We start from the raw sequence: 46,776 nt of genomic DNA on the forward strand, positions 1-46,776 counted from the left end.
TCTGGTTCAAGTCAATTTATAGTTGCAACTAATTCTGGTTGGAAACAGCGATGATTGCAGGTCGAGCCAATTATAATTCCAGGTCGCTACAGCTATTAATTGAAAGTAATGATTGGGTTTATGTATTCCCATCTATGCCTTCTGATGCACAATTTAATCAGCGCCCTCCTGTCTTGGCTATTAATACAGGCGATGGTGGGGTACAATTGTTAATTATCAGCCGTCCTAATCTGCGTGAAAAAGGCAATTAATGTCATACCTGGAAATTTTTCTGTTCACCTATTAATTAAATTTTTCCAGTCTTTTAAAAATGTGTAGAATAATTACAGTTAAAACCGCGCCCATTAATCCTAATTGCCATAAACCGCACCCAGCAGCAATTCCCAAAGCCGCAGCTACCCAAATCGCAGCGGCAGAAGTCAAACCATGAATTTCCGGTGATTTTGATGTTTGGGAAGATTCACGTAAAATTTCCCCAGCGCCTAAAAACCCCACTCCAGCAGCAATACCTTGAACTACACGACTAAGAGAATCAGCACTAAGTTCTGTTCCACCTGTTTGGATAGTGATGAGAGTAAATATGGCTGAACCCAAACTTACTAACATATGGGTTCTTAAACCTGCCGGTTTATTTTTTAGTTGTCTTTCTAAGCCAATTAAAGCTCCAATAAACAAGGCAAAACATAAACGAAGTCCAGTGTTTAGCCAGTCACTACCGGCAATATAATAAGGATTGATCAATTTTTTTCGGTGGTAAATAGTTTAATAAATGAAATCGGGGCATTGTTCGGACTAATTGGTAATATAGTAACAAAAAGTATGTAATAAATATTATTTAATAAATTGAGTGGATAAACTCTATTGGCTTGACCAAATTAAACTACAAGACCGCGCTAAAGTTGGCGTGCAGGCGTTCGATTTAAGCAAAATCAAACAACAGGGTTATCCTGTTCTTCCTGGTTTTGTAGTAGAAGCAGATGTTTTACGGCAATTTCTAGAAACTCTCAATAGTTCAGAGTCGTTAATCGCTGATTTACCCCATTCTTCGCTACATTTAGATGTACATAATTGGCGACAACTGCAACAGGTAGCCGGACGCTTACGTCAGGAAATTATCTCAGCGACTGTGCCACCTCATTGGGTGAGGACAATTTTTCAAGCTGCGCGACAATGGCAAAGAAGCAGTTTAATTTTGCGTCCCAGTTTGGCAATATCAAATAAGCAAGAAATGAAAAATGTATCTGGGTTATTAGAACCAGTATTTTGCCCTTGTGAAGAAGAGGAAATAGGTGAAGCTTTAAAGCTGCTTTGGAGTCAGTTATTCCGAGCCAGAAGTTTACTATATTGGCATAGTGCGGGGCTTAGTTTGCCCAGCATTAATTTAGGGGTGTTAGTGCAACCAGTTGACAATGCGATCGCTTCTGGTGTAATCAATACTAAATCATCGGCATGGGATATTGAAGCTACTTGGGGTTTAGGACTAGCAATTACCAACGGTGAAGTATTACCAGATGTTTATTACATAGAACCAAAAACCGGCGCAGTCGTAGAAAGACAATTGGGTAATAAAATGTTGGCGTATCGTCTTCATCATGGTAATGCTTTTACAGATGAACAACTACAACCAACATTAGATACTGATTTTTTATTAGCTTATATTTTAGAAGAATCCCAACAACAAGAATATGCTTTGCCAGAAGAATTTTTGCAAGAATTAATTACTGTCAGTAATCAAATAGTCAGTGAATTAGGGGCAACTTTAACTATGAAATGGACAGTTGCGAAAGAATCTTTAGCCACAAAACTCTATATTACAGAAGTCACTGTTCCCCAATCTGTAAATAAGAGTGTGCAATTTATTCAAGGCATTGGGGCAGCCAGAGGGAGAATTATTGCTAATGCCCATATTTTTAGTTCATCACAAAAAGCAATCCAAGTTCCTCAAGGTGTAATTCTCATCGCCCCAGTGATTACTCCTGATTATTTACCCTTACTACAAGGCGTTGCGGGGATTATTACAGAACAAGGGGGATTAACTAGCCACGGGGCGATTTTAGCCAGGGAGTTGGGTATTCCTGCGGTGGTGAGTGCCACAGGTGCAACCACTCTTTTACAAGCAGGTGAAAAGTTATTATTAGATGGTAATAAGGGTGAAATATATCGTTTCACAGAAGATGAAGAAAACTTTCCTAGTGAGGAGATAGAAGAATTAATCAAAGAGGAAAAAATTGTCAATTATCAGCCGATAAATTTACCAATAATTGCCACTAAGTTACTCGTAAATTTGAGTCAAGGACGATTAATTGAACAAGTAAAATGTTTACCTGTAGATGGGTTAGGATTATTACGTTCAGAATTGATGATGTTAAATATTCTGGAGGGAGAACATCCTCAAGAATGGTTAATTGCCGGAAGAAAAGCGGAATTATTAGAGTTATTATCTGAGCAGATTAAGCAATTTGCTCGCGCTTTTTCACCCAGACCTATCTTTTATCGCTCTTTAGATTACCTACCCCATGATTTATTATTATCACAGTCATCAATTTATAGTGAGCGAAGTCGAACTATTCTTGGTGACAGGGGTGTTTTCAGCTATATGCAAAATCCGGCGGTTTTTGAATTGGAATTGCAAGCTTTAGCGATAGTTCAAGCATCTGGTTATAGAAATATTAATTTGCTATTACCTTTTGTCCGCAGTGTTGAAGAATTTATATTTTGTCGTCAAAAAGTTGAGCAATTTGGGTTAACACAAATATCCCAGTTTCAATTATGGATCATGGCAGAAGTTCCTAGTATTTTATTTCTATTACCTGAATATATTAAAGCTGGTGTGGCAGGTATTTCTATTGGCACAAATGATTTAACTCAATTATTATTAGGAATAGATAGGGAACAGGGAAAATTAGGGAGAATATTTGATGAAAGTCATCCAGCAGTAATGGGGGCAATATCTCAATTAATTAAAATGTCTCAAGCTGGAGGTATTCCCTGTTCTATTTGTGGTCAAGCCCCGGTGCTTTATCCAGAAATGATTGATAAATTAATAGAATGGGGGATTAGTTCTATTTCTGTAGAACCGGAAGCGGTGGAAAGGACTTATCAAGCGATTTCTCGTGCTGAACAAAGATTAATTTTAGCAGCAGCACGACGACAACTTAGCAACTTAAAAAATTAATATCGGCAAATAGCCGCTACTTTAACTCCACTAGGCATTGCTTCTGGTTCAAGAGTATAAACTTTACCACCATTTAAGATGGTGTGAATTACCGCAAAATCTAACATATCTTCATCATCTGGTGCTGGTTCTGGATGTAATTCAACTGTAGCAGTTGGTAAATCAAATTTACCCCATATATGTTGTTTTAGAGGCACAAACAAAGTATCAACTCTTTGATAATATGCAGCCGGAATAATTGCTTTGATATCATTGGCAATTTTGTTACTTTCTTCCCCAGATAGTTGCAGATAAACAGCCATTAGATCTTCATATTCCTGTTGAAATAAAGGGTTAACAATTTCCCAAGCTGCATGATTTAATTCTTGCATTTTGAGGATTTCTGCATTGCCAGTAATCCCTGTTTCTGCTAAATATGGATAAGTATTAGCTTGTCGGTAAATTGGTAATAAATATTCTACTCCTGCTAATATTAAAGGTGCTTTTTCACCTCGCAATTTTTTATGTAATGCACTATCAACAACATAACAAAATTGCAAAATATCTTCTTCATGTTTCTCCCGATCTGGATTACCCTGTCCATGCACAGAACCAGGGTGTTGAGCCGCAGAAGTTGCACCTCTAGCGATACCAATTCTATGCTGTACGCCTTTTTGGAATTCATCTTCTAAGAGAGTTTCATCCAAAATATGAGGCATATTTTCTACTTCTACTTCATTAATTTGGTAGCGTGTGCCTGAGTAAAGTTTGACATTCTTTTGACTTAAAGCCAAAATGTAGAATTTTCCATCATTATTAATCAGATTTAATAAGGGTTTGATATGAAAATTCTTACCAACAACCACTAATTGGGGAAAAGAAATTGGTAAACAATAGTAACGAAATAGATTGGGGGAAATAAAAATTACTAATCCCTGATTTTGAATTTCCCAAAAATCAGTATTGTCTAATTCCATCGCTGGTTTGAGCAAATTTACAGTCTCAGTATGACGTAATCCTGTTTCATCTAGGCGGGTTTCAGCTTCTCGAATTAAATTTTTAAACCGAATCGGATTTTGTCGCGTATCTCCTCCTAGTTTTTCCATAGGTAGATACAGAGAAACGCATGGATACTCAGGATTTTGGACTAAATTTTTAAGTTCATCAAGAGAAAATATAGTCATAGATTTCATCCCCGTCGAGGATAATTACAGAATCTAGATTCCATTCAACTCTTGATGTGGAAATTCTGCATCTTGCTTTTGACAAGAAATTAACTGCTTTCTATTCCTTTTTATAGATATATAGCAATTCGTATTTGATTTGTGATAGCGTAGCGTGCCGTAGATATACATTGCAAGAGTCAGATCCCCGACTTCTCGAAGAAGTCGGGGATCTGATATTCAAGTGGGTTATAAATGGGTGTAGAAAGAATTATTGCGGTTTGAGAATACTGGGAATTGTAGCGAGGATGCGTGTGACAATTTCTTCTGGTGTTTCGGTCGCGCTCATAGTAATATGTAAGTCAGCTTGGGAGTACATTGGTTGACGTTGTTCCCAAAGCGATGTCAATTTACTTTCGATATCGGCATCTTGTAAAAGTGGTCTGGTATTGTCTTCCGCTAACCGCTGTAAGATTATTCCTATTGGTGCATCTAACCAAATTATCAACCCATGATGGAGATAACTCCAATTCTGTTGCTGCATGGGAACACCCCCACCCGTAGATATAATCAACTTAGTATAAGCACAAACTTGAGCTAAAACATCACTCTCTAATTGCCGAAACTCCGCTTCACCATTTTCGGCAAATATTTCATTAATAGATTTACCTGCGGCTTTGATTATGACTTCATCTGTATCTACAAATCTATAACCAATTTCTGCGGCTAATAACTTTCCTACTGTTGTTTTCCCAACTCCCATCATGCCAATTAAATAGAGGTTGACTCCTTTTAATATATCAATCATCAGTATTTTTCTCCTGTAAAATTATTAATTATTATTAAAGCTTAAATTAGCGTTTTTGTGGTTTATTTTCGTTGTCATCCTCAAAATCATCATCTTCAAAAAAATCCCAGTCATCATCATCTGTAACTTGAGTTTTGCCTGATTCTTGGTAAGGAGGAATAATTACCCGATAATCAGCATCATAAACAGATTCAGTTTTACCCACAGCAGTATTTTTCGGTGATTGGGAACTATAGGAATAAACGGAACTATTGCGGGAATTAGAACTTTGTTGACTTGGGGAAGTTTCTGTTACTGATTCTGAATTTTCGCCATTATCCCAATCATCTTGATTGCGATTTGTGTCCCAATCGTCAAATTCATCATCAACTTGATTAACGGTTGGTGGAGGACTTTGAGGAGGTGGAGTATTTTGTCTAACACGGGGTGGAGTGGGAATTGATTTGGGTAGAGGTTGTGGTGCTTGTAAATTTAAATCAGTCGCAAATTTTAACAATCTAGTAATTATTAAAGATGTGAAAATACCAGCAGTTATACTTAATAAAATCCACAATGCTAATGGTAATGCTTGAGTTCGCATCCCCAAAAACATTAATGGAAGTGAGGGCGACAAATTTTGAACTAATATTATTATTAGTCCCAGCATTGCCGTCACCAAGATAATTAAGCGAATTACAGCCATAAAAAATTCAAAATTGCAGCAGGATTCTAAGAATACACCAGGAAAAAACAGATGAATATAGCTGTTGCCACAAAAGAGCAAAATAGAATTAAGAATTAAGAATTAAGAATTAAGAATTAAAAATTTAGTTTTTTCATTTTTAATTGTTAATTTTTAATTGCTATAAATGACCTTGCCATCGTTCAATTGGTATACAGTCAATATCTAATTGATCCAGAGCGCGAGCTACAACAAAATCAACTAAATCCTCAATGGTTTGTGGGTTGTGATACCAAGCAGGAATGGCGGGGACTATTCTCACTCCAGTTTCCGCTAAGGTCGTTAAGTTCCGCAGGTGAATTAAACTAAAAGGGGTTTCTCTGGGGACAATTACCAGTTTACGTCCTTCTTTAATTTGGACATCTGCGGCTCGTTCTAGTAAGTCGGAACTTAGCCCCCCAGCAAGTTTTGCGACTGTACTCATACTACAAGGGATAATGATCATCCCCAACGTGCGGAAAGAACCACTGGCAATACCCGCACCAACATCACTCCAAGGATGACAGCGGAGTTTACCTTGTTCGGGAACTCCGGCTTGTTCTCGCCAAAATTGCTCTTGTTTTTCTGGTTCTCCTGGCATTCGGATTTCCTGTTCTGCCTGCCAAACTGTGTAAGTAGATTTAGATGCCACCAGTTCAATTTGATATTCTGCGGCTAAGAGGAATTTAAGAGCGCGAACGGCGTAAATTAGACCAGATGCACCTGTTACGCCCAAGATTAAAGGTTTTGTGTTATTAGTCATTTGTCATTTGTCAGTGGTCATTTGTCAGTGGTCAGTGGTCAGTGGTCAGTGGTCAGTGGTTAATATTTAAGAGCAACTAACAACGGACAACTGACAAAAGACAACTGACAACTGACTATTCTTGATCATAAGGTTCTCTGTCAAAAGATATGGCTTTGCCACGCAAGCTATCGCTTTGATTTTGTGGATAAATGTCTCCTGTTTCCTCATTGCCAGTATTCTCGCTCATGGCCTTAGGTAAACCATCAGCACCAACTGTCACTAAATCAATTTGTTGACGGTAGTAATCAACACTTTTGACTTGTACCATACAGCTATCGCCCAATCGGTAGGAAGCCCGATTTTTTCGCCCAAATAACGCTTGTTGTCTGGCACGATATTCATACCAATCGTCTTTGAGGGAACTGACGTGAACCAGTCCTTCTATTCGTAAGGTATTAGCGAGATTACCTTCTGTGGGCGATTCTACTGGGACTTCAATTTCCACAAAGAAGCCGTAGGATTGAACACCAGTAATTACTCCTGGAAATACTTCGCCAATGCGTTGTTTCATTAAGGAGGCTTTTTGGAGTCCGGCTAAATCAGCTTCAGCTTCTTGGACTTCTTTTTCTCGGTCATTAATTTGGACAATGACTCTGGTTAAGTCGCTTTGCAGTTCTTGTTGGAGTTCTGGGGGGAGAACGTTCCAATTGATTTCTTCGTGACAATTAGAATGGCGGAGGTTTATCCGATCTTTGACGCGGGTATTCCGGCGATCGCGCCCATGCTCTAGTAAGTTATGATACACCCGTTGCAAGAGGATATCTGGATAACGACGTAAGGGGGCAGTTATGTGGACATATTGGGATAAAGCTAGTCCAAAGTGAGAACTTTTGGTAATGCTATATAAAGAAGGCTTGAGAGTGTCTTGTAATAAATAGGTGAGAACTTGTTCCGATGGGGAATCGGCAAAAGCTCCCGTCAAGTGTTGATAATCTAGAGGTTGGATTTCTAATTCTGGATCAAGTCCTAATTCCACACCTAAATTAACGGCTAGTTTGAGCATTTCCTGAACATCTTCGGGATCAGGTGTGCCTTGAACTCGCCATAAACTGGGAACTCCCAAGGCGCTGAGATGATCAGCCATGAGTTGATTAACTAATATTACCAATTCGGTAATGAGCGATCGCCCAGGTAAGTCATTAACCACCACCGATCCCATTGCTCCTTCGTCATAGTAAGGGTTGTGGCTGGGTGGGAGATTTAACCGTAAGCTGCCCCGCTGTAGACGTACCTGTTTAATAGCAGTAGCCAAAGTCTGCAAATCTGGTAATTTCTCTTGGACTTCGGCTGCCACTGTGCTGCTTTCACCGGCAAGAATAGCTGCTGTCTCTACTTGACTAACAGCTACATCTACATTAATGACACTAGGTTGAATTTCCCATTCCTCCACTTCTCCTGATTGGGGGTTAATGGTGATGATAAAAGAGAGAGCCAAGCGATCGCTACCAGGGACTAAGGAACACCGTTGTATCACCACTGCTGGCAACATTGGCAGTAGTAATTCTCCCAAATACACTGACTTACCCCGCTTGAGGGCTTCCCGGTCTAGAGCCTCATCGGGTTGGATATAGTGGGAAACATCTGTAATATGAAATAATAATCGCCAATTATCATCAGTAGTTTTTTCTACACTGAAGGCATTTTCAACTACAGACTCATCACTGTTGACACTCTTAATGGTGAAGGTAAAAACCTCACGTAAATCGAGACGATTTTTCAGGTCTGCTTTCAGGAGTCTCTTGGGTAACTTTGCCGCTGCATCGAGGATAGAATCAGGAAAAGTTCGGGATAAATCATGTTTACAAGTTACCAAATCTATATCCGCTGCGGCTTCAGCATCACTACCCAAAATTTGCACTACTCGACCCAATGGGGGATATTGTGCGAGGGGATAGCGAAGAATTTCTACATGAGCTAAGTGATCAATTGCTTCTTCCAACTTCATGCTGTTGAGTTGTAGTTTCAGTTCAAACAGCAATCTGTCATCCAAAGGGACAGCCCGAAAACCTTCCTCCACCTGCTTAATTCTGGCGAGTAAGGTGTGATTAGACCGCTCCATAATCAACTTCACCTCACCTTCCGGCGATCGCCTGCGACTGCCTTCCTTGAGGACTCTTACCAAAACGCGATCGCCATTCCAGGCATTACTCAAATGACTTTCACGGATGTAAATATCCTCTGAGCCTTCGCTATCTTGAATCGCAAAGCAAAAGCCCTTACTAGAACAACGGAGTTTAGCCTCAATCAAGCCTTCTTCGGTAACGCGGCGATATTTCCCCCGTTCCTTCACCAAAAGCCCGATTTTTTCCAACACATCCAAAGTAATTTGGAGTTTTTCTAGACTTTCTTCATCCTCACAACCCAGTTTTTTTTCTAGGACTTTACGAGCCACTAATTTATCATCTGTAAAATTGGCAAGAAGTGTAGCGATTGAAAATTCCATGCAGTGAACCGACCTTTGGTCAAAACATCATTTGTTGTCGAATCTGGCTCTTTACTGTATTCCCACCCGGTTTACAGACACTTGCTTACGAATTTCGCCTTTGCGTAGTGTTTCGTAGAAAAGGCAAGTCCGCTCATCGCGCAGCGTGGCGTTAGCCATAGTCATTGTCAGATGAAGCCCCTGCGTTGACTTCTCACTGCACGACAATCTCAGCGTTTGCTTACGTGACCCTTGACTTGATCTAAACAATCTTGACCATGCACTCCTGATACCTAATAATTAAACACTACGTAATTTAGATAATGAGTTAGTGAGAGACTTGGTTTGGAGAACTCTCTATCTCACCCACAACCCACAAACTACAAACTGGTTTAACTACAGGTGTTTGATAGTTTAGATGTAAGGCAAGTCCACGACATCAGTATCTGATAGCATAGCGTGGTGTTGGCCATGTCTTCACTGGAAGAAACCGCTGAAAAACCCAATTCTCCCTTATGTAGAATCGGTAACAATCAGGTAAGCAGTAAAACACAGGCAACGAAGGCAAACCTTATCTTTATTATTGTAGATTTAGAGCGCACTTCTTTAAAAATACTTCTAGATATCTAATTGGTTAATTAGTATAGCATTTAAAGATAAACGACAATTTGTGATCAACAACTGTTAGTATCAGGACATATTTAACGTCGTGAGTGCTTAGTTCTCAGTAAGACTTTATATTGAAATATAGGGTTTTGTTTAGGGGACGGTCAGTGGTCAGTTGTCAGTTGTCAGTTGTCAGTTGTCAGTTGTCAGTTGTCAGTTGTCAGTGGTCAGTTGTCAGTTGTCAGTTGTCAGTTGTCAGTTGTCAGTTGTCAGTAGGGGCGAAGCATTTGGAAGATAAATTATCGATCATTGCCAAAAATAGTTCTCCAAATCAGTGGTCAGTGGTCAGTTGTTAGTGGTCAGTTGTCAGTTGTGCGCTGACTAGCAATTTATGTTATTAGGAAAATTTAGATAAAAATGGTTGAAAGTATGATGTTGGCACAATTCCAGAATTTGTACCCCAACGGCAGTATTATCTCAGAATTAATAGAAATTTTTCAAGGGAAATATATCGTCCGTGTCAGTATACAACTCGAAGGTATCACCAGGGCAACGGCGATCGCAGGAGCAGAAACAGTAGAAGCAGCAGAAGACCAGGCTAGAAACAGAGCTTTAACGGTTTTGGGGATCAAAAATACACCGGGGGAAGTCACAAAATCTGTCTCCCCATTAGTTACCACTCCACAAATAAAACCCACTTTCCAGGAATCAAAACCTGTTCCCCCTGTTAACAATACACAGATATATACACCACCGCTACCAGAAGAAGAAATTGATCCCAAATTTCCAGAACCAGAAATATTTTCTCATCAAGAACCAGAATATCCACCTTTATCAGAAGTCCCTCCTAGTAATGTCACACCATTTACACCTCGCAGTTATACCCCTTATGAGGATACTGGTGTCCAGTCAGTCGTCGGTAAAAAGAAAAGACATAATGAACCAGTAAATTTATCTGATGTCATTGCCCAAACAGACGTAGAAATCGAGCGATTAGGCTGGACACCAGAACAAGGTAAAGATTATCTGGTCAAAACCTACAGTAAACGAGGACGTTCTCTGCTGAGTGAAGAAGAATTACGAAATTTTCTCACTTACCTCAAATCTCAACCAGATCCAATTGCGGGATTTTAGAATCAGGAGTCAGGAGTATGGCTAACGCCACGCTTCGCTATCAGGAGTTCAGGAGGAAGAAAGAAGGAGTTCAGGAGTTCAGGAGTTTAGAAGAAGGAAGAAGGAAGAAGGAAGAAGGAAGAAGGAAGAAGGAAGAAGGAAGAAGGAAGAAGGAAGAAGGAAGAAGGAAGAAGGAAGAAGAATTTTCTCATTAACAACTGACCACTGACCACTGACCACTGTACGGGCGAAGCATTTGGAGAACTATTTTTGGCAATGATCGATAATTTATCTTCCAAATGCTTCGCGACAACTGACCACTGACCACTGACAACTGACAACTAACCAATAACTAAACTATAGGTACAGGACGACTACCGGCGGCATGACGGTCAATTACTTGGTCAATTAAGCCATATTCCTTGGCTTCTGCGGGAGACATAAAGAAATCACGTTCGGTATCTTCAGAAATCCGCTCAAATGGTTGACCAGTATGATCAGCGAGAAATTCGTTTAGCCGCTGCTTGTGATACAAAATTTCGCGGGCTTGAATTGCAATATCAGTTGCTTGTCCTTGAGCGCCACCGAGGGGTTGATGAATCATAATCCGTGAATGGGGTAAACTCATCCTTTTACCCTTTGTACCCGCGCTGAGGAGAAAAGCTCCCATACTGGCCGCCAATCCAGTACAAATTGTACAGACATCAGGGCGAATATGCTTCATGGTGTCAAAAATACCCATTCCCGCTGTCACAGAACCACCAGGAGAATTAATGTACATATATATGTCCTTCTCCGCGTCCTCAGAATCTAAAAACAGCAGTTGGGCAACAATCAAGTTAGCCAGATTGCTATCAACCTGTTCTCCCAAAAAAATAATCCGCTCACGCAACAGCCGTGAATAGATATCAAAGGCGCGTTCGCCTCGGCCGGATTGTTCAATAACGATAGGAATCATTTAGTGTGTTTTAGCTATTTTTCATTTATTCTATCGGTGACAACGGCTAATTGTGTTGAAATTGCCAATTAAGATTAGGACAAGCCAGGTGAAGAGAGCAGATAGAATCTCATATAAAGAAATATATCTTACTCAAGTATCAGTATTATTACGGTTCTTGCTAATCGAGTGACTGGAGTAAAACAATGAGATATTCCCAGGGATTTAAAAATAAATTTGGATTTTCAGGACACTTTTTAGAAAAAACAAACGTCCACGTTGTCAGGTGCATATAAAGAGAGAACTGGATCACATTTTTTCACAGACTTCTGAACTATTCTCAAATTATATTCACCAAATCTGATAAACCAATAACACAAAGTGTATTTAGAATAACAAGTTCCCATGGAAGTCTCATGCATATAAATAAAGAGAGGGATATTATGCTAGAAAAACTTATACAAGCGGCCTTTATTACATTTTTATTGCAACTCATCGCCGTATTGAGTAACACTACTCCAATACATCCCAAGGCAGCCTCACCTCTTGCGGAAATGTCTGGTCCTGTAATTAGTTCGACTTTTCAGGTTTCGGAGTAAAATGCAGCCTAGACGGAACACTATGGCTTACGCCACGCTTCGCTATCGACAAGCTCAGTGCATCGCAGGGAACAGGTAAAAATTTTAATCTTTTCCCTGATTACCAATCTTTTATTTTTAATTCCGCCCTGGGGTAGTAGTCATGACTTTATTTTTGCTATTCTGATTATCTCCACCTGTGATACTGCGGAAATATAGCCCACCAATACTGATGAGAAATACCAAATATCCCACGGCTTGAACAATATAGATTTTGTCTCTATAACCAAATAAGGATTTGAGAATGATACCGGGTAACTGTTCGTCAGATAAGATTTTTTCAGCATTCCAAACCATTGGACCTAAGATACAAGAGTGAATTCTGGTAAAGTGTTCATAATAGAAACAAAGATTTTCTGAAGAACGACTACTCAAAGCTAGATTAGCTGTGGCTTCATCAAAATGTTGTAAACCGGAAACTACTAAACCAGAAACAATTAATATTAATAAAACGCCCATAACTTGGAAGAATTTGCGAATATTAATTTTCACACCCCATTTAAATAATAAAACGCCAATTGCTGACGCTGTGGCTAAACCACCAAGTGCGCCTAAAGTCGGTAATAAACCTTGTTGAAAATTAGCTGCAACGAAGAGAACAGTTTCAAATCCTTCGCGGACAATGGCGACTAGAATTAAACTAAAAACTCCCCAAGCTGCATTGGAATTTTTGCCTATTGCGTCGGTAACTGCTCCCTCAACTTGTGCTTTCATAAATCTGGCTTGTTTTGTCATCCAGATTAACATCCAACTCAGCATGACTATTGCTAAAACACTAAATACACCTTCCAATGTTGGCTCAACAACAGAGGTATATTGAGGATTAATAGATCCTAAGAATTTAATGATCCCCGTAAATAAAATACCGATTAAGCCACTGACAATAATACCAACAATTACGCCAGCATAAACCCAAGGGTTGAGTCGAGATTGTTGGGCTTTTTTTAATAATGCGAGGACAATACCCACAACTAGAGCGGCTTAGACACCTTCTCGCAGGGTAATTACAAAAGTGGGTAGAGCGGTACTAAAATTCATTTTATTAGTTAGTTGTCAGTTGTCAGTTGTCAGTTGTCAGTTGTCAGTAGGGGCGAAGCATTTGGAAGATAAATTATCGGTCATTGCCAAAAATAGTTCTCCACAGTTGTAGATTTTATTTCTCCTGACTCCTGACTCCTGCTTTATTAGCTGAAATCGCGTAACATTTTCTTGAGTTCGAGATTGTGCATCTCTTCTTGTCCGATCATACCACGGGTGAATTCTTCTAAATAAATACTGGCATTGTTGACAACTGCTAGAAGACTTTTGTACATATCTAAAGCTTTCTTTTCATGGGATAAACTTTCTTGCAAAATATCCTTAACGTTATGTTTGAAAGTTTCTTCCATTGGGGCGATTCTCAAAGTAGGATGTCCTTCTAAGCCTGTGAGAATTTCTCCCACTTGTTGAGCATGAAGTAATGATTCTGTGGCTTGCGCTTTGAAGAATGCTACGATGGGGATACGATTTGGACCTGTTACCATTAAGGAATAATGGGTGTAGCGCACTACCCCTGCTAGTTCAAATTCCATAATGGAGTTGAGAATATCAATTGTTTTTTGGTGGTCGAGTTCTTGCATTAGTTGTTAAGTTGAGCAAAATTACATCAGGAGCGTCTTTAGTTACCAATGATTAGTGAGCAGTTATACTTTTTTCGGGTTTTGAAAACCCTAACTGTTTTCACTCTTAGTTTTTAACTATTTTCTCTCTTATTCATCATTTTAAACTGCTTATTCTGTACTTCCAATGGTGTGAAAATACTAACTTTGTGCTTTAGTGCTGGTTTTTTCTCGCACTTTTTGGGTATTTTCCTCGATGGTTTTCACTAGCTTGGTAACATCTTCTGAAGTGCTAACTGCTTGCGCTGGGGGGATAGCAGTAGGCCAAACTTTCACTAATTCTCCAAAAGCTGTATCTATGGCTTTGTGTGCTTCAGGATGTGCTTGGGTCATTTGGCTGGAAATACCTTGATATAGTTCTTGAGAATAGACGACAAAGCCACGAGAATCTTGATATTCAATGGGGGCAGTAATTTTGCCATTCGCAATTGCTGCACCATATTCTGAGTTGGCTGCGTCTAGTAAACTGGTGATTACTTGCAGAACAAATTCGGGTTTACTGCGTTGTTCGGTTGGTAAAATTGCGATCGCACTATCCACAGCTTGCACAGAAGTGGTAAAGTTAGTTTTGATTTTGGCATCCTTGGGATTAGATTTCACTAAATCAGTTAAACTGACTAAGTTGCTTTTAAATTCTTTAACTTTACGTTCATCTAATTGTTCTTCAATATCAATATAAATCTCTTCTACTGGATGTCCAATATGGGGTTGAGCTTGTTTGGGTTGATTTTGATCTAGTAGTTCTTTGGCTACTAAAAGATGTCCTTTCATTAATCCCAATTTGGTCATGTAGTCAATATCTTTAGCTTCACCTGTAAGTACCACTTCCTCAACTGTCACTATGTCTTTAACGCCGACCTACTTATCATAAATGCAAATATTTATCAACTATTTTTCTAAAACATAAGTATAAATTAAGTAAGTAAATTTCAGATATTGCTAAATTTGGGTTTTACTAAGTTGCTAATCTTTCTGAGTTTTGTCAGGATTTATTGACCGGTTTTTGGGAATCTTTTTCCGCGATTACTTCAAACTGTCCCATACACCCGCTTTCAGCAATAGCATCTTGGTGAGGATGAAACATATACTTACCCGGATAGCGAAATGCAAACTCTAAAATATGCCTTTCTGCTACACCCATTGTTAAAACATCAGTTTTTTCACTGGGAGTCATTGTCATACCGAAACGATAAACATTAAAGAAGTTAGCGTGAAGGTGAAACGTCACAGCAGGATCAAATTCAATAATATTCAGAACGTAGACCCGAATTAACTGATTTTGATAAATTTGAATGGGATGGTGCATATAATGATGTGGCATACCATTAAAAGCATAATATTCATTGCGATTATCATCATTTATGTCATACCCAGACATGATCAAAACAATTTCATCAGCAGGAGGACGGGGTTTAGGAGGGTCAATAATAAACATCCCATATAAACCTTTAGCAATATGACGAGTAACCGGAGCAATGTGACAATGATACAAATGAACGCCATAGGGTTCGGCATCAAATTCGTATATAGTCGCTTTACCATTACCCTATCCAACTTAGGAATTATTGTCAATAACTTGGAAAAATAATTTTTAGGACTAAGATCTCCGACTTCTCTAAGAAGTCGGGGATCTTGCTATAGTTGACTAGAGAACAGATGATGCTTGCAGGCTAGTAAATGGAATAAGGTGCTAGGATCGCTCAGGTAAGTAATAAATTAGACTCAACTCCATTTACTTTAACTATAGCGGTTATCGGTTGAATGAAATACAGTTATAATATCCTGTAAATCCTTAAATCCTGGATATCCTGATTTAGACAAGAGGTAGCATCTGGGAAACTACAATTTCTAAATCAGGAAAATCTAAAGGAGATATGTTTTGATGTTCTGTGATAATTTCTCGATTTTGATAACCTTCTGCTGTGGGATTTCTAAATACAATTAACTCGCGTTTCACTACATCTAATACCCAATAATCCTTAATTCCTGCTTGAGAATAAGCTTTAGCTTTGATTTCTGTATCTAGTTTTAAACTACTATCTGCAACTTCGATAATTAAATAAATTTCTGCTGGAGTAGGATGATGATCTGCATAGTCTAGCGGATCTATTTTCACTACAGCAATATCTGGTTCTGGTTCAGACCTTTCATTTAATTTTACAGGGTCTTGAATAGCTATGCAAGCTTTATGACCAATTCTATTTTCTAACAACTTATATGTTCTTCCCACTGCTGAACGGTGGGCTGTTCCTTTAGCAATCATCCAGATTATTTTCCCCTCTAATAATTCTACCCGTTCACTTGGTTCAAATATTCCTGCTTCAGCCATTCTGTGGTATTCATCAACAGTCCACAGCCGTAATTGTAAGGGTGATTCTGTGGTTTGCATAGTTAATTAAGGTGAATATTTATTCACTATTATATGATTATTTGTCTGAATCAGGATGTCCAGGATTTCAGGATTTACAGGATTTTTTATGAGATAATATAAATAAAGACACTGTGATTTTTGAAATTATTGGTTTAAGACAGAAGTGTTGAATGTTAAGATTTTGAGGATTGTGTCCAAGTTGTGCATTGGTATTGGTGATACCAAATTTGATCAATTAATGACTCTATTCTCAATAGACAATGGATTTTACCTGGGTAAAACGCAAAGATTGTAAAGTTTTATTGCTTAAGAAGAACTGTGTATGATACAATTACCAGTATCTTGCCTATACAGGTAAGTTACACAAAATTTAAAATACAATAATCCTATGAATATCAAATTTTTTCATGCAGATGGTTCATCTTATTTTTTTCTTGATCGGTTGCTTATAGTACCGTTTGGATATAATTATGTTGATAGAAAACCAAGTCCTGTTGAGTTCGGTGAATGCTCTTTAACAGGAGTATTTTTGAAAACTAATAATAATTGTGCTGTGATTGATCTTGATAATCAGTCTGGTCTGAGATTAATTGACCTGCCAAATTTATTTCCTAAGAAAGTTGAACCGATAACAGAACCTAGATTTTTAAGTGATCGAAATCCAAAATATATTTCTGCTAAAAAATATTACGATTATTTGATTAATTTTTATATTAAAGAAAATAAGTGTAAATCGAATAAATCACCATATGAAGATATTTTTTTAAAGTTTTATTTTGACCTTTGTTATAAAATTTTCAAAGATCATAAAAATGATTTTTATAAAACAGGTATAGAACAGCTTGCACGTCAAGAATTGGTAAAATCCGCTTACGGTGACGATAATTCTTATAATTATGAAGATTATAAGAATTATGGTTCTACCGTTCCCCTTATGATCAAACATCCTTTTAATATATCCAAAACCATTGGTGTACATGGGTTTAATCTAAATTAATAAGGGTTTCAGGGATATTTTACCGAAAATATCATAAAGGGAGCGGTAGAGCCAGAATTATCAATTCCTTCTAGAACAAGAGATAATAGATACTGAGGAATTAACGCCTTATCCTTTTAATGATGGTAGAGTATTATTTCAGGTTTTTCTGCCTCTAAATAGCGTACGTTTAAGTGTTGCTGCTAAAGATTTGCGAACGAAGCTTAATAACTCTACCCCTAATAACAACTATAGTTATTATAGTTTTAATGCAGTTGGATACACAAGTAAAGAAAATTTTATAGCCAAATGGGAAAAAGGAGATAATGGCACTAGAAGACAACAAAATAAAAATAAAGTTGGATTTTGTGAAATTGACTTCTTGTTCTGGGATGGTAAAGAGATGAGGCTTGTAGAGATAGATGGTAACAAGAAAAATATAGATGAATCTATCGCAAAGAGAGAAAATCTTACTGGACACGAAAATGTAATTTTAGAAAATATTAGCAACGACTCCGTTAAGGTAATGTCCAATGGTTTTATAGAGGGAAGTAGTTCAGATAATAAATTAAAAGGAGATATACTTCATTTTATGTCTCCACGAATGATGCGTTTTTGGGAAAACGAAGATACGTCGTCTTTATTTAAAGACCTTGCACCCATTGGTTTCTTTAACAACTATACTGCTCACTATACTGATGTTCTTCCAAAAGAGCATTTTATATGTATAGAAAAGCTACCTTGGAATCTTAAAACGAACGAAGGACAATATGTTATTTTGGATTAATAATTATTATCAGATTTAATTCTGGCAATAAAATCAGTCTGCTGTGCTTTGAGTATAGTTGTCCAGTCCATTTGTCAAAACTCACCTTTATCTGGCAAAAAGTATTTATTCTATTATTCCCTATTAAGCAACAAAAAGCACTAATCTAGATCACATTGCAGTTTTTTGAGTCCAACCGAAAAGTATTGAATCCTCAAGCCCTCAAAACACAACTCAAATAAACATCCTGTAAATCCTTAAATCCTGGATATCCTGATTCAGACAATTCTGATATTACCTCCTGTTCAATATTATAAACTACTAAACAAAGTTGATTTGTTTTAATAACTGATTGAATAAAAGGCATTATAAAAAATTCATTGTAAACAGTAATAGGAACTGCTAAATATAATATCCGTAGCAGTTAGAATTATGAGAATATGTCATAAAGATTTATAAATGTTAACAATTCAAAAAACAAATATATAATTTGACGTATTTTTTATTGAAAAATTATCCTAAATAAAATCCCAAAATATCTACCAATAGGGTATTGTCAAAAGAGATAAAATTTAGTTTGCTATTAATTTTGTTAGTCGTTATATTACTTACAATTAGTCTGCAAAAAACACATTAAAAAAACACCAATCTCATGCACATACCCGATGGATTTATTTCTGTGCCAGTTGCAGCCGCCACCAGTTTAGCCAGTGCAGCCGCCTTATTTGTAGCTTTTGAGCGATCGCAAACAGCCTTTGGCATTCGTCGCGCCCCCATTCTCGGCTTAACCACAGCCTTTATTTTCGCCGCCCAAATGATTAATTTTCCCGTAGCGGGAGGAACTAGCGGCCACCTATTAGGAGGGGCTTTAGCTGCCATTATTTTAGGTAGTCCTTGGGCGGGAATGTTATGTATTGCTACAGTTTTAATTATTCAAGCTGTGCTATTTGCTGATGGTGGGATCACCGCTTTGGGTGCAAATATTTTAAACATGGGAGTAATCGGCGTGTGGGTAGCGTGGGGATTAACCCAAACCTTACAACGACTATTGGGCGGTTCTCAACGGCGTTTACCCCTGGCAGCAGGCATAGCAGCCGGAGTGAGCGTAGTTGTCGCCGCTGTAGCTTGTGCCATTCAATTAGCCCTTTCTGGGACAGCGCCAGCCAACATAGTTTTACCCACCATGGCAGGTGTACATATTTTGATTGGTATTGGAGAAGGATTAATTACCGGGGGTGTATTAACCTATTTAGCCACAGCCCGTCCAGATTTGTTACCAGGTGAAGAACATAAAATTAGAGGCTGGTTAGTTCCCGTTGTCAGTATTTTGCTAATTTCAGGTGTGTTGTCTCTATTTGCTTCTGCTTGGCCAGATGGTTTAGAAAAAGTAGCAGAAAACGTGGGTTTTATCAACTTAGCTGAAAATGTGCGGGTAATTGTACCAACACCTTTGGCTGACTATGAGATTAAAGGTTTAGGACAAATTGGGACAAGTATTGCTGGTTTAGTGGGTTCTACAGCTTGCTTTGCTGTGGCTTTTGGAATTGCCAAAGTGATAAAACCGAATAATGCTTAAAATTTCCTTACCATTACGCTTGCAGTTATCCCTGATCATTGTGATTGGGGCAGCTTTTTTAAAACATCATACTTGGTCTAATTTACTAGTATATGGGGCGATCGCCCTTATTTGGGTTTGTATCTTACAAGTACCCATTCGCAAATTAGGCGGATTACTCGGTGCAGAATTAATTTTTCTATCATTGATGGCTTTACCATTGGGATGGGAACGAGCTAGTTTTTTGCTTGTGCGTTCCCTAATTTGTTTAATTACGATGAATAGTTTCTTATTAACCTTACCCCCCCACAGTTTGGGTATCGCCCTCAAAAGCTTACCAATACCTGCACCATTAAAGGAAAACTTGATCTTAGCCGCGCAATATTTAGAAATATTACTTTTAGAAGTAACGCAAATGCAGCGCAGCGCCCAATTACGAGGGCTAAAAGGTGCTGGAGGATGGTTACGCTATGCCAGTGCTTCAATGATTGGGGCGTTGTATCTCCGCACCTTAGACAGAGCCGAAAGAGTTTATGCTGCTATGGTAGCCCGTGGATATAACGGACAATTACCCATAGATTCCCCCCTCAAACCAAAAGAACGTTTTATCTTGTTAATAGCTGGGGTGACAGCTACTTGTTTAACCCTAAGTTCCTACCTTACTGTTATTTGAGTGGTGAATCTTGACATCATTAACTTCTAATCCCCAAATTTCCCTTTCTCAACCGCATACAAATGTCGTTGAAGTCCAAAATCTGGTATATGCCTATTCGCACCAGCAACCCGTGCTACAAGAAATTTCTTTTAGCCTACAAACAGGCGATCGCGTCGCTTTAATGGGCGCTACAGGTTCAGGTAAAAGCACCTTGCTAGAAAACCTGATTGGTTTAAAACATCCCCAAAGCGGCGAAATCTGGATTAACGGCATCCCCATATTGCCAAACACTCTCCCGCAAATACGGCAACAAATTGGTTTTACGTTCCAAGATGCTAACGACCAATTATTTATGCCCACAATCCTCGAAGATGTTACTTTCGGACCTCTTAATTATGGTGTCTCATCTATAGCCGCTAAAGATAAAGCCCATCAACTATTAGCGGACTTTGGATTAGAGTCCTACGCCCATCGTTCCGCCCATGAACTTTCTGGAGGACAAAGACGTTTAGCCGCCTTAGCCGCAATTTTAGCCCTAGATCCTGCCATTCTCATCTTAGACGAACCCACCAACGGACTTGATCCAGCATGGCGACGACATTTAGCCCAAGTATTATTAAAATTGCCTGTTCAAGTCATGTTAATAGCTTCCCATGATCTCCAATGGCTAGGAAGAGTCACTCAACGGGCTTTAGTCCTCTCTACTGGTAAAATCCAAATAGACAGCGACATCCAACCACTGTTGCAAGATGGCAAAACCTTAGATAAATTAGGGTTGCCAGTAGATTGGTAAACTGCTCAATACAGAAATTCCTAATTGCAAATTAATGATCATTTGGCTTAATATTTAGGGGATTTTATTGCTCTTGGGATGTTAATGTTGTTTTCCCGTTATTCAGTTATTGCTCCTGTTAGTCTGAGCATTGCTTTGTTAATTACTAGTTGCAGCGAGACTAAAACCTCCCAATGTCAGCGATTAGTTACAGTTGTCAATCAGGGTACATCACTGATTGATATTAAAAAAGGTCAGCAAGCATCAACTAGCTTGCAATTATCCAAAGACTTGAAAAATGTCACCAAATCCATTCAGGAATTAAATTTAAAAGACCCCAAACTGCAAGAATTTGAAACCAGTTTTATCAAAATCTTTGATCATCTTAGTGAAGCCATAGCCAAGGCTTCTCAAGCTCTTGCAGATACTAAGAAAGCAGAAGCATCATCAGATGGTAGAGTAAAAGTTGAAAAAGCTAGAAGAGAAATTGATTCCGCACTGACAACCGCAGCTAAAACTGCTGGTAAAGAATCAGATGCTTTAGGTGTTCAATTAAATAAATATTGTAGCCAAGCAGAAGCAACTAAGAATTAAAAATTGAGAATTAAAAATTAAAAATTCAAGAGTTAGATTCTTCACTTTTCTTTTTTTAATTTTTAATCTTGGATTTTTTATTACCACCAACCAAGCTTTTTATTCATGTGATTTTGTAAAATGTGGGATGATTAATTTCCACAATTATCACAATGTCCACAACGCCAATTAGTCGTTATTTCAAACCCAAAAGCATTTAATAAAAACTGCCAACGACATTTTTTAGTAGTAAGATATTCACTCATTTGTTTAGCAGCTTGTAATTGTGTAACTGGTGGATTTCCTGATTTTGACGAAATAGAATAATGAAAAGGATCAAGCCATTCTAATTGTCCATTACTATGGAGAAGAGAAAGTGCCACAGCACTATTGGGAAATTCTTTAATTACAGTATTTATTTCTCCTTGGGTTGGTAATTGTTTCGCTAATTGTTGGGCTTTTTGTTGTTGCAATTTCATTTGTTCTTCAAAAAATTTCTGTCTTTGCTTATCCTCAGCATCTAAAAATCCCGTTGGTTCACTTACTAAAGTTAAAACATCAGCGGGTTTTCCATCTCTTCCAGCCCTGCCTATTTCTTGCACATATTCAGATAATAAATGTGGCGCATGAAAATGGACAACCCAGCGGACATCCGATTTGTTTATCCCCATGCCAAAAGCACAAGTACACACCACAAAAAGGATTTTTCCACCTAACCAACTAGCTTCAATATTGCGGCGTTCTCCTGGACTTAATCCCGCGTGATAACTAGCAGTATGAAACCCATTTTCCGTTAACCACTGGGTTAGATTTTCGCTATCTCTTCGAGTCCGCACATAAATTAAACCAACTTGATTTGGTCGTTTTTGAATAAACTTTAATAATTGTTGTTTTCTCCCTTTAGGAGTCCAAGCAATTTTTACCGTAGGATTTAAATTTTCTCGATAGGGATTAATCCGAAAAATCTCAGGTTTGTCTAATTTTAAAACTGTAGAAATAATCTTTTGGGCTAAAGGATCAGCCGTGGCTGTAAAAGCTGCTATACTAATTTTTGTTCCCGGTGGTTTTGATTTTAGTAACGCTTCACGCACAGCCCCTAAACGCCGATAAGCTGGACGAAAAGTGTCCCCCCACTGCACTAAACAATGGGCTTCATCCAGAATTAAACCATTAATTTGTAGTTGAGGATTACACAACTTTTGCCATACGGCTGGACTTAATAAAGTTTCTGGTGATAAATACAATAATCTTAATTGCTGTCTTTCCAAAGCTTGCAAAGTTGCCTGACGTTGAGATGTCGTTAATTCACTATGCAAAAGAGCCGCTTTTTGTGATAGTTGCCGTAATTCCTCAACTTGGTTTTCCATTAATGCCACCAAAGGAGAAACTATTAAAGTTAATCCTGTTTGTAGTAGGGCAGGAAGTTGAAAACAAATTGACTTCCCCCCACCTGTGGGCATAATAATTAGTGAATCTTTTTGTGATATTAAACAGTTAACAATTTCTTTTTGGGGGGGACGAAAATCGTCATATCCCCAAATCGCTTTTAATGCTGCGCGAACATCTTGCCAAGATTGTGTAATTGGGAGATTCATTTTCCTAAAACAAAAGCACAAAAAAGAATAAGTGGGAAAATAAGGAAAATATTTATCTTTACTCTTCCCACTGACCACTGACCACTGTACGGGCGAAGCATTTGGAGAACTATTTTTGGCAATGACCGATAATTTATCTTCCAAATGCTTCGCCCCTACTGACTACTCCGATAATTTATCTTCCAAATGCTTCGCCCCTACTGACTACTGACCAATTAGTTCTTGATCATTCCATTCCAAAGTATCACCAATGCTTTCTCCATTATGGTAAGCAGCCAGTAATACTTCGCAGGTTTTACCATAGGATATCGCACCAGTGGCATCAAGAGCGATCGCTCCAAAATCCCGATTATTCCTCTTAGCTTCCGTAAATGATCGCTGCATAGCCTCCTGTAGTGACATTCCATCAGTAACGCGCACCACAACCTTAGCGGCTAAACACTCATCAATAATATCTTCCCCAATGCCCGTACAACTAACTGCTGCATAACTAGTTGCATAATTACCCGCTGGCATCGCCGAATCACTGACTCGCCCAATGCGTTCAAAGCCTTTACCACCTGTAGAAGTACCAGCAGCTAATTTACCATAGCCATCTAAAGCCACAACACCAATAGTCCCCCTACCAGCACTTTCTGCCATTTCTGGTTCTGCTACTACCCCAGCCATGGTTCTTTTAAAGTTATCCTGACGTTCTAGAGTCCACTCTTTCAAGCGCAAATCAGTTAGAGCATTATAAATAGGCAGTTGTAACTCCCGCGCCAACTCAGCCGCACCATAATCGGATAAAACCCGATCATCAGAATCTTGTAAAAACAGCGCCATTTCAATCGGATTCTTCACTCGTGACACATTAATTACACCACTGAACCTGCCAGTCGTTCCATCCATAATGGAAGCACTCATGCGGATTTGTCCATCAGATTGAAGCACAGAACCAGTACCAGCATTAAATCGGGGTTCATCTTCCAACATCTGACAACCGCGAACTACTGCTTGAGCCGCAGTTGCACCCGTCAGCAAAAGAGCATAGACTTCCTCAACAATCTGAGAAAGAGAGTTACGGACTGCGATTAATCCCCCCTTACCTTGGAGAGAACTACCAGCACCACCATGAATAATTAATTTAGGTTGCATTTGTAATGTCATTTATTTTGTCAGTTGTTAGTAGGGGCGAAGCATTTGGAAGATAAATTATCGGTCATTGCCAAAAATAGTTCTCCAAATGCTTCCCCCGTACAGTTGTTAGTAGGGGCGAAGCATTTGGAAGATAAATTATCGGTCATTGCCAAAAATAGTTGTCCAAATGCTTCGCCCGTACAGTTGTCAGTTGTTAATTTTTTGCGTGAGAACGACGACGACGACAACGTTCTGAGCAATATTTCACTTCATCCCAGCAATCTTGCCATTTTTTCCGCCAAGCAAACGGACGTTGACAGACTACACAGATTTTTTCTGGTAAATCAGATTTAGAACGAACACGCCCCATCATAATCAATACAAAGTTCAAACCATTCTTGAGGATAAGCAATAGTAGTTTTAATTAGTGAATAAAGTCTATCATCTTCTCTCAAATTTTGGATAAGTTGCCCCAAAGATATAATTTGTTGTTTAGCATCTTTAATTTTTTTTGCTGCCAATTTTGATCATTGTTTGACATAAGTTATAGTAATATCTATAAAGATGCCTGGTATACATTCCTAATAGATTTTAGCTTTGGTATCTGTTAATAATTGATAGATGTTACCCTAAATTGGATATTTATAAAGCATTAGTTAGTCATGTTCTATTTACTCTGGTAAAAACCGAACCAGAGTGGTTGCACAAACAAACCATTGGTAGTCTAAATTGGCTGTCGAAAGCCAGTTATTATCCTTCTACTAAATGGTTAAATAGCCTATTTCAGCAATATCTGTGTCTAAATGATCCGCGATTAGAACAAACCATACTGGGAATGAAATTTCCCAATCCTTTGGGGTTAGCGGCTGGATTTGATAAAGACGGTATTGCTGCTAATATTTGGCATAATTTTGGTTTTGGGTTGGCTGAACTGGGTACTGTTACTTATCATCCACAACCAGGAAATCCTCCTCCCCGTTTATTTCGTTTGCCTTTAGATCAAGCAGCACTTAACCGGATGGGTTTTAATAATGCTGGTGCTGTCGCTATGGCTGCAAGACTGAATGAGGTTAAAGAAAAATCGAATTATCCAGTACCCATACCTATAGGTATAAATTTAGGTAAATCCAAGATAACAGCTTTGGAATTAGCAGCGCAGGATTATCTAGAGAGTTTTCGATTACTGAAGGATTTGGGTGATTATTTTGTAGTTAATGTTTCCTCTCCCAATACACCGGGATTGCGATCGCTCCAGGATGCTGCTATGCTCAGTCAAATCTTTGATATGCTACAGCAGGAAAACATCGCACAGAAACCCATATTTGTGAAGATAGCCCCCGATTTAGAATGGGAAGCAATATCTGACATTATTGCTCTGGTTAAAACCTACCGAATTGCTGGTTTAATCGCCACCAACACCACGATTAGCCGGGAAGGACTCAAAACCCAAATTATTGAAAAAACTGGTAAATCCCCCCAAGAGGAAGCGGGAGGAATTAGCGGAAAACCAGTGAGAGATCGCTCCACAGAAGTAATTCGCTTCATTTACCAACAAACCCAAGGGCAGATGCCTATCATTGGCGTAGGTGGCATATTTACTGCTGAGGATGCTTGGGAAAAAATCACAGCCGGTGCTTGTCTTATTCAAACTTATACAGGCTGGATCTATGAAGGACCAATGATGGTACGCCGGATCATGTCCGGTTTATTAACCAAGCTAGAAGAAAACGGACTAACATCCATCTGTCAAGCGATTGGGATTGGTCAGTAGGGGCGAAGCATTTGGAAGATAAATTATCGGTCATTGCCAAAAATAGTTCTCCAAATGCTTCGCCCGTACAGTTGTCAGTTGCTGCTCCCTGCTCCCTGCCTCCTATTCTTCCATGGGGAAAAACTCCTTAGACTTACGAGAATAAGACCAAGCGATACCATCAGGATCACGGCTACGACACCACTGGGCAAAATCTGGGTCATTGCGTCGCTTGTAAACCGTACTGGAATAGACATTTAGCCGTTTAGCTAATTCAGATTGAATCAGCGAACCAAAAACTAACTGTTCTTCTAGAGGTTTTCTCACTTCCTCGTGGGTAGGAACAGATAAGGATTCAGATTGCGCTTCTCCCTCCAGGGAAATAGGTGGAGGTGGAGCTAAAAACGAACGGGCAATTTTAGTAACTGGTTGATCGGGAAGTTTTTCTACCAATTCACTACTATCAAGAATATCGCCGAGAATACTGGCATTAATAAAGTAGTACGATTGATCCTCCTCATTTTCTGAATCTAGGACACTAGCACCAAATTCCTTAGCTTTACTATCTAAATAGCGTTTTGCCACCTGTCCCGAAAAATTACCCTTGATTGCCAAGTCCATGGGTCTAATTTTGCCATGATTTTCCTCAATCAATTCATAAAAGAGTGGGTTAACTTGGTTGCACCACTTTTCCCATCTAGATTGCTGCCAAAGATTGAAAACCATTAATAGCCCTAAGATTACCAGTAAAACTTTCCAGGTATTAACCAGGAAAACAATCAAAAACGATATCGGCAAAATTAGAACGAGAAAACTTTTGCCTGGGCTTTCTATGGTTTTTTCACTCATACTGATTTTTGCCAAGGGAATTTTTACAAAATAATATCTCTATCTTGGCAAAAATTTGGCCATTTGTTTGTATCTTTCGGCAAAATTGTCGCTAATTATTCGGCAAAAGCTACTGATACAATAAAAAAGTAACCAATTATCTCAGTATATTTTTTCAAGCCTTTGAGAAATTGGTGTGTAGTCAGATTAGGTTCACAAAGATTAAAATTAAGCGATGATATAGCGGTATGCACTGGAATGAGATTCTAATTTTCACCCCAGAGGCTTACACCGAAAGGATTTTACTCCTAATTGCTGACCGCTAAAAGCTCCTATAATCATCAATCACCAATTACCAAACAATGAAGATACCTGGATTTCCTGGTGACAGAGATAAAAAATCAACTTCAACCGGACGAAAATCCTATTTTTTGATTCCCCCATTAGCACTTTGGCATCCTTGGTGGCATCAATTTATGGATCGGATGGTAATATTTTTAACTGTCATGTTATGTTTACTAATGTTGCCAACTCGTCTCCCCGGAATGGAATTATTAGGCATTGGTCCTAATTGGCTACTCATTTGGGTAGTGGCTTGGAGTGTCAATCGCTCAGTATTTTCTGGTCTGCTATCAGGTGTGATTTTGGGGCTATTACAAGACGCAATGACATCACCTGATCCAACTCATGCCTTGAGTTTGGGAATTGTGGGAATGTTAACAGCCCTGATGCAAAAACAGCGGTTTATTCAAGAAGACTTTATTTCCATTGCTTTAATTGTATTTGCGATGGCTGTAGTGGCAGACACTATTTTTGCTTTCCAGTTATCTTGGGTAGGAAATCGTCATGCAGCCAGTATTTGGACATATTACCAACGGGCTACCTTAGCTTCGGCAATTCTCAGTAGTTTGTGGGCGCCTGTGGTTTATTATCCTCTTAATCGCTGGTGGCAGCAGATGAAATTAATTCGTAATTCGTAAGTCAAATGGATAATTTTCCGGGAGTCTCTCCCAAATCTGCATCATTACCTCAAGATCCTCAACTTCTAACACAGCCTGTAGTCCCAGAAATAGTAGGTGATGACTTTGACTCTCGCATGATGGGAAGGTGTGTGGAATTAGCCCGGACTGCCTTAGGACGCACTTCACCAAATCCCTTGGTGGGGGCGGTGATTGTCCAAAATGGGGAGGTTGTGGGAGAAGGATTTCATCCTTGTGCTGGTGAACCTCACGCCGAAGTTTTTGCCCTGAGAGCAGCGGGAGAACGGGCGCGAGGAAGCACTATTTATGTGAGTCTTGAACCTTGTAACCACTATGGACGCACTCCTCCCTGTTCCCAAGGGTTGATTAATGCGGGTGTGTCTAAGGTGGTAGTAGGGATGGTTGATCCTAATCCCTTGGTAGCAGGTTCTGGAATTGCGCGGTTACAGGCTGCTGGGATAGAAGTGATAGTTGGAGTAGAGGAAGCGGCTTGTCGGCGATTAAATGAAGGTTTTATTCATCGTATTCTCTATCAGCGACCTTTAGGGATTTTGAAATATGCTATGACTTTAGATGGTAAAATCGCCACTACTGCTGGTCATAGTGCTTGGGTAACAAATCAAGATGCTCGCACTGAGGTTTATCAACTGCGAGCGGCTTGTGATGCGGTGATTGTTGGTGGGAATACGGTTAGAAAAGATAACCCTTATTTGACTAGCCATCAAGTTGAGGCTCATAATCCTCTGCGAGTGGTGATGAGTCGTAGTCTAAATTTACCAGAACAAGCTCGGCTATGGGATACTCAGGAAGCTCCAACTTTGGTTGTAACGGCAGTTGGTAGTTCACAGGCTTTTCAAAAAATGCTGCGCGACAAAGGGGTGGAAGTGGTGGAATTTAGCTCACTCACACCCGAAGCAGTCATGAGTCATTTATATGAGCGCGGGTTTTGTAGCGTGCTATGGGAATGTGGTGGTATTTTAGCAGCTAGTGCGATCGCTCAAGGCTCTGTCCAAAAAATTATGGCATTTATCGCCCCCAAAATTATTGGTGGAGATCATGCTCCTACACCTGTGGGAGAATTAGGTTTGACCAATATGACTGAAGCGTTACTTTTAGAGCGCGTCAGTTGGCGTGTTGTTGGTAATGATTGCTTGGTGGAAGGTTATTTACCACCCAAAATAAAATAAATAGCACAGATACTCAGCTATGATTCTTGGCGTTCATAAGCTAAATCACGAATCAGAGTTAGCCGAGATTGAATGTAATCACAGAGAAAATCAATTTCATGGGCATCTAAAAAGGCTTGATTCGTGATTTGTTTAACTAACCACTGTACCAAACTAGTATCATCAAGCTGCAAAAGCGTTACTGTGTGAGTGGCTTCAACGATAGACCAAAACTGACGCATGATTGTTGGACTCATTCGGCCTCTATTTAATCATTAATTTAGTTATTTTCAGATTATACAATTCTGATATTAATTAACTGCCTAAATCTACAACTAGATATAACTATTATTAAAAATTTAATAAATGGGCAAATATTTTGCTGAAAATGAAGAAATGTCAAGTTATATGAATTAACTTAATTTTACTTAACTAAGATCACAATTGGTAATTGGTAAAAGTTTTTTTGTTGTCTTTTACTCTTTTTACAAAAAGAAGGGAACAGGGAACAGGGAAAAATCAGAGTTTGAGCGGTTTTTGCTGGGAGATTAAAGTTTATTAACTTCCAATTTCAGATTTTTTGTATTAAAGTAAATGTAACCAGGTTATCTATATTTTTACAAGATGACAAAGTAATGGTTCAACCTGATAACATAAGGAATGCAGTTGCGAAAAACCTCCCAACGTTTCATTCTATTGATCTAAATAGTATAAATCAATATTGCCAAAACAATCCTGTTGGCAAAATGTTACCTGATGCTTTTTACATTCATATTTTAGCCTTACATACTCTTGACCCTTGGCTTCAGGAATATGAAAACCGCGCCCGTACTTGTAGTGAGCAAAGTCGAACTAGTGCCTTACTTAAAGTTCAGTCTGCAACTTTAGTTAAATTTAGCACGAATAAACCCAAGATTTCCTATCTATTTTATCCTGATTTTGATACTGATCCTCATCCGGCTTTACAAGCTAGTATTCAGGTTGACGTAGAAACTCTAGAAGTTGGTTATCGGGATTACAGCGATTCGGAAAATCCCCCTATTCTCCACCGCAAAGAAACTTTTGTAACTCCAGAATATCCCCTCTATCAAGAGTTTGCAGCTTTAACTCGCGCTCAAGTCGCTTTAGGTTTACTTAATCATACTAGGGGAATTGGTACTAAGTTGGGTTGGGAACAACGGCTACAAGTTTTTGGGGTGGAAGTACAAGGACATAGCCTGATTAAACGCGAAAGCAGTTCTACAATTACAAATATAGTCCCCAAAATAGAACGCCACAAAGCCGCTCTTATTCGTCCTGATTTATCCCGTCCTGTGCGTTTAGCCTTGGAATCGAGCTTATTTAGTCCAGAAACTACCTTTTTTGATTATGGTTGTGGACATGGTGGAGACGTTACCCGCATTGCTGAACAGGGTTATACAAGTTATGGCTGGGACCCTTATTATTCTGCACATACACCGAGAATCGCTGCGGATATTGTGAATATTGGTTTTGTGATTAATGTCATTGAGCATCAAAGCGAGCGCCGGGAAGCTTTAATTCAAGCTTGGGAACTGACTCAAAAGGTGCTGTTAGTAGCCGCCCAAGTGTTGATATCTGATATTAAGCGGGGTGTAATTGCTTATGGCGATGGCATTATCACGAATCGTAACACATTTCAGAAATATTATGAACAAGAAGAATTAAAAATTTACATTGACCAAGTATTAGGAGTTGACGCAATTCCTGTGGCTTTGGGGGTTTATTTTGTGTTTCGAGATGATGCTGAAGCGGAGTTATTTCGCGCTTCTCGGTTTCGTTCCCGGGCGACTACTCCCAGAATCCGTCTTTGTGTAAAACGGTTTGAGGAACATCAGGAATTATTAACGCCGTTGATGAATTTTCTGACGGAACGGGGAAGAATGCCTATCAAGGGAGAATTACCTCAAGCAGCGGAAATTGCTGAGGAATTTGGGAGTTTACGCCGGGCTTTTAATGTCATTATACAGGCAACTGACACAGAAGAATGGCAAGCGATCGCTGACAAACGCCGTCAAGATTTGATGGTTTATTTAGCGCTGTGCAATTTTAGCCGTCGTCCCCGATTAGGACAATTATCCCCAGCAGTCCAAGAGGACATAATTGGTTTATATAGTAGTTATAAACAAGCTTGTTTAGATGCTGACCAAATGTTACGCAGCTTGGGAAATACAGAACTCATTATTAAACGCTGTCAAGAAAGCAAGGTTGGTAAAAAATTACCTAATTCCCTTTGGGTGCATATTTCCGCACTACAAGCAGTTGACCCTTTATTACGCCTTTATGAAGGTTGCGCTAGTCGGACTCTTGGAAGATTAGAAGAAGCAAATGTGATTAAATTCCATCTGAAAACACCGAAGATCTCTTATTTATTTTATCCTGATTTTGATATTAATCCTCATCCCATTTTATCAAAAGTGATGACAATTGATTTGCGAGATTTGCACGTTACTTATCAGGATTATGATTTAGAAGATGATCCACCAATATTACACCAAATAGATGCTTTAGTTACTTCTGATTATCCCCAATATGAGAAATTTGCTAAGTTAACTCGTCAAGAAGAAGATAGAGGACTTTTAGATAATTGGCACAGTATTAGTCATGTTTCTGGCTGGAAAAAATGCTTACAAGAAAATTGTACTGTTATTGATGGTTATAGGTTATTTTGGGCTAAAGATGCAGATGCTTATAAGTTGAAAGCACTTAAAGCAGCTTTGAGAACTCGACAAAGAAGGAAGAATATTTCTAACGAGTCACAGAGACACGGAGAGGAGGAATAGAGAGGTTTTTTTAAGTTTGTTTTGCTAGTTTTATCCAGTTTTCGATTCCTTTTTTTGTGGGGATTCCTGAGTTATTAAATGTCCAAATATCTCGTTTATGTTGTTGTCCATAACTAATGTGAATTGGTTGTTTATGACTGTAAAAATACAGGGAATCAAAGGGTAGTTTTGTTTGTAATATCCATTCTACTAGTTCTGTGCTGGGTAAGTCTGTAATTAGAAAATCACAAGCCGCACCTAATCTTTCACAGTAATATTTACCGTTTTTGTTGATTTCATGGCTAATATGTTGGTCGAGATTGGGGGCTACACGTCCATTTTTTTGCCCTGTAACTGGGTCTTTTTTCTCAAGATACTTTTTTAGGTCTGGAGAACAAAAACCGTAGGTAAGTTGAAATTTTTCTCTACTAAAATAATCTATAATTGGGTCAATGATAAATTTATTTAAATCCTGTAATGCGGGAATTACTTCTGGTAGATTTTGTGGATATGGATTGATATTTTGGGCATATTTATGATAGGTTTGTGTGCAGGTACAAAATTCTTCTAAGGTTAGATATTTTCCTAATTTTAAATTGTGAGTATTCATAAATACTGGATAGCAATGAGGCTGGTGATTTTATTGTAGCATTTGCTAAAGTTCTGGTTCATTAATTGCCCAGAAGTTAAAAAATGTGAATAAATTTATGTTTAGTTTAAATAAACAACAGGATTAATCAAGATCTAATTATATTTTAAATTTTGTCCGACTACTTACCAAGGTCTAGAAAAGTATGAATGTTCAAGAACTTTTAGCTAGATACGCGACAGGAGAAAGAAGCTTTAACTGTATTGCATTACCAGGAGCAAATTTGCAAGGAGTCAATTTGGGTGGGGTAGACTTCGGTAGAGCAGATTTAAGAGGAGCAAATCTGACAGCAGCTTCTTTGAGTGGAGCTAATTTGAGTAAAGCGAATCTTCAAGGAGCAATATTAGCAAGAGCGCATTTATCCGAAGTTATTCTCTGTGGTGCTGATTTAACTCAAGCTACATTAACAACTGCTCATTTAAATGAATCAGACCTCAGTGGTGCATTGTTGAGTGGTGCTAATTTATGTGATGCTAATTTACACATGGCATCAATTTCCGCCGCAAACTTACAAGGTGCAAATCTCAGTGGTGCAAAAATGGGAGGTGTGAGAATGTGGAAAGCAGATTTACAAGGCGCAGATTTAAGTGGTGCTGATTTAAGCGAGGCTAATTTGTGCGAAGTGAATTTGACAGGAGCTAATTTAGATGATACAGATATGAGTGAAACTTTCTTAACTGGGGCGATTATGCCTGATGGTAGCATTCATACTTGATTTTTTCGCCTGGAAGCGTGGGAAAACTAGGTTCAATGCGGGTGAGATAAGCTTTTTCGATTTGGACAAGGTATTGATTAGATGCAGATTTAATCACTATATAAACTGTTGTAATCTATGCTTTTATATTTTGAGTATAGTAATCAGCCATATATTTATTCTTCACTTTGCGACACGGAAGGAGTCAGTGGTCAGAGGGAATTGACAATTGATACCAATTACCAATTGACAATTACCAATCCTAGTTCTAAATACCCAGTCGTTGATAAACTTGTTCTAAATGCTTGAGATGATGTTGTGGATCAAAACAGGTTTCTATCTCTGCGGGTGACAAGTTTTGAGTGACGCGAGGATCTTTGCTGATTAAATCACGGAAGTTGCCTTCTGGTTTATTCCAAGCAGTGTGGGCGCTTTCTTGGACTATGGAGTATGCTTCTTCGCGGTTAAGTCCTTTGTCTATTAAGGTTAGTAATACCCTTTGACTAAAGACTACTCCCCCATAACAGTTGAGATTTCGGGCCATGTTATCAGGATAAACCAACAAGTTATTTACCAAGTTGGTGATTTCATGCAGCATGAAATGAGTCAGAATACAAGCATCTGGTAAAATTACTCGTTCTACAGAACTGTGGGAAATATCCCGTTCGTGCCACAAAGCGACGTTTTCTAATACTGCCCCTGCATGACTTCTCACCAGTCGCGCCATCCCTGTTAACCGTTCTGAACGGATGGGATTACGCTTGTGAGGCATAGCACTAGAGCCTTTTTGCCCTTTAGCGAAAAATTCTTCAACTTCTAAAACGTCTGTTTTTTGCAAGTTGCGAATTTCTACAGCAAAGCGTTCTATGGATGCAGCGAGTAATGCTAACTGTTGCACAAAGTCTGCATGAATATCGCGGGAAATTACCTGAGTGGAAGCAGTATCGGGTTTAAGTCCGAGTTTTGCACAGGCGATCGCTTCTACACGCGGTTCAATGTTCGCGTAAGTTCCTACCGCACCGGATATTTTGCCAACAGCGATGGTTTTTTTGAGAATTTGCAGCCGTTCTTGGTGTCGCAATACTTCCGCTAACCAACCAGCTAACTTAAAGCCAAAGGTAATCGGTTCAGCATGAATACCATGCGATCGCCCAATCATTAACGTATGCCGATGTGTTGTGGCTTTCTTGCGAATGGCATCAATTACATCTTCTAGGCGTTTTAACAACAAATCCAGACTAGCAACTAATTGTAGTGATAAAGCAGTATCCAAGACATCAGAACTAGTTAAACCTAAGTGAATATAGCGTCCTGCATCACCTACATATTCATTAACATTTGTCAAAAAAGCAATGACATCATGATGGACTTCTGCCTCAATTTCTAACACCCGCTGCGGGTCAAAATTCGCCTTAGCCTTAATTTCTTCTACTGCTGCTGCTGGAATATAACCCAGTTCTGCCTGTGCTTCGCAAACCGCGATCTCTACATCTAGCCAGGTTTTCAGCTTATAGGTTTCACTCCACAAATTGCCCATTTCGGGCAGGGTATAACGCTCAATCACATTCACAGCATCTAATACAACTGTCATATTTTACATTGAAAATTACCCATAATGCTTATCCCCACCAGATAACCGTCATATTGCAATTGAAAATTACCCCAATTCCCAATTAAACTGAGAAAATTAAGCCTAAAAAAAGTAACATTTGCCGGAGTCTTAGCAATAATGCCAGAGACACGAACCAATATTAACTTGAGGTTAAGGACAAAAAAATGCTGGCTATGGATAGTATTCAGAATGTGGATCAGCTAAATCTCAAATTAGAATCAACTTTACAGGAATTACCAGTTTGGACAATTCAAATTGAAATAGATCATCCAGGTAATGAATTAGCAATGCTTTTTGAAGAAGATCCTTTGCTGCCAGGGATTATCTTGACTAAAGACAAAAAATATGTAGGCATGATTTCTCGACGGCTATTTTTTGAACAAATGAGTCGTCCCTATGGTTTAGGACTATTTGCCGGTCGCCCTGTCGAATATCTTTATAATTTTTTACAACCTAAAACATTTATCTATGCAGAGGATACCCCAATTGTCGAAGCAACTCAAATAGCTTTAGGGCGATCGCACAAACAGGTATATGAACCACTGGTGATTACAGATCAATCTTATCAATATGGATTGCTAGATTTTCATCAGTTACTTTTAGCCAATTCCCAAATTCATGTTTTAACATTAAATCGCCTGCAAAAAGAAACAGAAAAAGCCAGAATAGCTAAGGCTGACTTTCGTGATCTTCAGCATAACTATAGCCGATTATTACAAAACGACAAAATGATTGCCTTGGGACAATTAGTAGCTGGGATTGCCCATGAAATCAATAATCCCATGAATTTTATTTATGGCAACCTCAATTATGCTGTCGAATATGTTCAAGATATACTCTACATCCTGGAAAATTATAAACAAGAATTATCCTATGCTGACGCAATATCTGAAGCTAAAGAGAAGGGAATTGAAATAGAATTTATTCTGGAAGACTTACCAAAATTACTATCTTCCATGAAAGTTGGTGCTACAAGAGTAAATGAAATTGTCTTATCTTTACGTAATTTTTCCCGATTAGATCAAGCAGAAATTAAATTTGTTGATATCCATGAAGGTATAGAGAATACATTAATAATTCTCAAACATAGTTTAAAAGCTAGACCTGAGCGGGTAGAAATTGAATTAATTAAAGAATATGACAAATTACCATTAATAAAGTGCTATGCAGGGCAACTGAATCAGGTATTTATGAATATTCTTGTCAATGCTATTGATGCTCTTTCTGAAAGTGATAATTTAATTCTAAAAACCCGTAAAAATTTGCAAATTCGGATTCGGACAGAAATAACTAATGATCATTATGTTATTGTTCGCATTGCCGATAATGGTTCAGGCATTTCAGAAGAAGTCCAAAAACGATTATTTGACCCATTTTTTACTACCAAAGCTGTAGGCAAAGGAACAGGATTAGGATTATCAATTAGCTACCAAATCGTAGTTGAAAAACATGGTGGTGAACTTTATTGTATATCTACTCCCGGAGAAGGTTCTGAGTTTATTATCAAAATCCCAGTTGTCTCGAATCACTCAGACGAAATACAGCAAACTTCAAAGTTTATGGATGAATTTGACTCAAAATAAACCGCAACCGATCATAATCATCTTTGAGTAACATACTCAGATGTCTTCCAGCTTTAATCAACCATTCTCGGTCAGTTTTTCGTAACTGATATATTCCCCGAATAGCGGCTGCGGCCAAAGAATCTACAGGCGCACCACTAATGAAAAGTAATGTTCGTAAAAAATCTAGTTCTTCTGTAAACTGAATAATTTCTTCTGCTTGACAATGATTAACAGCTTGGTGAATTTGTGGCGGACGAGGTGGCAAATATTGATACATTTTGCTGTTATTACTATTTAGAGATTTTTCTTTAAATCCCACAATCGCTGCTCGAAATTCAGTTTTGAGCATGGAAAATATTTGGGGTTGTTCCTCACGCAAAGCTTCTAAAGATAATCCTAGTGCAACTGCCCGATGTACAGAATCAATAGGCATCGTTGTGGCATGATAAACTACGGCATAAACTTGATTACCTGATTCTTCATCTACAGCACAAACCCAACTTCCAAAAGGTGGCATTGGTGGAAAACTCAAGTCTTCTGGTTCTAAACATTGAGCCAAAAATTCTGTAGTTGTGGTTTCAATTACCTCTGCAAAGTGATGGGAATGGCGATTGTCAATAGCAAACTGTGGTAAAGGTAGACGCATAAGCAATTAAAAATTATCAATTAAAAATTAAAAATGAATAAACATATTTTCTGAAGGTGCGATTAGTCAATAGTCTTAGTGAAAAACTAATAACCACTGACTAATAACTAAATTACTATTTCCCTTTTTTCTGGATTGTAGTTTCCACGGGTTCTAATTCTGTAAGACGGAAAGTAATTATTTTATCCCAATTACCACCTTCAAACAGTACAGCTACTTTACCATCACTAACTCGTTGGACAAGTCCTTCTGACCGATAATATGTATCAGCAGGATTTTTGACGCGAACAGTTGCTCCAGGTAGGATCATCATATTTACCCTTATTGGTTTCTTATTTCTAGCTTAATTGGTAATTGGTAATTGGTGATTGGTAATTCTATTCTTTCTCCTGCTTCTTGAACTCCTGACTCGGTGACTCCTCTTTAATAATACTTTTGGCGTTGACGATAATTAGCTACAGATTCTACTATACCGATGGCAATAAAGTTAGTCAGCATCGCCGAACGTCCATAACTCATCCAAGGTAAGGGAATTCCCGCCACAGGTGCTAAACCAACTGTCATACCAACATTCACAATTAGTTGAAACACAATCATAGACAAAACACCAATAGCTAAAAGTGAACCAAAGTTATCTTTGGCGGTTTGAGCTACATGAAGTAAACGGAAGCAAATTAAGCAAAAGACCGATAGTAAAACTAAACAACCCACAAGACCAAATTCTTCAGCAACAGCCGAGAAAATAAAATCTGTGTGCTGTTCCGGAACAAAATTCAGTTGAGTCATGGGACCTTTAAACAAACCCCAGCCCCAAACTTCACCAGCGCCAATAGCAATGCGAGATTGAATCAGGTGATAACCAGCGCCAAGAGGATCATGCTCAGGGTTGATAAATACACTAAGCCGGTTTTTTTGATACTCTTTTAATACATGATTCCAGGCAAAAAGGCCTAATTCGCCACCGAGCATATTTAGACAGAACGAAGCAATAGCAGCAATACCAAACCGCTTCCAAGGCAGACTAAACCAACCAACTAGCGCCATCACTACTGCCCATACTAAACCTAATATGCTTAATGATATGTCTTTAGATAACATTATGGGCGTTGATAATGGCCAAGATATACTAAATAATATTGCTGCTATGACTGGAGAAACCATGAGTATTAACCAGCCGGGGTTGGCATTTGCCCAGTACAACATTCCTAAAAATATTGCCCCAAATACCAGCGATGTTGCCAAGTCTGGTTGTAAAAATACCAATGCCCAAGGTACAACCGTAATTGCCAAGACACGGAAAACACTCTCTAGAGTAGAAGCAGTTCGCCTATGTAACAAAGCTGCTAAGGTAATAATTAATCCTAATTTGGCAAATTCTGAGGGTTGAACATTAAAACCCGCAATACTAATCCAACGCTGTGCGCCTTTGGCACTAGTACCAGCGAGCATGACAGCGATTAAACTAAAGTTGGTCAGCCCATAGATAAACCAATGCCACTCCATGAGGGTTTCATAGCGGCAACGAGCTAAAAATAAGGCGATTATTGTCCCAATAGCGGCTGTCAACCAGTGCCACCACCAGTCAGTTACAGGTTGCTTCAGTTCTGTACTCAGAATCATTAGCCCCCCGAACATACTAACAGCAACGGGGAGAAAAAATAGTAGCCCATCTATTTGTTGCCAGGGCTGAAGCCAAGATTGCCAACGCATTTTAGGGAACGAAGGTTTTAATAACATTGTGTGAGGAGGATGTTGGGCAGAAGGCAGGGGGCAGAGGGAGTAGGGGGAGTAGGGGGAGTAGGGGGAGTTAGGGGGAGTAGGGGAAGTAGGGGGAGTAGGGGAAGTAGGGGAAGTAGAGGAAGTAGAGGAAGTAGGGGAAAATTTTCTTTCTTCTTCCTTCTTCCTTCTTCCTTCTTCCTTCTTCCTTCTTCTAAACTCCTGACTCCTGACTCCTGACTCCTGACTCCTGATCTTATGTCAAAGCATTAACTGATACTTTACCTGCTACAGTGAGAGCGATCGCTGTTAGGGCTTTGGCTGCGGCTGAGTTGGGTTCACCAATTACTATCGGCACACCAGTATCACCGCCAATCCGGGTAGAAATTTCTAATGGTACACATCCTAACAGAGGAACTCCCAATTCTGCGGCTGTTTTGGAACCACCACCAGAACCAAAAATGTCATATTGCTTATCTGGTTGATCTGGGGGAATAAAATAGCTCATATTTTCCACAATTCCCAAAACTGGGACATTTAACTGCTGGAACATCCGCAACCCCTTTCGGGAGTCCAACAAAGCTACAGTTTGTGGTGTGGTAACAATGACTACTCCTGCCATTGGGACAGCTTGGGTTAAAGTTAATTGAGCATCTCCAGTCCCAGGGGGCATATCCACAATTAAATAGTCCAGTTCTCCCCATTCGACTTGATAGAGAAACTGACGAATCACACCATTCAGCATGGGACCGCGCCAAATTACTGGCTGATCTCGATCAATCAAAAAGCCCATTGAAACCAGCTTGACACCATGATTAAAAGCCGGTTCGAGGATGTCTCCTGCTTCTGTAGAACGGACATTAATTTCGGAATCACTCAAACCCAACATTGTGGGATCATTTGGTCCATAAATATCTGCATCTAATAAACCTACCTTTGCCCCAGTTTGCGCTAAAGCCACGGCAATATTTACAGCCACTGTACTTTTACCAACGCCACCTTTACCGCTAGAAACAGCAATAATATTTTTCACCCCAGGTACGCCATTCCGGTCTGGTAAGCTTTTTTGCTGGGGTGTTTCCGCTGTTACTTCTATAATTACATCTGTGACATCAGGCAGCTTTTTAACAGCTTTTTTACAGTCTTCAACAATAAATTCCCGTAAAGGACAAGCGGGAGTGGTTAACACCAAAGTGAAACTAACCTTGCCACCGTCAATCTTGACGTTGCGAATCATATTCAGTTCTACCAGACTTTTGCGAAGTTCTGGATCTTCTACTGGTCGCAATACTTCCAGGACTGCGTGGGAATCTAGGACATCATACATAATGTGTTTACCGTTGCCGCTTACTATATAGCTTAAAAAATTTTCATTGACAGATACTAGAATCTTAACTTTATTGGGGCAGTTGGTGATTAGTCATTGGTCATTGCTAAAAGCTTGACAATCCTTAAAAATCAAAGCAGCTATCATGTAGAGATTTTTTATGGGATTGACTTGTTTGACAAAAATCTGGGGAGGAATTGGCTGCTACCAGCCATATCTAAAGTTTTTGGATTTTCCATAAATAGCTAGATAGCCAATTTGTCACAATATGAGCAACTATTGGTAATAACAAGTTGCCACTTAATAAGGCACTATAACCAAGGATTATACCAATAATAGTTGCCCAAATTACATAAGGCCATTGTTGGGGACCGCTAAGGTGCAAAACTCCAAAACAAAGACTTGATACGATCACAGCGGTATGATCTCCACCTAAAGCGGGTAGCATGACACCCCGAAATAATAATTCTTCACTTAAACCGGGAAGTAATCCTAACCAGATTAAATCTGGTAAAGCTAGAGGTTTGAGAACCATTTCTAGATAATAATCAGCGCTTTTGCGATAGGGAGGGGAAAGGCGATAAGCTAAACCACTTAATATGGTAATAATTACACCTAAACTAATTCCTAATAATAAATCTTGTTCGCGCCAGTGCCATTTAAAAAGGATGATATCGCCCCAACGTAACCATAATTTAGCAACTATCCAGAGAATAATTGCGGTTACACCCATTGCTACTAAGACTTGGGTGCGTGTTAAGTAGGGGATTTCTGGTTCTTGATTTTTTTGTTCAATCACAGGATTTTAGAAAAATAATTGGTAATTGGTAATTGGTGGTTAGTAATTGTTAATTGTTAATTGTTAATGAGGAAGGATTGATACCTGCTTTGTGAGCGACTAATACGCCTACTGCTTCCAAATATGAGTTTACCTGTAAGGTTGGAATTTTTAACATAGAAGCAGGAACTTGGATCAAAGTTTTATTTTCTGCGACTGTAATTATTTGACATTGTTTATGACTTAAACTCAATAAAGCACTATTTCCACAAGCGGTGGCGGGAATAATTAAAGCATCAACTTGATTTACCCAGATATCAGTGGACAAAGAATTGTGATTTTTTGTATTAATGATAAATTGCGGGGCGTTACTCAAACCAACTAAAACACAAGGTAAGAAAGTATAGCCTAGTTCTTCAGCCGCTGCACGAGGGGATAAATTAGGGGACGCAGGGGCGGGAGAAAGGGCGGGAGCATGGGCGCAAGGAATTTTAAAGGTACGAACTAATAAATGACTAATGACGGCTTCTGCACCGGCTAGAGGGTCTACTCCTTGACCTTGACGATAGTTTTGGACTGCGGTTTCGTCCATATCTTCCGGGAACCGGGCAACAACTGCGATCGCTTCGGCTTTTTCTGCTATAATTAATTTCTCGGCAGCCCGTAATAAACTATCAGGATTCCCAATTGTTCCCCAACTTGCACCTGATGAAGAAGTTCGTAATTCTACGTTTAGCGGTGCGTCAGTAATCACATGATTTGTAATATTTAATCCCAAGGTTGCTCTGGCTGCGTCGGCTACCTGCAAGTGTCGCAGCATTAATTCCGGTTCAATACCCTGGTCTAAAAGTAACCCGACTCTGTTACTACGGACAGGACGTAAACCCCATTCTCCAGCCGCAAATTTATCTAAACCATATCCTTCGACATAGAAAGCGTTGGGAATATTCCAGTATAAACTTGCACCGTTCATGACATTGGGGTGAGTAATCAAGCGATCGCAGACCTGTGATATAACTCTAGCTACTGGTAAGGCATCACCAGCATAACCGCCAATCGCTGCCCCAATGCCGGTGGGTATAATTAAAATTACGGTGTATGGTTTTTGAATGGGTATCACAGGTTTTTGTTTCGCGCAAAGACGCTAAGGAGCAAAGACGCAAAGAAGAAATTTAAGCGGTAACTACTGCTTCTACTGTTGCGGTTTGTTGTTCTTCGTCAATAGCAGTAATAGCCCAACGCAGGGGTTCACCTTGTTTTTGTAATTCCGCTGTAATGGCTTTTTCCAATTCTGTGGGGGTTTCTTGCAATTCGATTTCGGCGGTAATAAAGTGAGTTGTCATGATTCTAAATCCTTTGTATTTGTGATTTTGAGAATACAGGAACTGGTTGGTATTTGATAATTATGATCTACCCTTTCCCAAATTGTGCTTGATAAACGATGTCTTCTTTTTCTGTTTCAATTTTTAAATCAGAAAGAGGTTTAGCAACACAAAGTAGTGCATAGCCTTGTTTTTGCAAGTCTGGACTTACACCCATACCATCTGCTTGCTCTACAGTTCCTTCTGTAACCAAAGCCGCACAAGTTGTACAAACACCAGCGCCGCAAGAAGTTGGTAGGTCTAAACCAGTAGCTGAGGCGGCGTTGAGAATAGTTTCATCTTCAGGAATTTGCAGAGTATATGTTGTACCTTGGTGGTTAATTTCTACGGTGTAAGTTTTGGACATATATAGCAGCAATTTTTGACAACAGACAAATATCTTATTCTACTTGATCATATATAGCAATCTTGTCTGATCTGGGAAAGTTTATCTTTTTTAATCAGATTTGCTAACTTTTTAGAGGATACTTTGCCATTAACCAGTTTATTTCTATCCGTATATGTGTATATTATATTATAATTAATTAGTAGCTCTTGGATAAAAATAGGTTAATTGACAGATGACTGATAAACGCGAACTTTCAGAACAGGATAAGTAAGTTGGCGTTAAACAATCAATATATGTAACTAAATGTAAATCCACAACAAATACCTTATGAATAGGTTATTTCAGGGTTTTTACAAAACTAAATGTATATTGATTTTATCATGCCGACTTACTTATTTGTACAAAATATATTTTACTTCACTCTCTCAATAAAAAGAGTGAAAATGTCAGAATCAGGATTTATGATTGTTGTTGGGTTGATAAAATTTGGGAATTTTTTCTATCATCCTGTAAATCCTTAAATCTTGTAAATCATGATTCTGACAAATTAATCCTATTGAAAACGATAATTGCGATAGCCACGTTCACCAGAAGCATCTCTTATGGATAAACCCGTAGGAATAGCATTACCTTGAGGATCTACTTTTACCCTCACTAAAATTGGTTGTTGTCTACCATTTCTGTTTTCCTGAACTTGTGAAATATCTTCATTAATCTGTTGTCTTTGTTCTTCAGGAATGAAATAGTTTTCCAAACCATAATTAATTAAACCGTCTTGATAATTACCTTTTAAAGCTACCTGATTATTAGATAAATCAACAGGACGATTACTACTTACTCGGATAGGTTTCCAAGATTGGAGTTCATTCCTATCAAAAGATTGTCGTTCTTGCAAAATTAGATATAAGGTACTTCCTTGGGAAATTTGTCTACCTCTGCGGGAATTTCTTCGCAACCAATTATTCCAACCTGGTAATCTTCTCAAAGTTTCGGGACGAGAAATATTATAATCCAAGTTTAATGAAGAACCTCGGACAACATCATTAGGATTTATAGCTACAGTTTGCAAAATTACCGTCTTACCAGTCATGTCTATATACATGGCTTGAGAAGGTACAGCCAAAATTAAACCTATTTGAACCAATAAAGGGGCAATTAATCGCCAAATCGGTAAAGGTTTATTAGCCTTCTGTTCTGTAGCAATAAGATAATCCCGAAAAGTTAACTTTTCAGAAAATTGCATTTCTGGGGTTGAGGTTTTTTTTGATTCAGGGAAGTCATTTTTCATGGGATTAATTTAGTAATTGGTAATAGATAATCGGAAAAAATACTTTTCCCATTACTGCTAATTTTTAGATAGGAATTTATTTGCAGAGATTTATATAGCAAGAATTCAGGAGTCACCGAGTCAGGAGAAAGAAAGTAAGAGTCAAAATCTAATCTTGTGCGAGTAATGTAGCAATATCCGGAAAAATATCCCCTATTAATTTGTTTTAACTGCTGAATTATTCTTGATGAATATGTCTTCATTCTGATTGAAAATTATCCCATTAATCACTCCTGTTATCACGTCTGCTGTCACCTCTATTATCGCTATTGTCTCCTCTACTACTTCTATAATCACTCCAATCACTCCCACTATTGCTTCTTTTGTCACCTCTATTATCGTTATTGCCTCCACTACTACTTCTATAATCACTCCCACTATTGCTTCTTTTGTCACCTCTATTATCGTTATTGCCTCCACTACTACTTCTATAATCACTCCCACTATTGCTTCTTTTATTCCCGCTATTCCCGCTATTTCCACTACCACCGCTATTTCCACTATTCCCACTATTCCCACTATTCCCGCTATTACCGCTACCACCGCTATTCCCGCTATTCCCACTATTCCCACTATTCCCGCTATTCCCGCTACCACCACTATTACTAGTTTTAGAAGTAGTAAAACGACTTTCAAACCAAAGTCCGGCTGCAATGAGAGAATAACCGCAAATACCAAATACTAAAGCCCGGAAAAGAACCTCAGTATTATATTCTAAAACCCGGCTGATAATTTGCAAGGTAAATAATAACATACCACACCAAAAGGCGGTTCTTTTGCGTAACTTTAAACCTTCTTGAACTAATCCCCAGGCTAATATTGCCAACAAAATATTGAAGATAAAAATGCCTAGTTCAGTAATTCTGGTGATAGCTTGATGCCAAAAGGGAGTAATCAGAATGAAACCCAAAAAAGTAGTAATAATGCCAATTCTGAAAAATACTTCCCGACGAAGTGGACTGTTGCTTTGACGAATTAGAAACAACCATTGCAACACTGCCAAACCGCTGAGAATTCCTAAATCAATAATGGGTAAAGATGGCAATACATTCGATAAATTACTAGTTTGATCGAAGGGATTTAAAAATGATAAACTGCTACTAGAGTCTACAGATTCCCATTGAGAACGAAAAGACAAAAGATAAAAAACTACCCCAAAACAAATCAAGCCTAAATTACGTGCCAGGGGTTGAAACAATCTATAATTAACTGTGGGAAAAAGTAAATCGTCATAACTCCAAAGTAAGGCAGGTGGTAAAGCCAACGCAAAGGAAGCTATCCAAGAAACTAGATCAGAAAATGTTAAGAGTGGTAAAGGTCTGAGGTTATATTGCAAAGATATAATAAATGCCACAACTCCCATGCCAAAAATCCACCGGGATCTGCAAATATAAGCTAAGGGAACAAACAGTAACCATGATAGTAAGGGCATATGGCGCACAGCTAACCGCGCCCAAGTCACTTCCCCAGATTCAGATCCTAAATTACCAATTCCTATCCAATAACCGATTTGAATGAGGACAATGGCCATAATTCCCAAGGAATTGAGGGAAAGACTATAAGCCATGACTAACACTCCAAACCCCCAAGCTAAAAATAACTCAGAAGCTGAACCGCTAATATTGAATATTTGCCCCATTAACATGAGGGTTGCCCCTAAAATAAAAGCACTGAGAATTAACAATGCTTCTCCGAGTACCCGTTTACCCTCTTGAGATTTTTTACCCTGATTTGTGGTAAGTGTAGGTTCTCTCCAAGTCAAAAATCCAGTAATGGCTGTGGAGAGAAATAAACTCATTAACAAGATAAACTTAACATCCCGTGACCAACCCTGCCAATTTGCGCCCACAAGGGTCATTAAACCTAAGCCTAATAGTAAACCGCCAATGACAATGGCAATGATACCAAAACTATCACGGGTAGATTCTTCTATCTTATTAAATTGATGCCGCTTGGCTATTTGGTCATACTGGGAAGAATTAATAATTCCTTCGTCTCGCCAACGTTGTGATTCTTGGCGGAGTTTTTGCTGAAAATTGTTAAATATCATGACCTCTCCGGTACATAAGTGGAATACCAAATCTAAAATCTTAATTTGGTATGAGTTTGACAAGCATTAAAACAAGGTTAGCTTCTAGCCAAAAGCCAGAAGCCATACCGGACGAACTTTGCAAACGCCATTTGAATATCGGTCAATGTCTTTTTAGTATGCAGCCAAATATATTGATTGCATTGTTCTCATGTAACAGTTTCTCTTCTGATTTAATTTGGTAGAAATTAATATGCAAAAACCTTCTAATTTATTGCTTAAAGTTACGCGACAGTTATTTGCAAATGTAGATGAACAAACAAAGTTTATTGATGCTTTAGTTCATCCTCAACCTTTTGCACCTTGTATTCTGTGGTGTCAAGATAAACCCGATATTTCGCCTTTTAATGTGCAAACACCAACACATTGGCAACCGCATTTTGTAGATAGGTTATCTTTGGGAGAAAAACCAGGTAAGCATTCTCTTCATGAACAAGGACATTTTTATTGTTTAGATTTTTCTTCGGTATTTTCTGCTTCGGTTTTGTTGGCAATTCCCGAATCAATATCTGTGGTTTTTGATATGTGTGCTGCCCCTGGTGGTAAAAGTGTGTTTGCTTGGAGGGCTTTAAAACCTGATTTATTAATTACTAATGAGGTGATTGGTAAGCGGTTGGGAATGCTAATTTCTAATTTAAAACGTTGCCGAATTAAACCAATTGGGGTAGTAAATAGAGATTCGAGTATTTTTGCAGAATTATTGCCAGCTTCGAGTAATTTGGTGATAGTTGATGCCCCTTGTACTGGTCAATCTTTACTAGCTAAAAATGAGA

Annotated in this window: 46 protein-coding genes and 5 pseudogenes; 20 read left to right on the plus strand and 31 right to left on the minus strand. The window is 38.8% G+C overall.

Translation table 11 applies throughout. The features are described 5' to 3' along the window. Window positions 1–50: 50 nt before the first annotated feature. Window positions 51–251 (plus strand): hypothetical protein, encoded by a 201-nt coding sequence (locus tag AN490_RS10560; protein WP_300002827.1) that lies wholly within the window; start codon window positions 51–53, stop codon window positions 249–251. 31 nt (window positions 252–282) lie between these two features. Here the strand turns inward: AN490_RS10560 and AN490_RS10565 are convergent, their stop codons facing one another. Then, window positions 283–741, minus strand: a complete 459-nt coding sequence (locus AN490_RS10565; RefSeq protein WP_300002830.1) for an MgtC/SapB family protein — start codon at window positions 739–741, stop codon at window positions 283–285. 106 nt (window positions 742–847) lie between these two features. On the opposite strand from AN490_RS10565, the gene AN490_RS10570 reads away from it, so the two are divergent. Then, window positions 848–3,175, plus strand: a complete 2,328-nt coding sequence (locus AN490_RS10570) for a putative PEP-binding protein (protein WP_300002833.1) — start codon at window positions 848–850, stop codon at window positions 3,173–3,175. On the opposite strand, the gene AN490_RS10575 is transcribed toward AN490_RS10570, so the two are convergent. The 5 genes from AN490_RS10575 to AN490_RS10595 all read right to left on the minus strand — a co-directional run bounded on the left by AN490_RS10575 (window position 3,172) and on the right by AN490_RS10595 (window position 9,073). Beyond that, window positions 3,172–4,338, minus strand: coding sequence for a hypothetical protein (locus AN490_RS10575; protein ID WP_300002836.1), 1,167 nt, complete (start codon window positions 4,336–4,338; stop codon window positions 3,172–3,174). The genes AN490_RS10570 and AN490_RS10575 overlap by 4 nt on opposite strands. Before the next feature lie 250 nt (window positions 4,339–4,588). Beyond that, on the minus strand, window positions 4,589–5,125 hold the full coding sequence (locus AN490_RS10580) for a shikimate kinase (RefSeq protein WP_168697150.1): 537 nt from the start codon (window positions 5,123–5,125) through the stop codon (window positions 4,589–4,591). Between the two features lie 46 nt (window positions 5,126–5,171). Beyond that, a complete protein-coding gene (locus AN490_RS10585; RefSeq protein WP_300002841.1) occupies window positions 5,172–5,807 on the minus strand; it encodes a LapA family protein in 636 nt (211 codons plus the stop codon). Window positions 5,808–5,967: 160 nt separating this feature from the next. Beyond that, window positions 5,968–6,588, minus strand: a complete 621-nt coding sequence (locus AN490_RS10590; RefSeq protein ID WP_148764845.1) for a flavin prenyltransferase UbiX — start codon at window positions 6,586–6,588, stop codon at window positions 5,968–5,970. 115 nt (window positions 6,589–6,703) lie between these two features. After that, window positions 6,704–9,073 (minus strand): ribonuclease R family protein, encoded by a 2,370-nt coding sequence (locus AN490_RS10595; protein WP_300002846.1) that lies wholly within the window; start codon window positions 9,071–9,073, stop codon window positions 6,704–6,706. Window positions 9,074–9,840: 767 nt separating this feature from the next. Here AN490_RS10595 and AN490_RS10600 point away from each other — a divergent pair. The 3 genes from AN490_RS10600 to AN490_RS10610 all read left to right on the plus strand — a co-directional run bounded on the left by AN490_RS10600 (window position 9,841) and on the right by AN490_RS10610 (window position 10,986). Beyond that, entirely contained in the window at window positions 9,841–10,014 is a 174-nt protein-coding gene (locus AN490_RS10600; protein WP_300002849.1) for a hypothetical protein, read from the plus strand. A gap of 76 nt (window positions 10,015–10,090) precedes the next feature. Further along, complete coding sequence (locus AN490_RS10605) at window positions 10,091–10,792, plus strand: hypothetical protein (RefSeq protein WP_148767077.1); 702 nt, start codon at window positions 10,091–10,093, stop codon at window positions 10,790–10,792. A 17-nt stretch (window positions 10,793–10,809) separates the two neighbouring features. Then, window positions 10,810–10,986, plus strand: a complete 177-nt coding sequence (locus AN490_RS10610; RefSeq protein ID WP_300002852.1) for a hypothetical protein — start codon at window positions 10,810–10,812, stop codon at window positions 10,984–10,986. Window positions 10,987–11,123: 137 nt separating this feature from the next. On the opposite strand, the gene clpP is transcribed toward AN490_RS10610, so the two are convergent. After that, on the minus strand, window positions 11,124–11,729 hold the full coding sequence (gene clpP / locus AN490_RS10615; protein WP_168697154.1) for an ATP-dependent Clp endopeptidase proteolytic subunit ClpP: 606 nt from the start codon (window positions 11,727–11,729) through the stop codon (window positions 11,124–11,126). A 422-nt stretch (window positions 11,730–12,151) separates the two neighbouring features. Between clpP and AN490_RS10620 the strand changes: the two genes are divergently transcribed. Beyond that, a complete protein-coding gene (locus AN490_RS10620; protein WP_300002857.1) occupies window positions 12,152–12,307 on the plus strand; it encodes a hypothetical protein in 156 nt (51 codons plus the stop codon). A gap of 117 nt (window positions 12,308–12,424) precedes the next feature. On the opposite strand, the pseudogene AN490_RS10625 reads toward AN490_RS10620, so the two are convergent. After that, window positions 12,425–13,384: pseudogene (locus AN490_RS10625) on the minus strand (FTR1 family protein). Between AN490_RS10625 and AN490_RS10630 the strand changes: the two are divergent. Next, window positions 13,359–13,496 carry a hypothetical protein gene (locus AN490_RS10630; protein WP_300002940.1) on the plus strand — a complete coding sequence of 46 codons (138 nt, stop codon included), beginning with the start codon at window positions 13,359–13,361 and terminating at the stop codon, window positions 13,494–13,496. The pseudogene AN490_RS10625 and the gene AN490_RS10630 overlap by 26 nt on opposite strands. Before the next feature lie 34 nt (window positions 13,497–13,530). On the opposite strand, the gene AN490_RS10635 is transcribed toward AN490_RS10630, so the two are convergent. From AN490_RS10635 to AN490_RS10650, 4 genes and pseudogenes are all read right to left on the minus strand, one after another. Next, entirely contained in the window at window positions 13,531–13,965 is a 435-nt protein-coding gene (locus AN490_RS10635; protein ID WP_213716677.1) for a ferritin-like domain-containing protein, read from the minus strand. A gap of 180 nt (window positions 13,966–14,145) precedes the next feature. Further along, window positions 14,146–14,874, minus strand: a pseudogene (locus AN490_RS10640) (helix-hairpin-helix domain-containing protein); the annotation flags it as partial. A 112-nt stretch (window positions 14,875–14,986) separates the two neighbouring features. Further along, window positions 14,987–15,547, minus strand: a pseudogene (locus AN490_RS10645) (multicopper oxidase family protein); the annotation flags it as partial. A 270-nt stretch (window positions 15,548–15,817) separates the two neighbouring features. Then, window positions 15,818–16,393 (minus strand): Uma2 family endonuclease, encoded by a 576-nt coding sequence (locus AN490_RS10650; RefSeq protein ID WP_190396012.1) that lies wholly within the window; start codon window positions 16,391–16,393, stop codon window positions 15,818–15,820. Between the two features lie 370 nt (window positions 16,394–16,763). Here AN490_RS10650 and AN490_RS10655 point away from each other — a divergent pair, with 370 nt between their 5' ends. Together AN490_RS10655 and AN490_RS10660 are read left to right on the plus strand one after the other, a co-directional pair. Then, the gene (locus AN490_RS10655; RefSeq protein WP_300002866.1) at window positions 16,764–17,372 is read left to right on the plus strand and encodes a hypothetical protein; all 609 of its coding nucleotides are present in this window, start codon (window positions 16,764–16,766) and stop codon (window positions 17,370–17,372) included. Window positions 17,373–17,562: 190 nt separating this feature from the next. Beyond that, a complete protein-coding gene (locus AN490_RS10660) occupies window positions 17,563–18,138 on the plus strand; it encodes a hypothetical protein (protein ID WP_300002868.1) in 576 nt (191 codons plus the stop codon). Window positions 18,139–18,331: 193 nt separating this feature from the next. On the opposite strand, the gene AN490_RS10665 is transcribed toward AN490_RS10660, so the two are convergent. After that, window positions 18,332–18,541: an element excision factor XisH family protein gene (locus tag AN490_RS10665; RefSeq protein ID WP_366925030.1), complete on the minus strand. Its 210-nt coding sequence runs from the start codon at window positions 18,539–18,541 to the stop codon at window positions 18,332–18,334. 228 nt (window positions 18,542–18,769) lie between these two features. Here AN490_RS10665 and AN490_RS10670 point away from each other — a divergent pair, with 228 nt between their 5' ends. The 4 genes from AN490_RS10670 to AN490_RS10685 all read left to right on the plus strand — a co-directional run bounded on the left by AN490_RS10670 (window position 18,770) and on the right by AN490_RS10685 (window position 21,693). Next, a complete protein-coding gene (locus tag AN490_RS10670; protein WP_168501971.1) occupies window positions 18,770–19,693 on the plus strand; it encodes an energy-coupling factor ABC transporter permease in 924 nt (307 codons plus the stop codon). After that, on the plus strand, window positions 19,686–20,345 hold the full coding sequence (locus AN490_RS10675) for an energy-coupling factor transporter transmembrane protein EcfT (RefSeq protein ID WP_213716655.1): 660 nt from the start codon (window positions 19,686–19,688) through the stop codon (window positions 20,343–20,345). Before AN490_RS10670 ends, AN490_RS10675 begins: the two co-directional genes overlap by 8 nt. A 10-nt stretch (window positions 20,346–20,355) precedes the next feature. Continuing rightward, the gene (locus AN490_RS10680) at window positions 20,356–21,120 is read left to right on the plus strand and encodes an ABC transporter ATP-binding protein (RefSeq protein ID WP_190382904.1); all 765 of its coding nucleotides are present in this window, start codon (window positions 20,356–20,358) and stop codon (window positions 21,118–21,120) included. A gap of 78 nt (window positions 21,121–21,198) precedes the next feature. Next, a complete protein-coding gene (locus AN490_RS10685) occupies window positions 21,199–21,693 on the plus strand; it encodes a hypothetical protein (RefSeq protein ID WP_190382903.1) in 495 nt (164 codons plus the stop codon). Window positions 21,694–21,824: 131 nt separating this feature from the next. Here the strand turns inward: AN490_RS10685 and AN490_RS10690 are convergent, their stop codons facing one another. The 4 genes from AN490_RS10690 to AN490_RS10705 form a co-directional block, all read right to left on the minus strand. Further along, window positions 21,825–23,267 (minus strand): ATP-dependent DNA helicase RecQ, encoded by a 1,443-nt coding sequence (locus AN490_RS10690; protein ID WP_300002931.1) that lies wholly within the window; start codon window positions 23,265–23,267, stop codon window positions 21,825–21,827. Window positions 23,268–23,471: 204 nt separating this feature from the next. Beyond that, window positions 23,472–24,416 (minus strand): isoaspartyl peptidase/L-asparaginase, encoded by a 945-nt coding sequence (locus AN490_RS10695; RefSeq protein WP_300002880.1) that lies wholly within the window; start codon window positions 24,414–24,416, stop codon window positions 23,472–23,474. Between the two features lie 184 nt (window positions 24,417–24,600). Next, on the minus strand, window positions 24,601–24,756 hold the full coding sequence (locus AN490_RS10700; protein WP_015080582.1) for a DUF2256 domain-containing protein: 156 nt from the start codon (window positions 24,754–24,756) through the stop codon (window positions 24,601–24,603). After that, window positions 24,737–24,907 carry a hypothetical protein gene (locus AN490_RS10705; RefSeq protein ID WP_300002883.1) on the minus strand — a complete coding sequence of 57 codons (171 nt, stop codon included), beginning with the start codon at window positions 24,905–24,907 and terminating at the stop codon, window positions 24,737–24,739. Before AN490_RS10705 ends, AN490_RS10700 begins: the two co-directional genes overlap by 20 nt. 113 nt (window positions 24,908–25,020) lie before the next feature. Here AN490_RS10705 and AN490_RS10710 point away from each other — a divergent pair, with 113 nt between their 5' ends. Beyond that, entirely contained in the window at window positions 25,021–26,157 is a 1,137-nt protein-coding gene (locus AN490_RS10710) for a quinone-dependent dihydroorotate dehydrogenase (RefSeq protein ID WP_300002886.1), read from the plus strand. Between the two features lie 102 nt (window positions 26,158–26,259). Here the strand turns inward: AN490_RS10710 and AN490_RS10715 are convergent, their stop codons facing one another. Continuing rightward, window positions 26,260–26,985 (minus strand): hypothetical protein, encoded by a 726-nt coding sequence (locus AN490_RS10715; protein WP_300002889.1) that lies wholly within the window; start codon window positions 26,983–26,985, stop codon window positions 26,260–26,262. A gap of 341 nt (window positions 26,986–27,326) precedes the next feature. Here AN490_RS10715 and mreD point away from each other — a divergent pair, with 341 nt between their 5' ends. Beyond that, window positions 27,327–27,944, plus strand: coding sequence for a rod shape-determining protein MreD (gene mreD / locus AN490_RS10720; RefSeq protein ID WP_300002892.1), 618 nt, complete (start codon window positions 27,327–27,329; stop codon window positions 27,942–27,944). Window positions 27,945–27,949: 5 nt separating this feature from the next. Then, on the plus strand, window positions 27,950–29,131 hold the full coding sequence (gene ribD / locus AN490_RS10725; protein WP_300002895.1) for a bifunctional diaminohydroxyphosphoribosylaminopyrimidine deaminase/5-amino-6-(5-phosphoribosylamino)uracil reductase RibD: 1,182 nt from the start codon (window positions 27,950–27,952) through the stop codon (window positions 29,129–29,131). 17 nt (window positions 29,132–29,148) lie between these two features. On the opposite strand, the gene AN490_RS10730 is transcribed toward ribD, so the two are convergent. Next, on the minus strand, window positions 29,149–29,367 hold the full coding sequence (locus AN490_RS10730; RefSeq protein ID WP_015080587.1) for a hypothetical protein: 219 nt from the start codon (window positions 29,365–29,367) through the stop codon (window positions 29,149–29,151). 378 nt (window positions 29,368–29,745) lie between these two features. On the opposite strand from AN490_RS10730, the gene AN490_RS10735 reads away from it, so the two are divergent. Beyond that, window positions 29,746–31,911, plus strand: a complete 2,166-nt coding sequence (locus AN490_RS10735; RefSeq protein WP_300002899.1) for a DNA phosphorothioation-associated putative methyltransferase — start codon at window positions 29,746–29,748, stop codon at window positions 31,909–31,911. A 10-nt stretch (window positions 31,912–31,921) separates the two neighbouring features. Here the strand turns inward: AN490_RS10735 and AN490_RS10740 are convergent, their stop codons facing one another. Then, a complete protein-coding gene (locus AN490_RS10740) occupies window positions 31,922–32,500 on the minus strand; it encodes a hypothetical protein (protein WP_300002902.1) in 579 nt (192 codons plus the stop codon). 184 nt (window positions 32,501–32,684) lie between these two features. On the opposite strand from AN490_RS10740, the gene AN490_RS10745 reads away from it, so the two are divergent. Beyond that, a complete protein-coding gene (locus AN490_RS10745) occupies window positions 32,685–33,254 on the plus strand; it encodes a pentapeptide repeat-containing protein (protein WP_300002905.1) in 570 nt (189 codons plus the stop codon). Between the two features lie 247 nt (window positions 33,255–33,501). Here AN490_RS10745 and purB read toward each other — a convergent pair whose 3' ends face one another. After that, window positions 33,502–34,797, minus strand: a complete 1,296-nt coding sequence (gene purB / locus AN490_RS10750) for an adenylosuccinate lyase (protein WP_300002934.1) — start codon at window positions 34,795–34,797, stop codon at window positions 33,502–33,504. A gap of 212 nt (window positions 34,798–35,009) precedes the next feature. Here purB and AN490_RS10755 point away from each other — a divergent pair, with 212 nt between their 5' ends. Continuing rightward, window positions 35,010–36,428, plus strand: coding sequence for an ATP-binding protein (locus AN490_RS10755; RefSeq protein ID WP_300002908.1), 1,419 nt, complete (start codon window positions 35,010–35,012; stop codon window positions 36,426–36,428). Here AN490_RS10755 and AN490_RS10760 read toward each other — a convergent pair. From AN490_RS10760 to AN490_RS10805, 10 genes and pseudogenes are all read right to left on the minus strand, one after another. Continuing rightward, window positions 36,403–37,056 (minus strand): hypothetical protein, encoded by a 654-nt coding sequence (locus AN490_RS10760; RefSeq protein WP_168632052.1) that lies wholly within the window; start codon window positions 37,054–37,056, stop codon window positions 36,403–36,405. The genes AN490_RS10755 and AN490_RS10760 overlap by 26 nt on opposite strands. A gap of 115 nt (window positions 37,057–37,171) precedes the next feature. Beyond that, on the minus strand, window positions 37,172–37,366 hold the full coding sequence (locus AN490_RS10765) for an NAD(P)H dehydrogenase subunit NdhS (protein ID WP_015081180.1): 195 nt from the start codon (window positions 37,364–37,366) through the stop codon (window positions 37,172–37,174). A gap of 113 nt (window positions 37,367–37,479) precedes the next feature. Then, entirely contained in the window at window positions 37,480–38,793 is a 1,314-nt protein-coding gene (gene rodA, locus AN490_RS10770; RefSeq protein ID WP_300002913.1) for a rod shape-determining protein RodA, read from the minus strand. Window positions 38,794–39,028: 235 nt separating this feature from the next. Next, window positions 39,029–40,099, minus strand: coding sequence for an Mrp/NBP35 family ATP-binding protein (locus AN490_RS10775; protein ID WP_015081182.1), 1,071 nt, complete (start codon window positions 40,097–40,099; stop codon window positions 39,029–39,031). 217 nt (window positions 40,100–40,316) lie between these two features. Beyond that, the gene (locus tag AN490_RS10780; RefSeq protein WP_148762703.1) at window positions 40,317–40,898 is read right to left on the minus strand and encodes a CPBP family intramembrane glutamic endopeptidase; all 582 of its coding nucleotides are present in this window, start codon (window positions 40,896–40,898) and stop codon (window positions 40,317–40,319) included. Between the two features lie 49 nt (window positions 40,899–40,947). After that, window positions 40,948–41,988, minus strand: a complete 1,041-nt coding sequence (locus AN490_RS10785) for a DUF3326 domain-containing protein (RefSeq protein WP_148766904.1) — start codon at window positions 41,986–41,988, stop codon at window positions 40,948–40,950. Between the two features lie 61 nt (window positions 41,989–42,049). Beyond that, window positions 42,050–42,220 carry a hypothetical protein gene (locus tag AN490_RS10790; protein WP_168652525.1) on the minus strand — a complete coding sequence of 57 codons (171 nt, stop codon included), beginning with the start codon at window positions 42,218–42,220 and terminating at the stop codon, window positions 42,050–42,052. Between the two features lie 67 nt (window positions 42,221–42,287). After that, window positions 42,288–42,605, minus strand: coding sequence for a 2Fe-2S iron-sulfur cluster-binding protein (locus tag AN490_RS10795; RefSeq protein ID WP_300002921.1), 318 nt, complete (start codon window positions 42,603–42,605; stop codon window positions 42,288–42,290). A gap of 535 nt (window positions 42,606–43,140) precedes the next feature. Then, entirely contained in the window at window positions 43,141–43,875 is a 735-nt protein-coding gene (locus AN490_RS10800) for a GDYXXLXY domain-containing protein (RefSeq protein ID WP_300002924.1), read from the minus strand. A 652-nt stretch (window positions 43,876–44,527) separates the two neighbouring features. Further along, a pseudogene (locus tag AN490_RS10805) lies at window positions 44,528–45,964 on the minus strand (DUF2157 domain-containing protein); the annotation flags it as partial. 232 nt (window positions 45,965–46,196) lie between these two features. Between AN490_RS10805 and AN490_RS10810 the strand changes: the two are divergent. Then, window positions 46,197–46,776: pseudogene (locus AN490_RS10810) on the plus strand (RsmB/NOP family class I SAM-dependent RNA methyltransferase); the annotation flags it as partial.

The sequence above is a fragment of the Anabaena sp. AL09 genome (genome assembly GCF_001672255.1).
In the GTDB taxonomy this organism is placed as follows: Bacteria; Cyanobacteriota; Cyanobacteriia; order Cyanobacteriales; family Nostocaceae; genus Dolichospermum; species Dolichospermum lemmermannii.

Coding starts and splice junctions, on each gene's coding strand:
- AN490_RS10560 (WP_300002827.1), top strand. CDS start 51: ATGATTGCAGGTCGAGCCAATTATAATTCCAGGTCGCTACAGCTATTA.
- AN490_RS10575 (WP_300002836.1), bottom strand. CDS start 4,338: ATGACTATATTTTCTCTTGATGAACTTAAAAATTTAGTCCAAAATCCT.
- AN490_RS10580 (WP_168697150.1), bottom strand. CDS start 5,125: ATGATTGATATATTAAAAGGAGTCAACCTCTATTTAATTGGCATGATG.
- AN490_RS10585 (WP_300002841.1), bottom strand. CDS start 5,807: ATGGCTGTAATTCGCTTAATTATCTTGGTGACGGCAATGCTGGGACTA.
- AN490_RS10590 (WP_148764845.1), bottom strand. CDS start 6,588: ATGACTAATAACACAAAACCTTTAATCTTGGGCGTAACAGGTGCATCT.
- AN490_RS10595 (WP_300002846.1), bottom strand. CDS start 9,073: ATGGAATTTTCAATCGCTACACTTCTTGCCAATTTTACAGATGATAAA.
- AN490_RS10605 (WP_148767077.1), top strand. CDS start 10,091: ATGTTGGCACAATTCCAGAATTTGTACCCCAACGGCAGTATTATCTCA.
- AN490_RS10610 (WP_300002852.1), top strand. CDS start 10,810: ATGGCTAACGCCACGCTTCGCTATCAGGAGTTCAGGAGGAAGAAAGAA.
- clpP (WP_168697154.1), bottom strand. CDS start 11,729: ATGATTCCTATCGTTATTGAACAATCCGGCCGAGGCGAACGCGCCTTT.
- AN490_RS10620 (WP_300002857.1), top strand. CDS start 12,152: ATGCTAGAAAAACTTATACAAGCGGCCTTTATTACATTTTTATTGCAA.
- AN490_RS10635 (WP_213716677.1), bottom strand. CDS start 13,965: ATGCAAGAACTCGACCACCAAAAAACAATTGATATTCTCAACTCCATT.
- AN490_RS10650 (WP_190396012.1), bottom strand. CDS start 16,393: ATGCAAACCACAGAATCACCCTTACAATTACGGCTGTGGACTGTTGAT.
- AN490_RS10655 (WP_300002866.1), top strand. CDS start 16,764: ATGAATATCAAATTTTTTCATGCAGATGGTTCATCTTATTTTTTTCTT.
- AN490_RS10670 (WP_168501971.1), top strand. CDS start 18,770: ATGCACATACCCGATGGATTTATTTCTGTGCCAGTTGCAGCCGCCACC.
- AN490_RS10675 (WP_213716655.1), top strand. CDS start 19,686: ATGCTTAAAATTTCCTTACCATTACGCTTGCAGTTATCCCTGATCATT.
- AN490_RS10685 (WP_190382903.1), top strand. CDS start 21,199: ATGTTAATGTTGTTTTCCCGTTATTCAGTTATTGCTCCTGTTAGTCTG.
- AN490_RS10690 (WP_300002931.1), bottom strand. CDS start 23,267: ATGAATCTCCCAATTACACAATCTTGGCAAGATGTTCGCGCAGCATTA.
- AN490_RS10695 (WP_300002880.1), bottom strand. CDS start 24,416: ATGACATTACAAATGCAACCTAAATTAATTATTCATGGTGGTGCTGGT.
- AN490_RS10700 (WP_015080582.1), bottom strand. CDS start 24,756: ATGGGGCGTGTTCGTTCTAAATCTGATTTACCAGAAAAAATCTGTGTA.
- AN490_RS10715 (WP_300002889.1), bottom strand. CDS start 26,985: ATGAGTGAAAAAACCATAGAAAGCCCAGGCAAAAGTTTTCTCGTTCTA.
- mreD (WP_300002892.1), top strand. CDS start 27,327: ATGAAGATACCTGGATTTCCTGGTGACAGAGATAAAAAATCAACTTCA.
- ribD (WP_300002895.1), top strand. CDS start 27,950: ATGGATAATTTTCCGGGAGTCTCTCCCAAATCTGCATCATTACCTCAA.
- AN490_RS10730 (WP_015080587.1), bottom strand. CDS start 29,367: ATGAGTCCAACAATCATGCGTCAGTTTTGGTCTATCGTTGAAGCCACT.
- AN490_RS10735 (WP_300002899.1), top strand. CDS start 29,746: ATGGTTCAACCTGATAACATAAGGAATGCAGTTGCGAAAAACCTCCCA.
- AN490_RS10740 (WP_300002902.1), bottom strand. CDS start 32,500: ATGAATACTCACAATTTAAAATTAGGAAAATATCTAACCTTAGAAGAA.
- AN490_RS10745 (WP_300002905.1), top strand. CDS start 32,685: ATGAATGTTCAAGAACTTTTAGCTAGATACGCGACAGGAGAAAGAAGC.
- AN490_RS10755 (WP_300002908.1), top strand. CDS start 35,010: ATGCTGGCTATGGATAGTATTCAGAATGTGGATCAGCTAAATCTCAAA.
- AN490_RS10760 (WP_168632052.1), bottom strand. CDS start 37,056: ATGCGTCTACCTTTACCACAGTTTGCTATTGACAATCGCCATTCCCAT.
- AN490_RS10765 (WP_015081180.1), bottom strand. CDS start 37,366: ATGATCCTACCTGGAGCAACTGTTCGCGTCAAAAATCCTGCTGATACA.
- rodA (WP_300002913.1), bottom strand. CDS start 38,793: ATGTTATTAAAACCTTCGTTCCCTAAAATGCGTTGGCAATCTTGGCTT.
- AN490_RS10775 (WP_015081182.1), bottom strand. CDS start 40,099: ATGTATGATGTCCTAGATTCCCACGCAGTCCTGGAAGTATTGCGACCA.
- AN490_RS10790 (WP_168652525.1), bottom strand. CDS start 42,220: ATGACAACTCACTTTATTACCGCCGAAATCGAATTGCAAGAAACCCCC.
- AN490_RS10795 (WP_300002921.1), bottom strand. CDS start 42,605: ATGTCCAAAACTTACACCGTAGAAATTAACCACCAAGGTACAACATAT.
- AN490_RS10800 (WP_300002924.1), bottom strand. CDS start 43,875: ATGAAAAATGACTTCCCTGAATCAAAAAAAACCTCAACCCCAGAAATG.